Consider the following 50,051-nt stretch of genomic DNA (forward strand, 5'->3'; position numbering starts at 1 on the left):
GTGAAAGATATTTCGGCAAATATTTTGTTGCCGCTTCTGAAAGACAAAGTCCCGTTACAATACCTAAATGAGCAGCATTATGTTGAAGTAAAATAAGCATTATTGTCGAAAGTGTTACCATCCACAATAATAAATAGCCAAAATCTGCACCAGCTGCTAAATTTGAAGCCCAATTACCAGGATCAATAAAGCCTACTGTGATTAAGAGTCCTGGTCCAATATAACGAAGAATTTCTCTAGCTCTTTCACTTGCCGAATGTTTTTTACTATAATCTTTTAACATAAATTTATTCCTTTGCTATTTATTTGAAAACTTTTCTCAATTAATATTTAATTTAAATTATAGCAAATAAAAATGTACAATCCAATAAATATTTAATCTTGACTTCATGTTATAATAATTATATTAATATAATCAAAAGGGGATTATTTTATGAAACAATGTATGGAAACAGAAAAACTCCATCGCCGTATAAAAAAAATTATTGGGCAATTGAATGCCATAGATAGAATGATTGATGATGAAACTATTCCTTGTGAAAATGTTTTAATGCAAGTAAATGCTGCAAAATCCGCTCTACATAGTGTTGGCAAAGTAATTTTAGAAGGGCATTTAAAACACTGTGTAATCGATGGTATTCAACATGGTGATGCAGAAAAAACAGTTGAAGAATTTGCTAAAGCCATTGACCATTTTTCTAGACTATCATAAAAAAAGCGATTGATTTTCATCAATCGCCATTTTTATTATTAGAGCATTTGTTCTTTTTTCGCTAAAATATCTGCTACAGCTTTGCATGCTGGGCAATCGCAATATTTGGCACCTTTTGCCTTAATATCTTGAGCATGAACTAATACATTTTTTGCCATTTCTTCACCAAAAACTTTAACACCCATTTCAGAATTAGCAAAAGCAATCAATCCATCAATCGGCATAATATCAGCTTCAAGCTCTGCTATATATTTTTTAGTTTCTGCTAATTGATTATCTGTGCCAATAGCATCAAGCCAATTTTGTGCTGCTTGTTTTGCTTCTTTGCTACAAGAAGGAGCATTCATTAATTCATGTGTTTTTTCTACAACATAATCTAATACTTTTTGATCCATGATAAATCCATCGCCTTTCTAAGTATTATTTTCTCATTACTTTTATAATATAACTACTCAAAAAAACTGTAAAGTAACTAATTATCAAATAAAAATGCACCCTAAAACTCTATTAAGTCTTAAGGTGCATTTTTTTATGCGTCTTGTAAGATTTCTCTTAATTTTTCCATATTCATATTTTGACGAACAGTATCTGCTAAACGATTAAATGCTGCTTGTTTCGCTGCTGCATAATTTGTACTTACAGGTAATGCTTCTAATCCTTTGCGTTTACGCAATATATTGATCAGACTACGGCGATATTTATCATTATCAAAAATACCATGAATATATGCACCCATGACATTTTGTTCTTGATTTATCATACCTTCTGCCACCTGCACATCTTTATCAGCACGTTTTGTGATCATGAATGGATGATTTGCTTCTTTTGTAAATTTAGTAGTTCCCATATGAATTTCATAGCCAAATAAATCATCTATAGATAATTTTTCACCTAAAAATTCCCAAGAAAGACATTTTGCTTCAACTTGTGAAGTGAGTTTTTTCTCTACAAAAGTAGTTTCCATTGGCAAGAAGCCAAGTCCTTTTACGCTATCATTATCTGATTCAGTATGCAATGGGTCACTGATTTTTTCACCAAGCATTTGATAGCCACCACAGATGCCAATGATAGGAATGTTTTTTTCATGAGCTTCATTTAAAGCTTTTTCCATACCACTATCACGCAAATAAAGCATATCTTCTGTAGTATTTTTGCTACCTGGAAGTAAAATTAAATCTGCTTCACCGATATCTTGACCTTCTTTTACATAATAAAGATTTACATCATCTTCTTTACTCAAAGCATCAAAATCAGTGAAATTAGAAATTTTAGGAGTTTGAATTACTGCAATTTTTATTGGTGCATTTACTTTATCTTTCGCTTGAGTCTTTTTATCATCTAAAGATACAGAGTCTTCATCTTCAATACCTAAATCAGGTAAATAAGGAATTACACCTAAAACTGGTTTTCCTGTTTTTTCTTCGAGGAAATCAAGTGCAGGCTGTAAAATAGTTACATCGCCACGGAATTTATTGATGATGAGTCCTTTTACTAAAGCTCTTTCATCTGGCTCTAAAAGCTCTAAAGTTCCCACAAGGGAAGCCAATGCTCCGCCACGGTCAATATCAGCAATCAACAATACTGGTGCATTTAAATATTTAGCAATACGCATATTTACGATATCATTTGCTTTTAAATTCACTTCTGCTGGACTGCCTGCACCTTCAATTACCATCATATCAAAGCGTTCTTCTAAACGGCGAATAGCTTCTTTTACAGTATCAAAAGCTTTTAATGAATAGCCCTTATGATATTCACGTGCAGACATATTTCCTACAGCTTTTCCCATTAAAATAACTTGTGAACAAGCATTTCCTGTTGGCTTCAATAATACAGGGTTCATCTCTACAAATGGCTCAAGGCCTGCTGCTTCTGCTTGAGCTACTTGAGCTCTACCCATTTCATCGCCATCTTTAGTTACATAAGAATTTAGTGCCATATTCTGTGCTTTAAATGGCACTACAGACATACCTTCTTGATAAAAAATTCTGCATAAAGCTGTAGTTAAAATACTTTTTCCTACATGAGAAGAAGTACCTTGTAACATAATATGTTTAGTCATCAGTTTTCCTCCATCTCTAGTGATTTTTTATAAGCTCTTATTTGTTCCACAAAATATTTAGCATTTTGCTTTGAGCCTAAAAAATGTAAATGCAAATATGAACCTACAATATTATCTTTAGCATATCCTGCTTTGTATTTCATATTATTACGCATTTTCGTAAATTCAAATGCCCATGGAAAACTTTCATCTTGTGTATCAATCTGCGTTGAAAAATGAAATTCATGACCTTTTATCTCATCATTTTGTTTTCCTAAAATATTATTTTGCAGAATTTTTGCTTTCACATAACCCACAGTCTGCAATTTTTTATTCATTTGAGCTTTCGCAGGAATAATTCCCACCATTTCATAAAATCTTTGCTCAAAATCATAAATTCCCTGCATTAAATACATAAAGCCACCGCATTCAGCATATATCGGCATTTTGCGTTCATTAGCTTTACGTATGGATTTTATCATCGAAGTATTTTGCATAAGTTCTTGGGCAAAAACTTCTGGAAAACCTCCGCCAAAAATCAAAGCATCAACATCATCAGGAATAGTTTCATCTTCTAGTGGACTAAAAAATTTCAACTTTGCCCCTAAATTTTCTAATTGAGCTAAACTTGCTGGATAATAAAAAGAAAAAGCTTTATCTTGTGCAATACCTATGGTTATATCTTTTTTGATATTTTCGGCTTCAAATTCTTCAACTTCGATAGCTGGTGCTGTTTTAGCAAGTTCAATGATTTCATCTAAATACACTTCTTGAGCAATTTTTTCAGAAATCTTTTCAATGACTTCACGTGCATTATTTTCTCCAGCTGGTGTCAAACCTAAATGACGCTCTGGCATATGCACACTATCATCACGGAAAATTGCACCATAAACAGGCACATTTATTTTTTTCATAGCTTCTTCAATCAAAGCTTTATGTGTTGGTGAACCTAATTTATTTACGATTACACCAGCTAAATTCACATCACTATCATATAATTTAAAACCAAGTGCTATAGCTGCGGCTGAATCTCCCATTGATTGCACATTGATGACTAAAATCACAGGTGCATTTAATTTTTTCGCTAATTGTGCTGTAGAACTAACACCATTTTTTCCGCCATCATAAAGCCCCATAACACCTTCGATAATCGCTATATCGGCATCTTTTGATTCTTGCACAAATAAATCATTTATCATGCTTTCATCAACAAGCCATGTATCAAGATTATGACCTTTTCTTCCTGCCGCCATGCCATGATAACTAGGATCAATATAATCAGGGCCAACTTTATACGGTTGTACTTTTAAACCTTTATTTTTTAATGCACGAAGTATTCCTGTAACGACTGTAGTCTTACCTGAACTACTTTGAGTGGCTGCAATAACTACACGAGGAATATTTACTTTTTTCATCATTAAATCACCTTATTAAATGCGTGTATTATCAATGATATACATTACTGCATTAATGCAAGAAGCAGCAATTGGGCTACCGCCTTTTGTTCCTGTTACTGTAATATATGGAACTTTTGATTCAGCAATTAATAAATCTTTTGATTCAGCAGCTCCTACAAAACCAACTGGTGTACCGATAATAGCAGCTGGACGAATATTTTCTTCATTCATTAAACGGATAACTTCAAATAAAGCTGTTGGTGCATTACCAATAGCAACGATTGCTCCATCTAATTCTTTGCCAAAATGACGCATAGCAGCAATAGAACGAGTGATACCATGTTCTTTGGCATATTTGGCAATTTCAGGATCTGCAATCTTACATTCTACAGAGCCACCCCAAGAGGCTAATTTGCGTTTATTGATACCAGTGCGAACCATTTCTACATCAGTATAGATTTTGCAACCAGAAAGCAAAGCTTTTTTCATGGAAGCTACTACATCTTTATGAATGCGAATGATTGGTGCATAATCTACATCACCAGAAGCGTGAATAATACGAGAATAAATTTTTGTTTCTTCTTCGCTTAAATTTAATTTTTCAATATATGGTTTGATAATTTCAAAACTACGAACTTCTATCGCCATTGGGTCTTTGATAAAATCCATCAAAATCCCTCCTATTTTTCATATTTGGCAACAAATGTGCCTACACAATCATAATCATGAGTTAAATTTTTATAATCTATTCTAGGTCTATCAATAATGACAATTTCTAAACCTAATTTAATTGCAGCTGTCAATTTTGTTTCTGTGCCACCTAAAGTACCACTATTTTTCATCACAACAACATCTGCATTGTATTTTTCATATAAAGCTATATTCAAGCTTTCCGAAAAAGGCCCTTGCACAGCTACTATATCTTTGGGAGATATTCCACAGTTTTCACAGATTTGCAGAGAAGCAATAGCAGGAAGTACTCTCGCTATAATATGCTTATTGTATTTTTTACTATCATTAGCAAATAAATCTAAACGATTGCTACCTGTTGTCAAAAAGATATTTTCACCTAATTGCATAGCAAGGTCAGATGCTTCTTCATAAGTTTTCACTAAATGAAGTTTATTATAAGCAGGTATTGGCGTTACTTCTCTTTCATAGCGAATATAAGGTATATTTAATTCACCACAAACCTGCATAGCTGTTTTAGATACATTCACCGCATATGGGTGCGTAGCATCTACAAAGACTTTTATCTGATTTTCTTTTAAGCAAATCTTCATAGCGTCTTCATCTAATTTATGGTCATTGATGATTAAATTTTCATCTTTCGGTAATAATTCCTTACCATAATTAGTAACGACAGAAGCCATGACTTTATAATTTTGCTTTAATAAATATTCTACAAGACCTCTACCATCTTGCGTTCCTGAAGCTACAAAAATCATACTTCATAGCCTCTAGGTGTTATCATAAAGCCTTCTTTAGCAAAAGTTTTGCTATTGCCAATGATTACCATAGAAAACATATTGATATCTTCTTTGGTGAAGTTTTCTAAATCAGAAATAACCATTGTTTCATTTTCACGGCTTGCACTATTTACAATGCCAACTGGAGTTTTAGGGTCTTTATATTTTAACATGATTTCACGAATTTCTTCGATATGCTGTACGCGTTTATGGCTTTTTGGATTGTATAAACCAATTACAAAATCGCCTTGAGCTGCAAGGTCTGCACGTTTTTTAATCAATTCCCATGGAGTCAATAAATCACTTAGGCTGATGATTGCAAAATCATGCATAAGTGGAGCACCTAATACAGCAGCGGCTGCATTTACAGCAGAAAGTCCTGCTACAATCTGAACTTGTGGTCTTTCTTCTTTTGGCAATTTCAATAATAATTCTAAGACAAGACCTGCCATACCATATACACCAGAGTCACCACTTGAAACTACTGCAACATTATGACCTTTTACAGCTTCTTCAATAGCCATTTTGCAACGGTCAACTTCTTGCATCATTCCTGTGCCAATTACATTTTTTCCATCTAAAAGATGTTTAATCAATTTAATATATGTGTTATATCCTGCTACTGTATCAGCTTCTAAAATAGCATTTAAAGCACGAGGAGTCATATCCTCTTTACCACCTGGACCAATTCCAATTACTTTAATCATTCCCATGCTAAGGACACCGTCACTTTCTCAAATTTTGTTTTCGGCAAAATTATTTTTGCCCTCTCATTATATGCCAATATAGCAGCTTGACATACATTTCCTATACCAATTTGTTTTTTCACAAAATTAGATTCAGGTAATTTATATTTATCAATCACATTTTGCATGATTGTATTATCATAAAAATGGGTTTCTACTTTATATTTTTCTGCCCATTGATACAAAGCTTTTTCATTTTGCTTGACGATTGTAGAAACTAAAGCTTTGATTTTTAAATCTTCACAATCTGCCATTTTTTTTGCTTCATTTATTGCCTGTTCCACAAGATTTAATTCAACATCTTTACGACAACCAACGCCAATTATCAATTGTTTTTGCGTTAAAAATAATATATTTTCTCGCACTTGTCGTTTATCTGTGATAAATACGCAAAAATCATTTTGCCTATCAAGTTCTTCTACATCAATCAATTTAGCTTCAATCTTAAAATCTCTAGCCAAATCGATTATCATCTGTTCACTTTGCTCTAAATCTTTATCTACATAATAAATAACTTTTTGCTGTTGAATTAATGCTGAATTAATTATTTTTATATGTTCTAAAGGATAAGGCACTAAATTATATTTTCTTGCCACCACATCAGGAGCAATTATTTTATTCGTATCTGTCGCTGTAGTAATAACTGGCATAGCATTTAATATATCAGCAATCTTCAACGTAAGTTCATTTGCTCCACCCAAATGACCAGATAACAAACTTATCGCAAAATTAGCTTTTTCATCTAAAACTATTACAGCTGGATCTTTGACTTTATGCACGATAAATGGTGCTATCATTCGCACGGCAATACCTGTCGAAGTGAAAAATATAATTGCTTCATACTCAGCAAAAATATTTTTTATCACTTCACTCATTTTGTCATACTCATATATATGACCAGTTAAACTAATATCATATCTATCTTTTTTTACATAGATATCACAAGTTTTCAAGGTATTTTGCAATTTACAAGCTAAATCAGCACCATTTTTAGTTACAGTAATAATTGCATATTTCATTAAGCTTTATCTGTACCTTGACGATACATATGACTAAATTCTGGTGCATAAAGACGAGATTTTGCATATTCTGTATCTAAACATTTACTTACAACAATCATAGCTGTACGAGAAATATTATTTTCTTTAACAATATCGGCAATAGTTTCAAGTGTTCCACGTACAATTTTTTGTTCAGGCCAAGAAGCTTTCTGCACGATAGCAATAGGTGTAGATGGTTCATAGCCACCTTCAATCAACTGTTCTACTACTTCAGAAATCATATGCACACTCAAGAAAATACACATAGTAGCTTGATGAGCTGCTAAAGATTTTAATTTTTCTTTTTCAGGAACAGGTGTTCTACCTTCATTGCGTGTGATGATTACAGTCTGAGAAATTTCAGGAAGTGTATATTCCTGTTTTAAAGCTGCTGCTGTAGCTAAGAAAGAACTTACACCAGGAATTACTGTATATTCAATATTGCGACGAGATAATTCGTCCATCTGTTCTTGAATAGCACCATAAATTGCAGGGTCACCAGTATGGAGTCGAACTGTCATTTTGCCTTCTTGTTCTGCTGCTGTAATTGTTTCAATAACTTCGCCTAAAGTCATAGAAGCACTATTATAAATTTCACAATCTGCTTTTGCATAATCTAATAATGCAGGATTTACAAGAGAACCAGCATAAATAATTACATCTGCTTCTTTTAATAATCTTTGACCTTTAACTGTAATAAGTTCAGGATCCCCAGGGCCTGCACCAATAATATAAACCATAAAAAATATCCTCCCTAATTCATCTTATTTTACTTATTTTAGTTTTTTACAAGTAACAATATAAACTGGATTTTGTGCATTGAACATATCGTATGAACCGATTTGTCTTAAACGATTTACTTGTACTTGAATTGCTTCATAAGTGTAATTTTCTTTTTGCTTCATATATGTTGTGATTTCAGATATTGTCTGGATTGTCACCGCATTTACGATAATGCGTCCACCTTCATTTAATTTGCTATCAATTATATCTAAAATCTCAAACATATGTTTGCCACTGCCACCGATAAATACTACATCACAATTTGGCAATTCATCTAATCCTTTTGGTGCTTCTGTGGCAATGACTTTAACTTTATCTTCCAATTTAAATTTAGCAATATTTTGATGTAATAAATCAACAGCTAAATCTTTTTTCTCTATAGCATAAACTTCTCCTTGAGGAGCAAGTAAAGCCGCTTCAATAGATAAAGAGCCTGTACCAGCACCAATATCCCAAATGACATTGTCAGGACGAATTTTTGCCTTGCACATCGTCAAAATGCGAATTTCTTCTTTTGTCATTGGCACTTTATCGCGAATAAATTCTTCATCTGCTATTCCTGGTAAATTCAAATATGCACCAACTTTCTATTTATAATTTTATATTAACCTTCAACTATCATCACACAATGACTCGCACATGCTTTTGTCTGTGCTTCATCTAAAGATAAGCTGACTATCTTTTCATCAGGATAAGAAAGTCTAGAACAAATATATGCTCTCGCATTTTTATCCCAGCCTCTTGCTATCAAATATGTGGCTATAGCATTAGAATTAAATTTATTATCTGTAAGCATACCGATTATGCGACCTGGATAATATTTTAAGTCTTCATCACTCGGTACACGTCCATGAAAACTAAGTAGACTAGCTTCTTGCCATGGAAGTGCTATCTTGGCAAAAGCTGTTTGCATAGAACTTAGCCCTGGGATTACTTTTATATTTTCTAAAGGAAAATTCTTACGCAAAGCACTTAACAAAGAATAATATCCAGGATCGCCAGATACCATTACTACTACATCATTATCGTTTAATTCTACTTTTATAAAATCCATCACAGCAGTGATATCTGCTTTTATGGCAAAAGTTTTTTGACCTTGATGAGAAAATTCATTTAATGCTCTTGTTCCTCCAACTAAAACTTTTGCTTCATTTATAGCTTGCATAGCCATAGGAATGACATATTCTTTCGCCCCTGGACCAATTCCAGCCACAATTATTTTATGTTCCAACCTAATCTACCACCTATTTCTCTTGCATTATCGTCCATGCCCAAAATTTCACCTTTCAAAGTAACCATCACAGTTCCTACTTTGAAAGCATTAAATACATGTTGTTCACTGCGAAGACTAGCTCTTTTAGCTAATAAATCATAAAAACCTTTTTCTACCAATCCATATCTTTCAATGATTGGCATAGCTGCTTCTGTTGTCTTCACTTTAAAAATTTCTTCTACGCCTTTTTTATCCATACCTAAAAGAGCAGCATAAGAAGCTAATATTTCCAAGCGAGCATCAGCTATTTTACTATGTGTGTAGAAAATTCCTCCAGCTACTTTTACTAATTTACCTAAATGACCAAATAAAAGCACTGATTTTATTCCTTCATCAGCAGCAAATTCCAACATATGACCGATAAAATTACTTGTCTGCACCATAGCTTTTGCTGGAAGATTTAATTTACTAGCGATATTTTCACCAATTTTTCCAGGAACAAAAATAATATCATCAAATCCATTTGCTTTGGCTACAGAAATCTGCGGTGTAAGTGAATTTTTAAAGCCTTCTTCAGACATTGGACGCACTACGCCAGTAGTGCCAATTACAGAAATACCGCCTTCTATACCTAATATAGGATTAAGTGTTTTCTTCGCTAGTTCCACTCCTTTAGGAATAGAAATAGTAATATCACAACCATAACCTTCTGGCAACAATTCACGAACGACTTTCGTCATCATTTTTCGTGGCCCTGGATTTATTGCCGGCTCTCCTGGCGGAATAGACAAACCTGCCTCTGTAACTTTTCCAATACCTAAACCAGCATAAAAATTGATTTTATCATCATCTTTATTTATTTTTACTTCCGTAAATACAGAAGCTCCATGTGTGATATCTGGGTCATCACCAGCATCTTTTATGACTTCTGCCTTTGCTCCAGTTGATGTAAGCTCTACATTTTTAATGGGAATATGCAATAATTCTCCACTTAAAGCGTATAATTCAATTTCTTGAACCACATTTCCCTGTAAAGCAAGTATAGCAGCTTTTGTACCAGCAGCTGCACAAGAACCTGTTGTATAGCCACTTTTCATTTCTTTACGCATAAAAAAATCTCCCTTTGGGCAGGGAGATAGACTTATCCCGTATTTCTACGAAAAATTCTCCACCTGCCCATCTCTCGTGAGTCTGAAAAATATATCATCTATAAATTTCACGGTGTTTTTCCAATAGGCAAGTCTCCTGACTTAGGTTCCTCGCTAATTTTCGCCTTCCCAAAATAAATTATTTCAGTGACATAATTGAAAATAGCTCCCCTTACAGTGGCGGGACCGTACTGGCTCTTCCAGTTTCCTTATTAAGCTTACGCACCTATCTCTATTTAATTTAATATATTTATATTATAGGCATTATCTTTTAATACTGCAAATCAAATTATCATTTCTGCAATATCTTTTCTACTAAATTTTTATCTAAATCAGGTAAATAAATAATTTCTTTGGCTGGAACTAAATGCTCATTTATCATTTTTTCCATAAAAATCATATCGTACCAACAATTTTGCTTATAACCACATTTTGTGAAATGAGCTATCTTCTTATAATTAAATTTTTCATGAAAAGCTATACTTTGCGGATTGGGATATGTTATGCTTGCTACTAAATTCGTTATATTTTGCAATTTTAAAATTGCTTCTAATTTCGTATATAAAAACTCTCCTATTTTTTTGCCTTGATATTTTTCATTAATATAAATAGAAGTTTCTACACACCAATCATAAGCTCTACGACTTCTGAATGTTGAAGCATATGTATAACCCACTATTTCATCACCAATACAAGCTACAATATAAGGAAATTTTGACATTATTTTTGTTATACGCTGTTTAAATTCGTCAACTGTTGGCACTTCATATTCAAAAGTGATATTCGTGTTTTTTACATAGGGAGCATAAATTTCTACTAATTTTTCTGCATCATCTATTTGGGCTAAACGAAAATAAATATTTTCTTTATCATTCATAAAAAGCATCTCCTTATTTTTTATAAAATCTATTAAAATATTTATAACAATTCTAACGAAAATTTACATTTAGTCAAATAAAATTTATTATTATTGATATTCATTATTGACAAGATATACCCCATAGGGTATACTAAAGACGTAAAAAATAATACCCCATGGGGTATAAAATGATAATTCTAGAAAAGAGGCGTACATATGGCTACTACTTCTAATTTATTTATTGATAATAATAATCACAAGCAAAAAATTTACACAATAAATATCCATTGTGCTAATTGTGCTGCTAAAATTGAACGAAAAATCAACGAACTTTCCGATGTTGATAATGCTACTATTTCCGTTTTAACTAAGCGATTAACGCTAATAGCCAAAAATCCCGATGAATTATTACCTACTATTCAAAAAATAGCAGATAAAATTGAACCTGGCACCATAATCTCTCAACTTGAAGAAAATACTTCTAATTCTACTTCTAACTATGCAGAAAAAATCTATCTAATTGAAAACTTAGATTGTGCCAACTGTGGTGCTAAAATAGAAAAAAAATTAAATGAATTACCTGAAATCCAATCTGCTCAATTAACTTTTGCTACTAAAAAATTAAAAATAGTAGCTCAAAATCCTGACGCACTTCTACCTCAAATAAATAAAATAGCTAATTCCATTGAAAATGGTATAAAAATCATAAATGCTGATGATGTTTCTTCAAAATCTCATCAAAATACGAAAAAAATTCTTGATGAAAAAACCATTGATATTATTGAAATTGTATTCGGTGCCATTTTGTTTATCATTGGCGAATTTACCTCGCTTGTGCCTGATCAATATACACTTTATCTTTACATTGTAGCTTATTTAATTTTAGGCTTCCATGTACTAAAAACCGCCATCACCAATTTATTTCATGGCAATGTCTTTGACGAAAACTTCCTCATGAGTATCGCTACTTTAGGAGCATTTGCCATCAAAGAATATCCTGAAGCTGTCGGTGTTATGCTCTTTTATCGTATTGGCGAATATTTTGAAGAACGTGCTACAGAAAAAAGTCGCAGTCAAATCATGGACGCGGTTGACTTACGACCTGAAACAGTAAATCTACTCCAAGGTGATAAAATTTCTGTTATCTCTGCTCGTGAAGCCAAAGTCGGCGATATTTTATTAGTTCGTGCTGGCGATAGAATTCCTGTTGATGGCATTGTCATTGAAGGTGAAAGTCGTTTGGATACATCACCTGTTACTGGTGAACCTGTACCGATAAAAATTGCCCCTAATAGCTCCCTCACCTCTGGCTGTTTGAATATTTCTGGTGCTATCAAAATGAAAGTGGAAAAACCTCTATCTGAATCAATGGTTTCTCGCATTTTACAAGCTGTAGAAAATGCCGCTGCCAACAAACCTCAAATAGATAAATTCATCACTCGTTTTGCTAGAATTTATACTCCAATTGTTGTTGCTGTTGCCCTTGTCACAGCTGTCATTCCTTCATTAATTACAGGTGATTGGGAACATTGGATTTATACCGCTTTGACTTTTTTAGTAATTAGTTGCCCTTGTGCTTTAGTATTAAGTGTACCACTTGCCTTTTTCTCTGGTATCGGTAGCGGTTCCAAACAAGGAATTTTATTTAAAGGCGGTCTAGCTTTAGAAGCTTTAAAAAATATAAAAACTATCGTCATGGATAAAACAGGTACATTGACTCATGGTAATTTCACAGTTAAAACCATAAATCCTGCAAATAATTACACAAAAGAAGAACTGCTCGCTCTTTGTGCTAGTTGTGAAAAAATTTCTTCTCATCCTATTGCTATCAGCATTATCAATGAAGCAAGTAAACAACAACTCAATTTAAAAGCTACTACTGATAATCAAGAAATTGCTGGTGAAGGTATAATCTGCACTATCGACAAGCAAAAAATTTATTGCGGTAATAAACGCTTAATGCAACGATTTAATATTGCTTTACCTGATGATTTACCTATTAACGATGGCACAGAAATATTCATTGGCATAGATGATAAATACGCTGGCTCTATCGTCATCGGTGATACTATTAAAGATGATGCTAAAACCACTATTTCTAAATTGAAAAAATTAGGTTTAACTACAGCTATGCTTACAGGTGATAATGAACATAGTGCTTATGCCGTAGCTAAAGAAGTAGGCATTGATAAAGTTCATGCAAAACTCTTACCTGAAGACAAATTGAAAAAATTATCCTCACTCAGACAAGAACATGGTAATGTATTTTTTGTCGGCGATGGTATAAACGACGCTCCTATTCTCGCTGGTGCTGATGTTGGTGCTGCTATGGGCAGTGGTGCTGATGCTGCTATTGAAGCTGCTGATGTGGTATTTATGAATTCTAAAGTTCATTCTATTTTCCAAGCGATAAATATTTCTCGTGATACCATTCGCATAGCATGGCAAAATGTAGTCTTTGCCTTAGGTATAAAAATACTCATCATGGTTCTCGGTCTTATGGGCTTTGCTTCCATGTGGGCAGCCATTTTTGCCGATACTGGTGTAGCCATGATTTGTATTTTAAATTCCATTCGCATTCTCTATAAAAACTATTAATCATTAAATTCTTATAAAAAGAACCGCAATTTAGCGATCAAACTAAATTGCGGTTCTTTCATTTTCTAGCACATTCACTATCTAAATTAAGCATGATTTTAAGACCATGATCTAATGTCGGCAATAAATATTCCAAACATTCTCTTACAGCTTTAGGACTTCCCGGCAAATTAATAATCAAAGATTTTTTTCTAATGCCTGAAGTTGCTCGACTCAACATAGCTCTCGGTGTAATTTTTAAACTATACATACGCATAGCTTCAGAAATTCCTGGTGTTTCTTTTTCAATTACATCTTTTGTCGCTTCAGGTGTATTATCCCTTGGTGAAAAACCTGTGCCACCTGTCGTCAAAATCAAAGGAATTTCTTTATCCGCAAGCTCTATCATTTTATCTGCCAATAAAGCTCTATCATCTGGCAAAATTTCCATAGATACTACTTTATAATCAGACTCTTCTACAATCTGCTTTATACATGGACCACTTAAATCTTCACGAAGACCTTTTGCACCTTTATCACTTGCAGTGATTATCGCTACTTCAAACATTTCTTTCACCTTCTCAAGCTTCTACAAAAATCGTATCTTGTGCTTTAATTTCTCCACCATTTAATACAATCGCAAATACACCTTCATTAGGCATGATACATTCACCTGTTTGCTTTTGAATATTGCAACCTAAATGGCATTTTTTACCTATTTGAGTGATTTCCAATAAAATATCATTTACTTTCAATCTTGTACCAATCGGCAAATTTTTTAAATCAATACCTTCAACTAAAAGATTTTCGCCAAATGCACCAGCAGGAACTTTGAAATTATATTTTTCTTCAAAAGCTCTCACAGCTTCTACTGCTAATAAGCTTATCTGACGATGCCATTTTCCAGCATGAGCATCATGTTCTAAACCAAAATCCTTTATCATCAAGCCCTTATCTACAGCAGTTTTTAAAGTACCTTTTTGTTCACTGATACATACAGCTAAAATTTTTCCCATAAATTAAATTCTATACTCCTTATTATTTTTCATAATCATAAACACCAGATTTTCCGCCTTCTTTATGCAATAGACGTATATCTGCTATTTCCATACTTTTGTCTATAGCCTTGCACATATCATAAATCGTCAATAATGTAACTGATACAGCATGTAGTGCTTCCATCTCTACACCAGTCTTGCCATTAACTTTTGTCGTAACAATAGCTTTTATCATATAATTGTCTTCGTCTAATTCAAAATCAATCGTAACTTTTGTAATAAATAATGGATGACAAAGCGGTATCATATCACTTGTTTTTTTTGCTGCCATAATACCAGCTATTCTAGCAACGGCTAATACATCACCTTTTTTATTAGTCTGTTCTTTGATTGAACGAAAAACTTCTTGATTTACTTTTATACTACCTTCGGCAATAGCTATCCGCATAGTAATATCTTTTTGACTGACATCAACCATGATAGCTTCACCATCTTGATTAAAATGCGTAAAATTCGCCATATTTTCCTCATTTATAATTTATAACTTATTATTTTAATTTTTTAGCTACATCAGTTACATCTTTAACAGTATTCACTGTATCTGTAATATCCGATGTTGAATTTCTAAATTCCTTTATACTTTTACCTAAAGCCTTACTTATTTCTGGCAATTTCTTAGGGCCAAATACCACTAAAGCAATTACTAAAATTAAAATTAATTCTGGTATACCTAATCCAAACATCTATTTTACTCCTATCTAAAATTATTTTACTGTGCTCTTTTTTGAATTAACTGAGCCACAATACTAATTGCAATTTCGGAAGGTGTTTCCGCTTTAATATCTAACCCTATAGGCATGATAATTTGTTTTATTAAATCTTCGCTAAAGCCTTTTTCAGCTAAATAATTTTCTACATGAGCTTTTTTATGTCTACTGCCAATCACGCCAATATATGCTGGAGGATTTTTTAATAAACTTTCTAAAACCAAAGTATCTTTTGTATGACCATTTGTTACCACAATCGCATAATCGCTGTTTTTTATTTCCACCTGCTTACTAAAATCCGCATAATCTACAACTACAATGCGTTTAGCGTCTGGAAATAATTCTTTTTTAGCAAATTCACTGCGTTCTTCAAGCACTATATATTCAAATTCTAAATTTGATAATAATTTTGCGACCTCTTGAGCTACATATCCTCCACCGAATAGATAAACTCTAGGGCTTTGCTTCATGATTTCTAAATATTGCCCAGATTGATTTGTTGTATCCATCTGCAATAAAGATTTTTTAATCAACTTTTCTTTCAAAGCAAAACTTTCCGCTAAGTCATAAACTTTAAAATCAAAGTTTTCCTTTTGCCAACTTAAGCTTAAAACGATTTTATTTTTCGTATGGATTAAAGTCAATGCTTTTTCCACTTGAACTAAATCTTTTTGCTGTAAACAATATAGAGCAACCGTCAATTGACCGCCACAAACCATACCGTATTCACCAGCAGTAGCATTATTCAAAGAAAAAGTCTGTACTATGGATTTACCATTTTTTAAATTTTGCTTAGCTTCCTGTATAGCCAAATATTCTAAAGGGCCACCGCCAATTGTATCCACCGTTGAGCCATCAGCTAAAATAAGCATATGTGCACCTACTCCACGTGGAGCAGAGCCTTTTTTCTCCATGACCATTGCCAAAATCACAGGATTATTTGCTTTTAATTGCATTTGCACTTTTTGCCAAAAAGCTTTTATTGTAATCATTTTTTGCCCTGCTTTCTCAAATTTTTCAAACCATATAATACAGCTTCTAAAGCACCGCCACCTATGGCTCTAGATTTATCCGATATGCTGAAACAATGACTTTGCTCTGCTCGTGGATCAATATCTCCACATTTCATCTTATCTGTAACTACAATACCATCATGCAACATACCGCGGACGATACCATCTATTAAGGCTGTTACTTCTCTATCATCAACATAGGCTACAATATCGCCTTTTTTTACAAAATCACCAATTTTTGCCACGGATTTAAATACGCCCTCGCCATTAGCTCTGATAATTCTCTCTATAGTATAACCGCCAATATTTCCTGGAACACCTGTATTTTTTATGGCACTGCCCTCTTCGATTACCTTACCTAAGAAATGACCTCTTTTCGTTTCGATAACATAATCGCAATCTTTTTTAGCTGTAAATCCAGGCCCTACAGCAATGACAATCGGTGCATCATCAATTTTTGTATTTATATTTTTCTTAGCCATTATAGCATCAATGATAATATCTGGTTTATATTCTTTCGCAATATCAGCATTTTCATCAACAATTACAGCGATTTTATCTTGTGCGATAACTGCTTGTGCCTCTTGATAATTATTTACTAACTTTCCTTTTATGCCTTCTATATTCACTTCGTTTTCATAGACAGCATTAGAATATGACACTGTCAATCTCACAGTCAAAGGCTTTTCTATCTCCGTCATAATAATCGGAAATCCAGCTCTTTGTAATCGCCAAGCAATGCCTGAGGCTAAATCTCCAGCACCTTTTATCAATATTTTTTCCATAAAAATTTACCTTTACTTTCTCTATTTTTACTTTTTAAAATTCATCACGATAACTACTTATCGCCACTTTTATTCCATATTCTGCTAATTTTTCAGCTATAAATACAGCCTTTTGTAAAGCAAACAAATTATCAACTTGATTTAAGATGACGAAAAACTCTCGCCTACCTATATCTTTTCTTGCTCCTTGTTCACTTGATATCACTTTTATTATATCATTTTTTGTCAGATTTTCGTTTACTTGCTTTTGTAAAAACTTTGCTAAAAGTTCTGCCCGACATAAAGATTTTAATGGCTGATTTAATGCACTCATGCCTACAATATACACCACTTTATTTGATGAAGATATATATACCGGTTCATTTTGTTTGGGAAATTTAAATGGCAATCTTTTCGCTCCATCAGCTTCAATCAAAGTTATATCTGCCAAAGATATGATTTCTCGCAAAAATTCTTCGTCCCATGAACTTATCTTTTTGCCATAATCTTGACCAGTAAATATCCAATTTTGCTGTTCTAATTTTTGCTTTAATAAATTTTTATCTCTTATCGTTATGGCATCTGCTGTTTTAAACATCTTTGTCGTTGTTGTAATCAAAACTTTCTTATATTCACGTACTAAATTTTTAGCTAATAATTTTATTGTAGAAGTTTTACCACCTGCACCAGATATAGAAATTATATCTTGATTTTTCACTTGCAAATACTCTACTATACTTTTATTAATCAACTTTTTCTTTGTATATTCTAAAAACATAAATTTATTCTCCTATGAGGTGTTTTCTATGTATAAAAAATCTCTATGCGTTATTATTTTAGCTGCTGGCAATAGCTCTCGTTTCGGTGCGAATAAATTACTTTATCCTATAAATAATATTCCTATGTATCAATATACTTTAAATTTAATCAAAAAACTAAATCCTAAGCAGACAATTTTAGTTACTAAATATCCTGAAATCACCAAAAAAATTGACCCAAATATAATAGTCGTTCCTAACTATGATACTCATTTGGGTCAATCTCATTCTATGCAATTAGCCATAAAAGCCAGCCAACAATTATCTTCTGCTGATAATACAAATGATAATAATATTGACGGCTATTTATTCATCGTTTGCGACCAACCATTTTTGACATTTGCAAGCCTAAATAACCTCTGCCAAACATGGCAAAAAAAAGGCAATATTTGTGCCCTATCACATGCAGGAAAAAGAGGTAATCCTGTGATTTTCGCTCAAAAATATCTACCAGAATTACTTGCTATCCAAGGAGATAAAGGCGGTCGCATTGTCATTCAAAAACATCTTGATGAATTAACTTTAGTCGAAGTAAATTCTGCTAAAGAATTAATAGATATAGATACTTTATCTATATTAAATGAACTTCAAGACTAAAACTCTAGCTCTAAAATATGACTAACTGCTAAATTATTCTGTTTTATAAAATCTTCTACTATAGATTTATCTTCTATTTTACTAGTCCAACCAATACCACAGCCGCCTGTAAGCTTTACAGGTACAGGCAATAATCTGCCAGCGATATTTGCTTTTTTACAAGCAGACTCAAAAGCAAAAGCATGTGTTGGATTATCAAATGTTATCACTAATTTTAAAGATTTTCCTAATCTTGACATAAATCGTCCCTGATTTCTTTTATCGCTATTAATGCTTGTTTTACTTCTTCTTGTGTATTAAATCTTGAAAAACTAAAACGCACTGTACCTTGTTTATCAGTACCTAAAGCCTGATGAATAAGAGGAGCACAGTGTATACCACTGCGAACAGCAATATTATACTCCATCCATAATCTATCTGCTATAACAGAAGAATCTATATCTTTGATATTAAAACTGATCACAGGCACACGATTTTTTTTGAAACAACCATAGATTTTTATGTCTTCAATTTCTCTAAGCCCTTCATAGAAAGTTTTAGCTAATAAAATTGCATCTATATCCAAGCCATGCTTTAAAATCCAATCCACAGAAGCATTAAGACCTGCTATACCATGAACATTTGCTGTTCCTGCTTCAAATACATTCGGCATCATATCTGGGTGATTTTTCGCAAAACTATAAAAACCACTGCCACCAACTTTTACAGGTACAGGATGAAGACCTTCACGCAAAACAATGCCACCTGTACCTTGAGGAGCAAATAATTCTTTATGCCCTGTAAAACATAAAATATCTATATTGAAATTTTCCATGTCAAGCGGTATCAAACCAGCTACTTGAGCAGCATCTAAGATAAATAAAGCATTATGCTCATGAGCTATAGTCCCTATACGCTGTATATCCATGAGATTACCAGTAACATTTGAAGCACCTGTTGTAATCACAGCCAAAGTATCAGGACGAAAAGCTCTCTCCATCAATTCATATTCAAAATTTCCATCTTTATCTACAGGAATTATCGTTAAATCCAAATCATTTTCTCGTAAATACAATGGACGTAAAACAGAATTATGATCATTTGCTGTAGTTATGATATGCCCTTTATTGAAAAAAGAAGCTATGACTAAATTTAAACTTTCAGTTACACCAGAAGTAAATGCTACATTTTCTGTTTTTGCATTAAATAGTCTTGCGATTTTTTCACGTGCTTCATATACAATTCGCGAAGACCATATAGAAGGCCCTGCCGTACTTCTTGATGCATTACCTGCATGAAATATAGCTTCTACAACAGCAGTAGCTACACAATCTGGTCGATGATAACTAGTTGCGGCTTGATCAAAATAAATCATGGTTTTATCACTTTCGCAGCTTTTGCCTGACGTTCTACAATATCAAGCATATTTACGATTTTACCCACAGCTAATTTTTCTTTTAACTGGTAAAATTCCAAACAAGTACCACAAGCTACAATTTCTACACCAGCATCAGCTAAAGTCTTTAAGTCTTCTAAAACTTCAGAGCCTTCAACTGCCAATTTAACACCACTATTATAAAAAATAACAGATTTTGGCAATGTTTCCAAACAAGTCAAAGAATAAATAAAACCTTTAATTAAAATACCACCTAATTTATCATCACCATGACCCATTACATTACTGCTGACTACAACGACAAAAGAATTATCAGTTTTTGTTGGCACTTCACATTTTATTTCTTCTTGTTGAGGAATGAACATGGATTTTTTTACAAATAAAGATACTATATAATCTGAGCCCTGCTGTATTTTTTGTGATGGCAAATTCATTTGACTTGCCATTTTTTCCAAATTTTGTGCAGAAACTAAATTATCGACAACTACGTTTAATTTATCGTCTTGAGTCAAAGTTTTTAATGTATCTCTAGCCATTACTAATGGTTTTGGACAAGCCTGTCCTCTAGCATCTATAGTTTTTTCCATAAACAATCACCTCTAAAAAAATTACATAACATTTATTTTATATTCATTTAAATTTGTCACCTTGCCCACAATACGTGCATCTATATCTGCTTTTTGTAATTCATCTACTAAAGATTTACTATCTTTAGGATTTATGCTCATCAATAAACCACCAGATGTCTGTGGATCAAATAAAACTTCTTGCATAGCAAAGGATATTTTATCTGTAAAAGAAACTTTTTCTCCCGCAAAATTGCGATTTCTCTGACCTGCACTTGTGATTAAAAAATTATCTGCATAAGTCAAAGCTTCTTTGATAATCGGTAAATTTTCTGTGTAAACATCTACACTATAATCTTTAGCTACCATTTCCAAAAGATGACAAATAAAACCAAAGCCTGTTACATCAGTGCAAGCATGGACGTCATAATTCATCATGACTTCTGCTGTCTTTTTATTTAAAGTAGTCATGGATTTTATAGCTTTTTGCATAGCCTCATTACTTGCTTCACCAACAGAATTTGCTGCCATAATAATACCCACACCCAGTGGCTTTGTTAAAATTAAATCATCATTTAATTCTATAGTATTATTTTGATATATTTTTTGAGGATTGACAATACCCGTTACTGCTAAACCATATTTAATACTTTCATCATTTACAGAATGACCACCAGATAAAATTCCGCCAGCTTCCATGATTTTACTAGCTCCACCAGCCATTATTTGCCCTAAAATATTTAAATCTTCATTTTCAGGAAAACATACTATATTCTGTGCAGTTTTTACTGTGCCACCCATAGCATATACATCACTAACTGCATTTGTCGCAGCTATCTGTCCAAAAATATACGGATCATTTACCATTGGTGGGAAAAAATCCAATGTCTGTATCATCGCAATATCATCTGTCAATTTATATACAGAAGCATCATCACTTGAGTCAAAACCCACTAACAAATTTTCATCTTCAAATTTAGGTAATTTAGATAATACCTTGCTTAAAACCTTTGGTCCTAATTTGGCACTACAACCACCACTTTTACAAAAAATCATAAATATCCTCCTTCCAATATCTATAATAAAATTTATAAATAATTCTATTTTTATTGTATTATATAATTTAATAAAAGTTTATCACATATTTCCTAACAATAAAAAACTCCTTTAGCTTAATTAATATGTCCAATATTTTGGGTGCATATCAAAAACTAAAGGAGTTTTTTTATTATCTTCTCAATTTATTATTTCTATTTAAAAGAGCATTTAAAATTATCGCTGTTAAACTTCCAATTGTAATACCACTATGGAAAATAATGCTCCAAATGCCAGTTAAATGTTTGAAGATTTCAGGAACAGCCATGGATAATAGACCCATTGCAAGGCTGATGCCTACGATTAGAACATTATAATTTCCTTCACCTTCATATTCAACTTTCGCCAATACGCGAATACCATTTGCTGCTACCATACCAAACATAGCAATACCAGCACCACCAAGTACAGGTGCAGGAATACAAGCAACTAATGCTGCCATTTTAGGGAATAAACCTAATAAAATTAAAATAACACCAGAGCCTGCTACAACAAAACGGCTTTTTACATTTGTAAGTGTGATAAGACCGATATTTTGAGCAAATGCTGTATAAGGGAAAGTATTTAAAATACCGCCAAGTAAAGTGGAGAAACCATCAGCACGAAGACCTCTTGTAATAGTCTTTTGATCTGCTGGCTTACCTACGATAGCACCTACAGCAATAATATCACCAGTTGTTTCTGTCATAACAACCAAAATAACTAAAATCATTACAATAATTGCTGGAATATCAAAAGTTGGTACACCAAAATGAAGAGGAGTAACAAGACCTAGCCAATCAGCTTTACCTATATGGCTAAAATCTGTATAACCACAGAAAGAAGCTACTACTGTACCTATTATTAAAGCTAATAATACAGAAATATTTCTCCATACGCCTGATAACCAACGATAAAATATAATTACTAACAATAAAACAAAAGTGGATAACAACAAAGTTGGAATACTTCCAAAATCTTCGGCAGCAGGATTACCGCCACCAGCCCATCTTACTGCTACTGGCAATAAAGATAAACCGATAATTGTAATAACACTACCTGTTACCACTGGAGGGAAAAACCCAACCAATCTGCTAAAAAATGGAGACATTAAAAACATGAACAACCCACTGGCTATAACAGCACCATAAATCGCCGTTAATCCATCAGCTTGACCAATCATTATCATCGGTGAAACAGCCGCAAATGTTACACCTTGCACAATTGGTAACCTACTTCCCATTTTTAATGGACCTAAAGTCTGAATTAAAGTTGCAATACCAGCAGTAAATAAGTCTGCATTAATCAAATAAATTAAATCCTCTGTACTAAGACCGATAGCATTTGCCACAATAAGTGGTACAGCTACTGCACCAGCATACATTGCTAATACATGCTGAAGACCATAGAGAAACGTTTGACCTAATGGCAATCTTTCATCAACTGGATGTACAGATTTGTTCATCAAAAATACCTCCTGTATTCAATTAAAATATTATTTAGTGACATTTATTTATTATATCACTTATCCACCAATTAAAGACATAGATTTATCCTCTTTTTGACAAAAAGTTTTATCTTCTAAATGATGATTTTTAGGTTTATGATAAATAGTATCTTTTATTATCATTAAAATTTCTTCATCTGATATATTATCGTTTAACAATTTTTTCAAATTAACACCACTATTATAATGCAAACAAGGCTTTAAAATACCTGTTGATGTCAATCGTAAACGATTGCAATTAGCACAAAACTTATGTGATAATGCTGAAATAAATCCTATATTTATAACTAAATTTTCCACTTGATAATAATGTGCAGGACCTTCAAAAATATCTATTGGTTTTAAAGCTCCATATTTTTTGCTAATTATAGCTTTTAAATCATCTTCTTTTACCGCTTTAAAATCTTTTGCTACATTCATCGGCATTAATTCAATAAGTCGTAAATCAATTTTATTATCATTGGCAAATTCAATCAAGGGAATTATCTCTTGTGTATTTACTCCCTGCATAATTACACTGTTAATTTTCAAAGGAATATCTTTTTCTTTTGCCGCTTTTATACCAGACAAAACCTTATCTATATTTCCACCTCGTGTAATTTTTCTAAATAAATTTTTATCAAGACAATCCAAGCTTAAATTTATACCACTTATACCAGCTTTTTTCAAAACATCTACTTTATTAGATAATAATATGCCATTTGTAGTCAATACTATTTTTTCTATACCTTGTATTGCTTTAAATCTTATTATTAAATCTTCAATATTCGGATATAATAATGGCTCTCCGCCAGTGAGCCTTATTTTTTTTATACCCGTTGAACTGATTAATTCCACTAAATGTATTAAATCTTTTTGTGAAAGTATTTTTTCATTTTGTTTTATTCCTTGCTCGGGCATACAATACTGACAACGCAAATTACAATTACTTGTAAGTGATACTCGCAAATAATCTATATCACGCTTAAAACAATCTTGCATCGAAAATCCTCATCATTTCTATCTTACATAAATTCAATTTTCTGTTTTAATTTCTTTTCGTTCAACAATTAATTCTGCTGTCACTTCATCGCCTGTTTTTAAACTAGTACCCTTTAGTCTGTAAATAAAACCATTATATTTTTGTAATAAAGTGGCTCTTGTTACACCTTTAGGATTAATCATTTGTGCATGATATTCATCATTTTGTTTAAAAATATGAACTTGCAGACAAAAATCTGCATTTTTAGGTGCTGTAAAATCAAAATCTACGATTACATCTATTGTTTCCAAAGAACTTAATTTTTGATGATAATAAGCTTGCATAATAGCTTTTAGATAAAAACGCATAGCCAATTCAGCACCATTTGGAGGACCTGCAATGCCCAATACTGGTTTTTGTCTAAATTTAGAGAAACTAGAATGTTTACCTGGTCTACAACCCAATTCGTAAACTAAAACTTCACCTTCTGTTTCTAATAAATCAAGCGTAAAATCCTTTGTTCCTTTAGAAGAACCTGCATTGATTAATACAATATCTGCCATATCACTTGCTTTTGTAAGTGCTTCTTTTAATTTTACTTTATCATCTGGAATTATCGGAAAAATTGTTAAATCCGCTTGATATTGCTGACAAAAAGCATATAACATCATGCTATTTGACTCTATATTTTTATCTATAGGATAATCATCATTTTGCCACGATACTAATTCATCACCAGTAGGAATAAATACTATCTTTGGTCTTGCTATGACTTTTACTTCTTTAATACCACCTGAAGCTAATAAGCCAACTTGAGGTGCTGTGATTTTTGCATATTTATTTACTAAAATTTCATTTTCACCAATAAGACTTCCTGGTGGATCAATTAATTGCCCCTTTTTTTCAGGTTTAGCCAAGATTTTTAATTTACCTTCTATAAAACGAACATCTTCAATTAGAATAACTGTATCATATGGTTCTGGCACTACACAGCCAGTATTGGCAAAAATATATTCTTTGCCTTCTTGCCAATTTTCAGTATTTGGTATGCCACTTTCAAAATCTGAAAAACAAACACCTATACCATCCATTTTGCTCACTGGCAATTTAGGTAAAACGACTTTTGCTTTCACATCTTCAGCACTGACTCTATCTACAGCATTGTATAAATCTACAGTTTCTGTTTTTCGTTTAAACTCTATTTGCTCGATGAGAAATTTTTTCATCATTTCTCGAGAAGGCATATAACCTTTTTCTATATATTCACGATAAGCCATAATATCACCTCATAAATATATTACTTATATTATTTTTTATTTTATTTTTCCTGAAAAGAAATATATAAGCACTGTCAATACAATTCCTAATGCTCCATACAATGGCCCTTTCTCAATAAAAGCATAAATAGTCATCGCCAAACAAATAACTACTGCAATAGAAATCTGTTTTGCATTCTCTTTACGGTAAGCAAAAGTTTTATAATCTACACCAGCTTCCTGTTTAAAACAATCCTGACAAATAATGCGTTTATTGCCATCTTTATCTGTATTGACCAAAGCTACTTTTTCATCAATATGTTTATGACAAATTGAACATTCTACCATCTATTTACCCACCTTTAATCTATATTTTCCACACAAAATAAAAAAGACCTGCTCGTATGAGCAGGTCTATTATGCACATATGGCAGAGAGGGTGGGATTCGAACCCACGGTACCTCTCGGTACAATTGATTTCGAGTCAATCACCTTCGACCACTCGGACACCTCTCCAGATATTCATAATATGATTAGAACCACCAAAATTATATCATTGTCAAAATCAAAATACAATACCTAGTTGCATTATTCTTCGTTTACTATAGCTTTAGCCATCTTTTCGAATTTTACACGTGGCATCATCACAAAATGACCACATCCATTACATTTTAAGCCAAAGTCCATACCAACTCTAAGTATTGTCCATGTATCGCTACCGCATGGATGCTTTTTTTTCATGCGTACTACATCATTTACTTTATACTGAATTTTTTCCATCTATTTAAACCTCATGCCTTAACGTAGTTTTTTTTTATAACTGAACCATTTTCATCTACAGGTTCTGGATGAATAGTTATATCAAATCCACCAAATTTACTTTTTATTTTACGTTCAATATCATCACAAATATTATGAACATCTTCTAAATGCATATCTCTATCAAAAGTAACATGCACATCTAAAAGTCTATCAGAACCAGATTTTCTTGTACGTAAATGGTGATAACCTCTTAATCCTTTATGTGATAAAATAATTTCACCGATAATAGCTTCTTCTTCCTGAGATAAACTACTGTCTGTTAATTCTCTTGCACTATCTACAACCATTTTATATCCTGCATGGAAAATAATTAAAGCTACAACAATAGCAATGACAGGGTCCAACCATAAAAAGCCAAATACTTTCATCCCTACAAGACCTAATAAAACACCGACAGAAGTCCATACATCTGCTTGAAGATGTAATCCATCTGCTTCTAATGCCTGTGAATCAGTCTTTTTCGCTACAGATATTAAACGACGAGAAACAATAATATTTACAACAATAGAAATAAACATTATATATATACCATATTGTAAAAATTCTGGGTCTAATGGTGTATTAAATTTGTGTATTGCTTCATAAATAATAAAAATAGCTGTAGCTACAATCAATAAAGCTTCTACCGCTGAAGATAAATTTTCAAATTTACCATGACCATAATCATGTTCTTTATCTGGTGGAGCTACGGCTTTTCGTACAGCCCAAAATGCAATAAAAGCAGCTATTAAATCAACACCTGAATGTAGAGCTTCTGATACCAGACTAACTGCTCCTACATATAAACCAACTGCTAATTTTAAAACAACCAATAGCGTATTTGACATAATTGACAGCCATGCTGTATTACGCTTTAAAGTGTTTGCGTCTGTCATAAAAACCACCCATTTCTAAAAATATAAATGCTATTAATTATCATTCAAAAAAGTTTTTCATAGCAAAAAATCTGCAACATCTTTTTGATGTGCAGATTTAACTAAAAATATTATTTATATCCTAACACACTAAAAAATATATGTAAAGCAAAAGATATTATACAGAATTTCTAGACAATACAAAAATCAACATAAATTCTTATAGACAAATATAAAATTAATGTTAAGATAAAATTAGTATTTTTCTTATTAAAATCTTAAAACAAAAATCAAAATTGAATTGAAAGGATTTGATATAATGCTTTATCCATTAAAATTAAATGCAGCTTTTAAAGACTACTTATGGGGCGGAACTAGATTACGTGATGAATTCAATAAACAAACAGATATTGATCCTGTAGCTGAAAGTTGGGAATTATCTTGCCATCACGATGGAGAAAGCATTATCAGTAATGGCGAATTTTCTGGTAAGACTTTAGCCCAATATATAAAAACTGTTGGCAAAGATGTAATAGGTACAAAAGCTCCTAAAGATAAAGACTTTCCTATTCTAATCAAATTCATCGATGCTAAACAAAGTTTATCTGTACAAGTTCATCCAGATGATAAATATGCTCTTTTACATGAAGGCGAATCCGGTAAAACTGAAATGTGGTATGTAATGGATGCAACTCCAGATGCTACTTTAATCTATGGATTTACTCATGAAATATCCCACCAAGAATTTGAACGTCGCATCAAAGATAATACACTTCTTGAAGTTTGCAACCAAGTGCCCATAAAAAAAGGTGATGTATTTTTCATCGAAGCAGGTACACTTCATGCTATTGGTGCTGGAGCATTAATCGCTGAAATCCAACAAAGTTCCAACTCTACTTATCGTGTTTATGATTATGGTCGTATTGGTAAAGATGGTAAACCTCGTGAACTTCACATTGAAAAAGCACTTGCTGTTACTAAACTTGAACCACCAACTAGAAAACCTGAACCTATTGCCAAACTTACAACTTTTGCAGACTATGATTTAACAATACTTGCACAATGTGATTTATTCAATGTCAGTCATTTTAAATTACATGGCAATTGTTCATTGAATGCTAAATCAGATAGTTTCCATTCTATCTTAGTTCTAGATGGACAAATCGCATTGACTTACGGCAAAGATAGTTTTACTATCGCTAAAGGTGAAAGCGTATTTATCCCTGCTAATATGGGCGAATATATTTTAAATGGTACAGGTGAATTTATTTTAACCACATTATAATAGAAAAAATAATAAAGGCAAGTAACTATTTTATAGATTACTTGCCTTTTTATTATATATTTTTATAAAGATATTAACTTATAACTTTTCTTTTTTCTGGAGTTAAATACACTAATACAATACTTATAATTAATAGTATTGCAGTTAATGCTAAAGCCATGGTAAGTCCCAAGCTTTCAGCGAGTGAACCAGTAAGCATTGTACCAAAACCACCAAGACCAAAAGATAGACCAAGCATCATACCAGAAGCCATACCTGGATTATCTGGTAATAAATCCTGTCCCCAAACTATAGCTCCAGGATTTGCTGCCATAACTAAGCCACCACCAATAAATAAAGCAATATATACCAATATATTTATTTGCTGTACAAACAAAAAATACATTGTAGGTATTAATGTAAATATCAACGCCCACAAAATTACTCTTTTATAACCGATTTTATCATTTAAAGCTCCACCTATTAAACCACCTAAGACAGAACCACATAAATATATTGTTAAAATCCAACCACTTGAAGTATTATCACAACCCTTTTCTATCGCCCATAGTGGTAAAAATGTAGTTAATGCGGTAAATAACCAAGCCCTAAGGCCCATGGATACATTTAATAACATCAATGGTTTATTCTTCAAAATTTGAATTAAATTAAAATGCATATTTTTAGCCACTTGTTCATTAACAAAACGAGCCTTTGATAATCCCGAACTATACATTAATACACCTAAGATAATTGCAGGTATGATCAATATAGGTAAATAAGCTAAACTGTACATCTGCATAAAATAAACTAATAAAATAGGTGCTAATGCAAAACCAAAACTGCCACCTGCTACAAATAAAGAAATACATGTCGATATTTTTCCTTCAGGTGCGACTTTACTCACTAGACCTGCTCCCATTGGATGAAAAGTAGAAACAGCCAATCCACTAAGACCAATTAATATAGCCAATACAATAAAGTTATTCGCCCAATTAGTAAGGCAGATAAATACTGCACCAAAAGGAATAATCAACGGCATAATTTTATTAAAATTATATTTATCCATAAAATAACCAAAAACAGGTTGTAAAACATTAGCTGATAAAGACATGACCATAACTAATGCCCCACTCAAAGTAAGTGATAAACCTAATTTAGGTATTAAAATTGGCAATAATATAGGTAAAAAATTACAATAAAAATCATTGAAAAAATGACCCATGGCTAATAAAATTACTTGTAGATAAGATTTTTTTACTACTACTTCATTTGACATTATGTATACCTCAATATTAAATTTATTTATAAAAAAAGCGAAAGCTCCTGCCTTCGCTAATAAACAAAAAAAGGAAGCTTTCGCTTCCTATCATTTCTAATGGTCGGAGCAGCAGGATTCGAACCTGCGACCCCCTGGTCCCAAGCCAGGTGCTCTACCAAACTGAGCCATGCCCCGTTCCTCACTTGTTCCTCGTGAGAACATGTATTATTATATGACCTTTAGAAAGAAATGTCAACACCTTTTTTTAAATTTTTTATAAAAAATTTAAAAAAAGTTTTCACTGCCTAAAAAAGCCTATAAATCAAGCCTTTTTTATCTTTTTTTATCATTTTCCCTTCTTAGTATTATTGATATGGATAAAAATTTTTCTATATTTTTATCCATCTTTTAAATAAATTAATCATTATTTAAAAGGAAAAATATTTCATGCCATAGAATATATATTTATATAATATAGTTTGAAAATCTTTTATACATAATAAATACATATTAGCACGTAAATTTATTAAATATTAATATATTTATAATATTTCTTTATTTTTATTAAAGAAATCGTATTCTATTTTATTTTTATGAAATTATTTTTTTAGGAGATGATTTGTATGCATTTTTATTGTGAAAAATGTAAAAAAGAATATCCATTAAATTCAACTTCTTACCATTGTTCTTGTGGAGGTTTATTTAGATTATATAAAAACGCTTCTGATCCTGTAATCCCAGAAGTATCTATCGGTGAAATCGAAACTCCTTTGATACCTATAAAATTTGGCAAACAAGAATTTTTCTTTAAAATGGAAAATCTAAATCCAACTGGTTCATTTAAAGCCCGTGGTGCCAAAACAATGATTAGTATACTTAAGGATCTAGGCATTAAACACATAATCGAAGACTCTTCAGGAAATGCTGCTTCTGCTATCGCTGCTTATGCTGCTGCTGCTAATATAAAATGTACTGCTTATGTACCTGAAAATATTGCTGCAGGTAAATTAAATCAAATTGAAACATATGGTGCTCAAATTCGCCTTGTTATCGGTAATCGTGATACTGCGGCAAAGACAGCCCAAAAGGAAGCTATAAAAACAAAAACATATTATGCATCTCATGTTTATAATCCATTATTCTTTGAAGGCATAAAATCCTTAGCTTATGAAATTTATCATGAATTAAATAACCATGTACCTGAATATATTTTCCTTCCTGTCGGTAATGGTACAATGCTACTCGGTCTTTATTATGGATTTGAAGAAATTGGTCGTCTACCAAAATTCATTGCCATTCAAAGTGAAAATTGCAGTCCTTTATATGATGCCTTTAAGAAAAAACGCAAACCATCTAAAGTAAGTTATACCATCGCTGATTCCATTCGTGTTGAAAAACCAATGCGTCTAAAAGAAATGCTCATGGCTATTACTCGCAGTAATGGTGAAGTTCTCACTGTTGATGATGAAGAAATCATCGAAGCTCAACATCAAGTAGGTAGAAAAGGTATCTATATTGAACCAACTGCTGCCGCTTCCGTTGCTGGTGCTTTAAAATATTTCAAAAAAGGAAAACCAGACAATTACCGTGTTATCATTCCAATAACTGGTGCTGGTATTAACACTTCTAGTAACAAAGATTAAGATAAAAGTCAGTTTTAGTAAAAACTAAAACTGACTTTTTTATTTAATCATTAAAATTAATTATAAAGATATATTTTATCAAATAAAATATATGATACAATATATTATTAATTAACTTAATTTATATAAATATAAATTTAAAATCAGAAAGGATGTTTTGATGGAAGATATTAATATCTATATGTGTTTATTTCTAATTGTTACTGGATTTATCGCAGCTTTTATCGATACTGTAGTTGGCGGTGGTGGTCTTATTTCTTTACCTGCACTTTTATTTACTGGCATGCCTCCCGTTACAGCTATAGCTACGAATAAAGTGTCTGCTTCTATGGGTGCTACAATCGGTTTTGCCTCTTTTGTTCGCTCTGGTAGAGTAGATTTTTCTACTATAAAATATTTACTACCACTTTCTTTTATTGGCTCAATCTGTGGTGCTAGTATTTTAAAATTAATTCCTTCTGACTTTCTTCGTCCCTTAATTATCATTTTACTTGTAGCGGTAACTATCTATACTTTGACAAAAAAAGAATTTGGTCAAGTCGCTACTTTTAATGGTATGAGTCAAAAAATGTGGATACTAAGCGCTATTGCTGCATTTATTTTTGGCTTTTATGATGGGTTTTTCGGCCCTGGCACTGGTACATTTTTATTATTTGCATTTCTTTGGATTGGTTTTGACTTTATCGGTGCTGCTGCTAATGCCCGTGGTTTAAACTTCGCTAGTAATATCGCTGGTGCATTATTTTTCATCAGCTCTGGCATTGTTGATTTCGCTTATGCCATTCCCATGGGACTTGCCATGATGGTTGGGGCCTTCTGCGGAGCTCGCATGGCCATTGCCAAAGGTGCTACATATGTAAAAACATTATTCATCATCATGTCCATCGTATTAATCGGAAAACAAGTAATTGATTTACTCAAATAAATTGTTCATTTCTTTGGTGACAAAGAAACGAACCAAAGAAATCACCGCAGATAAATTTTTAGTTTTGAAAATAATTATCGCTTCATACAACGCTTAGAAACTCGCTTCGCTCAGACATTCAGACTAAAACCGTATTCAGCGATAATTATTTTCAATAACCTAAAGGTTACCACTAAAAATTTATAATGCGGAAAATAAATATTACGTATTATTAATATAATACCAAACTTTCCCTCATTAACAGACTTTTACGGTAGCTGAAAGCTATTGACAAAGATAAAACTATGGATACGGTTTTAGTCCTACTGTTTGAGCGAAGCGAGTTTAGAGCGTTGTAGACATAGTTTTATCTTTGTCAAAGTAAAATCAATATTGCGGGTAAATTTTCTTTTTGATTCGTTTTTCTTTTATTTAAAAGAAAAATGAATACTAACTTTTGGGAGGGTATATTTTTATGTTATATGCAGTTATTGACATTGGTTCTACTACTATTCGTATGGCTATTTATGAAATCTTGGATAATAAGTTAAATCTTATTCATAAACGCAAATATACTGTAGGTTTAGCAAGTTATGTCAAGGATAATATCATGGAACAAGCTGGTATTGATAAAGCTTGCGAGATTTTAAATAGTTTTAAATCCTTCTTGACTTCTTTTAATATTGAAAATGTAAGTGCTTTTACTACAGCTGCACTTCGCAATGCTAAAAATAGTAAAGAAGCTGTTGCTGAAATCATTGCTCGCACTGGTATTGATTTGCATATCATCTCTGGTGATAAGGAAGCAACTTATGATTTTATCGCTGCTACACATGAACTTGATTATCATGATGGTTTTATCATTGATATCGGTGGTGCTAGTACAGAACTCATTCGTTTTGCTGACAATAAAATTATCCAAAAAACTAGCTTACCTATCGGCTCTTTAGCTCTCCATACAAAATATGCGACTGACTTTTTACCTAGCGAAGAAGAAATCGCACAAATGATAAAAGAAGTTCATGCTATTATTGATACAGCACCAGAATTTAAAGATATTTCCCATGCTGAAATCTGTGGTATTGGCGGTACTTGTAAAGGAGCTAGAGCTTTATATAATGAAATGTACGCTCAAGATGATATAAATGAAACTATACCTGCTGACAAAATTCCTGAAATGATTACTCATTTCACTCGTGGTCATAAATTAACAGATAAAGATATAACTACTCTATTAAAAACAGTGCCTGACCGTCTGCATACTATTATTCCTGGTATGGTCATAGCTAATGAAATTGCAAATTTAATCAATGCTACAGCCATAACTTATAAAGATGCTGGTATGCGTGAAGGATTTTTATATACTCATGTAATTGAAGCTTAGTTTTTTATGCAGAAAAATAACGATATTTTACAAATATTATTCTCTTATCAAGATAAAAAATATGCTCAATTTGTACAAAAATTATTGCCTAAAAATATTGATAGAGAAAATATAAAAATCATCGGTATACGCTTGCCACAATTGCGTAAAATTGCTAAAAAGCTAGTAAAAAATAATTGGCAAAAGTTTTTAACTCAAAATACAGATGAATATTTTGAGCAAATCATGCTTGAAGGCTTTGTCATTGCTTATGCTCCTATTAATGTAAATGCAAAACAAAAATTAATTCAAAAATTCTTGCCTAAAATAAATAATTGGTCTATTTGCGATAGTTTTTGTGCCAGTTTCCAATTGAAAACTAAAGATAAAAATTTATATCTATCTTTTATAAAAAATTATTTAAATAGCCCTAATGAATATGAACTGCGTTTTGCCATCGTAATGTTGTTAGACTACTACTTAACAGAAGATTTTGCTGATGATGCACTTCAATTAGTCTATAATACAAAAGATATTTCTTATAGTGTAAATATGGCTAAAGCTTGGGCATTTAGTAAATATTTTTCGTATTACCCAGACAAAGGCTTAAAATTTTTGCAAATACAGTCATTATCTAAAGATGTTTTTAAAATGACTTGTCAAAAAATAAGAGATTCTCATAGAGTTTCTTCTCGTTATAAAGAAGCATTAAAAAATTTATAAAAATTTTTATCAGTTGTTATCTAAATTCATTATTTAACAACTGATTTTTTTAACCCATATAGCGTCAAAGCCTTATATCATGGACTTTTTTCGCTAAAAATGATAAAATATATTAGTTAAGATGATTGTCGTAATATGTTATTTCGGTCATATTTTGACCGTAGATTAAAATTGAGGTGAGAATGTGACAGAAGCTACAAATACAGGAAAAATTCTCCCTGTAAATCTTGAAGATGAAATGAAAAATTCGTATATTGATTATGCTATGAGTGTAATCGTTATGCGTGCCTTACCCGATGTTCGTGATGGTTTAAAACCTGTTCATCGTCGTATTTTATATGCTATGCAAGAAGCTGGTATGGGCTCTAATAAACCATACAAAAAATCCGCACGTATCGTCGGGGAAGTATTAGGTAAATATCATCCACATGGTGATACTTCCGTTTATGATGCCATTGTTCGTATGGCTCAAGACTTTTCTTGTCGTTATGTATTAGCAGATGGTCATGGGAACTTTGGTTCCATTGATGGTGACTCTGCTGCTGCTATGCGTTATACAGAAGTTCGTATGTCAAAAATTGCAGAATTAATGCTCCAAGACATCGATAAAAAAACTGTAGATTTCACACCAAACTATGATGAATCCCTACAAGAACCAGCTGTATTACCTTCCAAAATCCCAAATCTCTTAGTCAATGGTTCTTCAGGTATTGCCGTTGGTATGGCAACTAATATACCGCCACATAATTTGACTGAAGTAATTGATGGCGTTTTACAGATGATTGATAACCCAGAAATTACTATTGATAAATTAATGCAAACTATCAAAGGTCCAGATTTCCCAACTGGAGCAATGATCATGGGTCGTGATGGCATTATTTCAGCTTATAAAACTGGTCGTGGTGCTGTAAAAATGCGTGCTTGCACAGAAATCACAACTTTACCAAATGGCAAACCACGTATCACTGTAACTGAATTACCATATCAAGTAAATAAAGCTCGTCTTGTAGAACGCATTGCTGAACTTGTTCGTGATAAAACAATTGATGGTATTACAGATCTAAATGATGAATCAGACCGCAACGGTATGAGCATTGTAATTGATTTACGCCGTGATGCAAATCCAGAAGTTATTTTAAATCAATTATATCAACATACTCAATTGCAAGAAACTTTCGGTGTAATCATGCTTGCTCTAGTTGAAGGCAGACCTCGCATTCTCAATTTAAAACAAGTTTTACACTACTATATCAAACATCAAGAAGATGTTATTCGCCGTCGTACACAGTATGAACTCACAAAAGCTCAAGCTCGTGCTCATATCTTAGAAGGCTTAACTATTGCACTTGACCATTTAGATCCAATTATTAAAACAATTCGCGATTCTAAAAATGGCGATAGTGCTAAAGAAGTCTTAATGAGCGATTATACACTCACTGAAAAACAAGCTCAAGCAATCTTAGATTTAAGATTACAACGTTTAACAGGTCTTGAACGCGAAAAAATTGAAAATGAATATCTTGAAATCTTAGATTATATCTCTGATTTACAAAATATCTTAGCTGATGAACAGAAAATCTTAGATATTATCAAAGACGAACTTTCTGCCGTTAAAGCTAAATTTGGTGATGCTCGTCGCACTCAAATCACAGATGATAGCTCTGATATGGATATTGCAGACCTCATCGCTAAAGAAGATGTAGTTATTACTTTAACTCATAATAATTACATCAAACGCATTCCTGTAACTACGTACCGCAATCAAAAACGTGGAGGTCGTGGTGTCACTGGTATGGGTACAAAAGAAGAAGATTATGTAGAAAATATGATCATCTCTTGCACTCATGATACTATCTTATTCTTTACTAATAAGGGACTTGTATACCAGTTAAAAGGATATGAAATTCCTGAATCTGGTAGAACAGCAAAAGGAACTGCTATTGTCAATCTCTTGCCATTGGCTAAAGAAGAAACAATCACTGCCATTATACCTATTAAAGAATTCTCTAAAGATAGATATTTATTCATGGCTACTCGTCAAGGTATTGTTAAAAAGACAGGTCTTAGTGAATTTGATACTAATCGCAAAAAGACAGGTCTTATCGCACTTTCTTTAAAAGAAAATGATGAATTAATCGGCGTAAAATTAACTGACGGTAATCGCCAAATCATCATCGGTACTCGTGATGGTATGTCTATTTGCTTTAATGAACAAGATGTTCGCCCTATGGGCAGAACTGCTCGTGGTGTTATCGGCATAAAATTAAAAGGTGAAGATACAGTAATCGGCATGGATAATATCCGTGAAGATTGTGAAGTATTGACCGTTACTGAACACGGCTTTGGTAAACGCACTGCTACATCTGAATACCGTACACAAACTCGCGGTGGCATTGGTATCATCAACATTAAAGTCACTGAAAAAACAGGTTTTGTAATTGGCATAAAAGTTGTTGATGGACAACAAGAATTTATGTTAATCTCCACCGAAGGTATTGTTATCCGCTCAAATATTGAAGAAGTTTCTGTAATTGGTAGAAATACTCAGGGCGTAAAAATGATGAATATGGATAATAATGATAAAGTGGCTGCTCTTGCTGCTTTTGAAATTAAAGAAGACGATAATTAATTCTTAAAATAAAAGGAAATTCTACTATGTATGATATGGGAAAAATATTCATCTATATAGGAATTGCCCTCGTTATTATTGGCTTATTAATCCATTTTGGTGGAAAAATTTTACCACTAGGAAAACTTCCTTTTGATTTTAAATGGGAAGGAAATAATTGGGGCGTTTATTTCCCTTTAGGTAGTTCTATTTTAATTAGTATTATCTTAACAATAATTTTAAATTTATTATTTCGTTAAAATAAAAATACCGCAAATAGAGTAAAAATCTATTTGCGGTATTTTTTATTTACGATTTACCTGTAGTATTCATATCCGAAGTAGGCACTTCTCTTGTTGGTGATTGAGGAGTTATTTCCTTTGGTTTACTTTCTACAGGAGCTTTTGTTCTAGGCTGTTCTACCTCTTCTTGTCTATCATTTTCTATACGAGGACTATCATTTTCTACTGGAGTATCTGTTCTTGATCTTCGTGTACTTCTTTCTTCTTGCATTTCATGATTTCTATGCAATCTTTCTTCACGTTCTTGAGCAATTTCTCGTTTTATACGTTCTTCTTGTGTTACTTCTACAGCATTTTTAGGAATAGATTCTTGATATTCCATATTATCTTCATGTATAGATGTAGTAATTGTATTATCTATTTTTATACCTAATGTATTAGCCAAAATCTGTCGTGTTTTACTAATATCTGGTATCCAATAACTTACACCTTCAATATATACAGGTTTTCCTGGAACCATGTCAGATTTTAGACCATTGTCTTTTGCTTCTTGAAGTGTTCCTAAAAAAGACAATAATTCACTAACAGACATATCTGTTTCAACTGAATCAGAAACTGCTGATACAATTGATGGCAATTTAGGAATAATTGTTGGAGATACTAATTTATCCATTACAGCTTTCATAAAATTCTGCTGACGTTTAATACGACCTATATCGCCCTCTTCATCGCGATAACGTACATATGTTATAGCAGTTTTTCCATCCATGTGTTGCATACCTGGCTGAAGATCAATATATAAACCACCATCATCATCCCATGGATCTTCATAATACATACGTTTTTCTACATCAATATCTATACCACCTAAAGCATCAATAATTTTGGTAAAACCATGTACATTGATTTTTATATAATGATCGATATGTGTATTTAATAAATTTTCAATAGTTTCTTGCGTTAATTTCCTACCGCCATAAGCATATGCCGCATTAATTTTATCAAAACCATATCCTCGAATTTTTACACGCGTATCACGTGGCACAGATAATATTGCAGCTTGATTTTTTTCTGGATCTAATGTAGCAATCATCAAGGTATCGCTTCTACCTACATCATCTTCACGCTCATCTACACCCATAATCATTACCGTTGCTTTATCTTTTGCTACCAACATTCCCTTTTTGTCATTATCATAGTCTGGTTTATTATCAACTAAAGCATTAGCAAAAAAAGCTCCCACCATACCGGATAAAACAAAAACTACTATTAATACCAAAATATATTTAATATAGCGGTTTTTATTCTTTTTATCTCCATTTCCCAATTATTATCCCTCACATCATTCAAATTCATTTAAATATTAACTATTCTATTATAAGATTTTCTTAATTATTCCGCAATTACTATTTCTTTATTTTAGTAAACGTATACTAAAAAAACTTTATTTTCATAAAAATGAAAATATTATATAATACTATTATCACATTCTATATAAAGGAGTATTACTGTGGACAAAAATAAACAAAAATATAAATATTTATATCTATTATCAGAAAAATATCCCAATCGTCAATCTGTTGTAACAGAATTAATTCGATTAAAGGCTATTTTAAATTTAGCACGTCCTACAGAACATTTTATGAGTGATTTGCATGGAGAATACGAATCTTTTTTTCATATCCTCAATAATTGCTCTGGCGTCATCAAAGAAAAAGTAGACTATTTATTTTCTGAAGAAATGTCCACCTCGCAAAAAGCTGAATTTTGCACTTTAATTTACTATCCTAAAGAAAAAATACTCAATTTAAAAAAGCAAAAATTAATCACTACTCAATGGTATGCTCAAAATCTTAAATATCTATTACGATTATCTCGATTGATGTCTTATAAATATCCTCAATCAGAATTGAAAAATCTAATGCCTAAAGGATACGAAACCATCATTCTTGAACTGCTCACAGCAAGACCAAATGATGATACCTTCCAAGAAGTATATTTTAATACTATCTTAAATACCTTAATCAATATTAACAGTGGCACAGATTTTATCATCGCCTTCACCAAATTCATCAAAAAACTAGCTGTTGCTCATTTGCATATCGTCGGTGATATTTATGACCGAGGACAACGACCTGACTCTATCATAGATATGCTGCGTCAACATCATTCTGTTGATATTCAATGGGGCAATCATGATATTTTATGGATGGGAGCAATGTGCGGCAATGAAGCTTGTATAGCGACCGTAGTGCGAAACTGTCTATCTTATAATAATACTGCTGTCTTAGAAAAAGGATATGCCATCAGTCTTCGTTCTTTATCTTCACTTGCAAACAAACTCTATCCTAATAAAACTCTATTAATAGCTATGCAACGAACTATCTCTATAATTCTCTTTAAATTAGAAGGACAACTAATCAAACGCAACCCAGATTTTAAAATGGATAATCGCCTTTTATTAGATAAAATAGATTATACTTCTAAACATATAAAAATAAATGATATATCTTATCCTATAAAAAGCCCTTCTTTCCCTACGATAAATCCTCAAAATCCTTATGAACTCTCCTCAGAAGAAATTGAAGTTTTATCTGATATAAAATCTGCTTTTTTAGATAGCGTTCGTTTACGTAAACATATAGATTTTCTCTATCAAAAAGGTAGTGTCTACAAAGCTTACAATAATAATTTACTTTATCACGGATGTATACCTCTAAATAATGACGGCAGTTTTATGCGTATCTGTATAAATAATAATTACTACTTCGGCAAAAATTATTTAGATTTCGTCGATAAAACCATTCGCCAAGCTTATCTTGGTCTATATGAACAAAAAAATATTGATTTAATGTATTATTTCTGGTGTGGCAGATATTCTCCATTTTCCGGTAGAGAATTTAAGACCTTTGAACGTATGTTCATCGAAGATAGTGATACTTGGATTGAACCTTCTGATGCCTATTATAAATATTGTAATGATGAAAAAATCTGCGATATGATACTCGAAGAATTTTCCTTAAAAACAAAACGTGGACATATAATCAATGGTCATGTTCCTGTCAAAGTAAAAGAAGGAGAAAGTCCTGTAAAAGCTAATGGGAAACTAATCATCATTGATGGCGGTTTTTGTAAAGCTTATCATAAAAAAACTGGCATTGCTGGTTATACGCTAATTTCTAATTCACGCGGTTTACGTCTTTTAGAACATCAATCTTGTGCTAATATCAAAGAATCCTTAAAAGCCAATCAAGATATCGAATCTGTTTCTTGCACGCTAGAATTGCAAAATTATCATTCATCAACGACTGATACTGATTTAGGTGAAGAAATTCAATGTCAAATAAATGATATCTATCATTTAATGCTAGCTTATCAAAATGGTTTAATTCCTGAACAATCTTAATCTCATATTGATTTAAGGCAATTTATTTTTTATCTAAATGAAAAAATAAATTGCCTTTTTTTGACATCTTCATGATTATTTGAGATAATTTTTATATATAAATAAAATGAAAAGGATAGATTATACTTATGACATTATTTCTTTTAATCTGTGCAATTATTTTAATTGCTTGTGTAATTGGAAGTAAATTATCTACTCGCTTTGGAGTACCTACTTTATTATTCTTTATTGGTCTAGGTATGCTATTTGGCTCTGATGGTTTATTTCAAATTCATTTTGAAGATTATTCCCTTGCTGAAAAAATCTGTTCAGCAGCCCTTATTTTCATCATGTTTTATGGTGGCTTTGGCACAAAATGGAAAACCGCCCGTCCTATAGCCCCTCAAGCTATTTTACTGAGTACTATCGGTGTCTTCATTACAGCTGGTCTTACTGGTGTATTTTGTCATTTAGTATTAGGTTTGCCACCACTTGAAGGATTGCTTATCGGAGCTGTACTAAGTTCTACTGATGCCGCCTCTGTCTTTTCTATCTTACGTTCACAAAAATTAAATTTAAAATATAATACTGCACCTATGTTAGAAATCGAAAGCGGTAGTAATGATCCTTGTGCTTATATGTTGACTATACTTTTATTAACTAGTATAGGTAGCAGTCTAAACATTTTTGATATTTCTTATTTGATTTTTTCCCAATTTGCTTATGGAATTATCATTGGTGTCGCTTTAGCTTTTATCGCTTCTTGGATATTAAAAAATGTTCAATTCGGCGAAAATGGTTTTGACTCTATATTCTTAGTTGCTATTGCCTTAGCGGCTTATGCCCTTCCTTCGTTAGTTGACGGCAATGGCTATTTAAGCACTTATATTGCAGGTATCATCTTAGGTAATCAAAATATCCCTAAAAAGAAAAATCTCGTAAACTTTTTTGATGCCTTTAATGGTATGATGCAAATGCTTATCTTTTTCTTATTAGGTTTATTAGTATTCCCTTCAAAATTGCCATATTACTTTATTCCAGCTTTATTTATAGCTATTTTCCTTACATTTATAGCTAGACCAATAACCATGGCAATCTTATTGACTCCTTTTAAAGCTCCTCTAAATCAACAATTAATCATGTCATGGGCTGGTCTTCGTGGTGCTGCTTCCATCGTTTTTGCTATCGTTGCTGTTGTATCTCCAAATTATGCTGATGACTCGATTTTCTCCATAGTATTTTGCGTTGTTCTTTTATCTTTACTATTTCAAGGAGCCTTTCTTCCTTCAGCATCTAAACATTTAAATATGCTTGATGAACATGAAAATGTACTAAAAACATTCAATGATTATACTGATGAAAATAATATACATTTCACTTGTTTAGAATTAACTAATTCTCATCCATGGATTAATAAACAAATTCGCGATATCGGCTCTATTCCTGGCACATTAATCGCTGCTATTTTAAGAAAAGGTGCTACTATAACGCCAAAAGGAGATACATTTTTACGTGATGGAGACACTCTCATTATCTGTGCTAAAACATATCAAGGTAATGATAATATCACTCTAAATGAAATAACCATTGACTCTAATAATGAATTCATCGGGCAAAAACTTCGTGATATTGATATACAAAAAGATTCTCTTGTAGTCTTAATTCAAAGAGAAGGTGTTGATATCATTCCTGATGGAGATACTATACTCAAAGAAAATGATACTCTCGTTATCTTTTCACAAAAAAATCTATTTCACCTAGCTTAAATTAAATATAAAAATAAAAAGATAGTTATACGACAAAATTTAGTCCTATAACTATCTTTTTTAATTTAAATTTTATTACATGATAGATTTATAAATTTCTTTAATTTCTTCTACACTTACATCTCTTGGATTTCCCGGCGTACAAGCATCGACAAAAGCGGATTCTGACAAAAATTGAAGATCTTCTTCTTTTACACCTAATTGAGTCAATTTCTGTGGAATTCCCACATCTACGCTCAATTTTTCTACAGCTTCAATACAAGCTTGACGAGCTTGTTCTATACTCATATCTGCTGTATTTTTTACACCCATAGCTACAGCGATATCACGATATTTATCTGCTGTTGATGATGCATTAAACTTCAATACTGGTGTCAATAAAATAGCACATGCTACACCATGTGGAATATCATATACTGCACTCAATGGATGAGCCATAGAATGTACTATACCTAAGCCAACATTAGAAAAGCCCATTCCTGCAATATATTGACCTAAAGCCATTTGTGCTCTACCTTCTGGATCACCTTTAACAGAATCTCTTAAAGAACGAGCTATGATTTCAATAGCTTTTATATGCATCATATCTGTTAATTCCCATGCACCTTTAGTGATATAACCTTCGATAGCATGAACAAGTGCGTCCATTCCTGTTGCTGCACAGAGTTTCGGTGGCATAGATGCAGTCATATCTGGATCGATAATTGCTACTACTGGAATATCATGAGGATCTGCACAAACAAATTTACGATTTTTTTCTTCATCTGTAATTACATAATTGATAGTTACTTCTGCTGCTGTACCAGATGTTGTGGATACAGCAATGATTGGCATTGCTTTATGTTTAGTTGGTGAAGCACCTTCTAGACTTCTAACATCAGCAAATTCTGGATTTTTCATTATGATTGCAATTGCCTTACTTGTATCAATAGCACTACCACCGCCAACAGCAACAATTACATCAGCACCACATTGTTTACAAAAATCAACGCCTTCAGTCACATTTGTAATTGTAGGATTTGGTTTTATTTTATCATAAATTTCATAAGCTATTTGAGCTTCATCTAAAATATCGCAAACTTTTGTTGCTACTTTAAATTTAAGCAAATCTTTATCTGTAACTAACATAACTTTTTTCAAGCCACGATTGATTACTTCATTTGCAATTTCTTTTATTGCCCCTTTACCAAAGTAAGATGTCTCATTTAATATTGTTCTACAAACCATTAAAATTCCTCCATTTATAATATCTAGATTAATTGTTATTTTTTTCACAAAATTTACTCTAAATAAACAATAAATAAAAATCAAATTTCTTTACTTATTATAATTCATAAAATAACATAAATCAACATAAAAACAACATAAATTCAAATAAAAAAGATATTCCAACTTAAATAGAATATCTTTTTTTATATTTATTTTAATTTACTAAATACATATTTAGATACAACTACCTGCATAATAAATAAAATCATTAATAAATAAAATACAGATACAATACCTATTCCTTGAGCAATAAATCCCAATATAGCAGGCCCTAATATAACGCCCGTATAACCCATACAAGTAACAGCCGTAACAGCAGCATTTATCGGCATATCTTTTTGATACTGCAATAAGCTATATAATACAGGTACAATATTTGCAGCACCTAAACCAAGCAAAACAAAACCAAATAACATTAAATAAAAATTATCTATAATGATTATCCACAAAAATCCTATTCCAGCTAAACTACTTCCTAATACTACAGCTTTTTCTTCGCCTAAAAATTGTACTATCTTATCCCCGATTAAACGCATAATGAGCATAGCTACTGAAAATACAGCATATCCAATACCTGCCAAAGATAATTCCACATCTTTCGCCTCTGTTAAAAATACACCGCCCCAGTCCATGACTGCACCTTCACCTAAAAAACTAACTCCCGCTAAAATACCAAACAAAATTACAATTCCCTTAGGAATAGCAATCGCACTTTCACTACTAGCACTTTTATAATCTAAAAAATATCTACCAAAAATAAATACAATAGTTAAAATTATTAAACAATGAATAATTGCTATAAAAAATACATCCAGTCCTATCTTAGCTAAAATACTGAATAAGCCTGCACTACAAAAACACCCCACACTCCAAAAACCATGCATACTAGACATCATGCGTTTTTGCGATAATTTTTCTACAACAACAGCGTTTATATTCATGCAGACTTCCGTACAACCCATAATAGCTCCTACCAAAACTAAACAAATAGCATATGACCAAATATTAGGTAAACAAGATAAAGCTACTAAAGCAACAGCAAAAATACAACCTGTAGTCATCATAACTTTTTTACAACCAAATTTTTTACCCAAAATTCCGCCAATAGGTATAACAATAAAAGCACTTATACCTATACATAATAATAATAATCCCCAAATATCAGCTTCAATATGTAAACGTTCTTTAATCATCGGTATCATAGGTGCCCATGTCGAGATGGCAAATCCTGGTATAAAAAAAGCCATTCTAGCCGCATATTGTTCTTTTTTACCAACCTGAAGCTGTATTAAATTTTTATCTTCTAAACTCATAAAATCAAAAATAAACCTCTTTTCTTTCCTATTTTTTTTAAACAATATACATACCATATTATATGAAATTAATAAAAAAAGCTATAATAATAAAACCTTGTATAACTTAGAAAAATCCTAGCTATACAAGGTTTTTTATATTATTTAACGCAATACTTTAAATACATAAGAAGATACTATTGCTTGAATGATGAATAATCCCGCTAAAATACAAAATACCGCTATAATGCCAATCCCATGAGCAATAAATCCTAATAAAGCTGGACCAAACATTACACCCATATAGCCCATACTTGTCACTGCTGTTACAGCTGCATTAATCGGCATTACTTTTTGTCTACCTAATAATGTAAATACTACTGGAACAATATTTGCAGCTCCTAAACCAAGTAAAACAAAACCAAATTGCATAATAAAGAAATTATCAAAAACAATAGATATTATATAACCTATACTTGCTACAATACCTCCAAAAACAACAACATGTTGCTCACCTAATTTTTGTACCACTTTATCACCAGTCAAACGACCAATGAGCATAGCTGCTGAAAATACTGCATACCCAACACCAGCTAAAGATAAATCCACCCCTTTAGCCTCAGTTAAAAATACTCCACTCCAATCCATCATACCGCCTTCACCTAAAAACGAAATGACAGCTAAAACACCAAATAAAGTTACAATTCCTTTAGGAATAGCAATAGCTTTTCCATTGCTAGCACCTTTATATGGTAAAAAATATCTACTAAATAAAAAGATAATCATAAAAATAATCATACAATGTATAATTGCTATTTGACTAATATTTAATCCTAATTTAGCTAAAATACTAAATAATCCTGCTCCGGCAAAACAACCAACACTCCATAATGCATGCATACCTGACATCATGCGTTTTTTAGAAAGTTTTTCTACGACTACAGCATGAATATTCATATTTACATTCAAAATACCACCAATAGCACCTAAACAAAATAAAAAGATAGCATACATATAAATATTTGGTAACATAGATAAAATTATAATTTCTACACCCATGCACATACCCATGATGCGTAAAACTTTTTTACAACCAAATTTCTGTGCAAATAATCCAGCTATAGGCATCATTAAAAAAGAACTTACACCAATACATAATAACAATAATCCTAGTATATCTGCTCCAATATTTAAACGTTCTTTAATAATTGGTATCATTGGAGCCCAAGTAGACATACCAAAACCAGCTACAAAAAATATTATCCTAGCTGCATATTGCTCTTTTTTCCCCACTTGAAAAGCATTCAAATCTTGTTCTTTTTCATTCAAAATATATCACCTCTTATTAAAAATACTGATATATTATATCCATACTTTGTATTTATGTCTACTAAAATACTTTTAAATTCATTGACATTTATTTTTATAACTCCTATAATTTAGTTTGAATTCAAACTAAATTATAAATTGGAGGTGATATAATGTTATCCGACGAACTTCATTTTCTTCTATTAAAAAGCTTCCATCATAGCAATAAAAATATTATTCAAAAAGTTTCTGTCCTCAATCTTTTACCAGGTCAGCCTAAAATTCTTGAATACTTATTAGAAAATAACGGTTCTATAGCTAAAGATATAAGTAATGGCTGTGTTTTAGATAAATCAACTATTACTAGTTTATTATTGCGTATGGAAAAACAAGATTTAATCACACGCAAAACTCATTCTACAGATAAACGTTCATCATATATTTATCTAACAGAAAAAGGAATAGATATGGCCCAAAAAGTAAAAAAAATTTGTTTTACTGTTGATGATAAAGCTTTAAAAAACATCCCACCCCAAAACAAAAAAATTCTCTTAGAAACCTTAAATACCGTTATTGATAATTTAAAGGAGGACTAATCTTGAAAATTATACTTTTACGTTATTTTTATTTTATTCTAGGCATTATCATAAATTCTTTTGGCATAGCCTTTATCACCAAAAGTGATTTAGGCACTTCACAAATTTCTTCTGTTCCTTATGTTTTAAGTTTGGAATTTAGCGATTATACATTTGGAATGACTACATTTATTTTTAATATACTTTTCATCATCATTCAGGTAATCATATTACGCCGAGATTTTCACCCTATTCAATTTTTACAAGTTTTTGCCAATATTCTATTTAGCTTTTTTATCGACGTAAGTATGAATTGGCTAAGTTTTTTTCAACCAGAATCATTTATCATTAAATTGATTTCTTTAATCATCGGTTGCATGATTTTAGCGTTAGGTATTTGTATAGAAGTAGCCCCTAATGTAATTGTTGTTCCTGGTGAAGGTGTCGTTCGTGCTCTTGCTTTGGCTATCGCCATAAAAAAACCAAAAGTAAAATTTGGGACAATAAAAATTTATTTTGATATAACACTTATAATTCTAGCTTGTATTTTATCATTTATATTCTTTGGTGAATTAAATGGTGTAGGTATTGGCACAATTATTTCCGCATTGGTCGTAGGCAAATTCATCAATTTCATAAATCAACACTTCAAATTTCTTAGACATATTCGTGCATTAACTCGTTTAAAATAATCACTATGATACTAATTTTAAACCTACTACAGAAGATAGAATCATAGCTATACAAATTAATCGTTTCCAATTTGCACTTTCCCCATAGCGGATAATACCCACCAAAACTCCACCTACTGAACCAAATCCTGACCAAACTGCATATGTAACGCTCATAGGCAAAGTTTTCAAAGCTAAATTTAATAATAATAAACTTATGCCAAATGCCAAAATCATTTTTATAATCAAAGTACTAGATTTTTTCAAGCCTAAATTTTTGATTATTTGCCATTTATTCATATAATTAACACTTAAAACTTCTAAAAAACCTGCAATAATAACAAAGATCCATTCCATATTTTTTTACCTCTCTACTTTCTCATTTATTAACTTCAAACCAATAATACCTAAAATTAACGTAAACATAAAAAATAATTGCCAAAAAGTCGGTGATAAATTAAAAAATAAAAATTCAATTAATATTGTACCTATTGCACTCAATCCCACAAATACAGAATAAGCAGTTCCTACAGGAAGTGTATTTCCCGCTGTAATTAAACAATAGCTAGAACCTAGAATAGCTAAAATTGTCACTAACCACTCTATAGGTAATACAGCATATTTTAAACCAGTTACCCACATCAATTCAAAAAAAGTTGCCCCTATGATTTTTAACCAACCAATATTCATAAAAAAACCTCCTAAAACTAAAAATAAAAAGGGCTATAGACCATGCTGTTTTTCTCAGAAACCACAAAATCTATAGCCCTTTTTCATGGCAAATTTACTTATAATAGATTATCAAAAAAATTTTTTTCTGTCAATTTGCTAATTATTATTTTTACGCATTATAACTAATTCATCTAAAATATTTTGATAAAAACTTCCATTTAATTTATAAAATTTAAGATAGATAAATAAAATAATAATAAATAATGAAGCAGATGCTACAAACATCATTAATCTAAGACCGAATATCGTATCTGCAGTTTGCATTACATTTGGTACATAACCAACTAAAGATAAAACCATTGCTCCTATAAATCCAGCTATAGCTGAACCAAATTTTGCTGTAAAAGTTTGCACTGAAAAAACTATTGCTTCACTTCTAACACCACATTTATATTCACCATAATCAACTGTATCTGCTAACATCACTGTAGTTGATACACCAGCCAAAGCATTTCCTAAACAAAATAAACTAGCTACACTAAAAAATAAAACAACACTTGCTTTGTGGCCATCACCAACAAAAAACATACCCAATAAACCTAAAACTAATAAAATAGCAGATAAAATATAAACTACTTTTCGTGAAAATTTATTTGCTAAAGATGGAAAAGCTATCAAACCTATAGAGCCAACGACAAAATTAACTATGCCAAAAATAGAAAACCATTCTTCATGACAAACTACATATTTGAAAAAATAAATATTCATTCCAGTACATAAAAATACTGCAATTTGCTGTAATATCGTCATAAAAATAATAATTAATAATTGATCATTTTCCTTCAAGAAATTCAATACTTCGCTAAGTTTAATATCTCTTTTATTTTTTATAACTACATGTTCACTGACATTTCTAACACATATTATTTCACAAATATTGAATACAACAGCTACAATCACAGCAAATCTCAAATAACCATCACTTTCACTAGCTCCCATATTCACGCCTAAATAAGCGATTACTAATAAACCAATTGTAGACATCATTTGACCACCAAAAGTCGCAAATAATCTAGATAACATAGAAATTTTATTTCTAATCTTAGCATCATTTGAAAATGCCGGTATCATTGCCCAAAAAGGTACGTCCATCAATGTATATGTAAGACTCCATAACAGATATGTAACAATACACCAGACATTTATCAAAATTCCTTGTAAAAAAGTTACTGGATTTAAATATAATAGAATTAAAACAAAAGAATTTATTATTGTTCCTATTAAAATCCAAGGACGAAATTTTCCCCATTTAGTTTTTGTATTATCAACAAGCCAGCCCATAAAAGGATTAGTTATAGCATCTACAATACGAATCACTAAAAATAAAGTACTCACAAAAATTAATGATACACCAACTACATCAGTATAAAAAATCATCAGAAAAGCAGCTATCATATTATAAATAAAATCTTTTCCATAAGCTCCTATTCCATAAGATAATTTCTCTTTCCATAAAAGTTTTTCCATAAATAAATTTGCTCCTCCATTTTTTTAATTTTTATAAAATAAAAAGACTATAACTCCTCTGTTTTGTTCAGAAACAGAAAAAGTTATAGTCTAAAATGACGAATTCAATATTTTTCTATGGAAATATTATGCAAAAATTTTAATGAGTTGTCAATAATTATTCATAAAATATAAAGAAAAAAGCACTGAAATACTTCAGTGCTTTTTCTTAACTGGCAACT

The 50,051-nt window shown here is 31.9% G+C and carries 52 protein-coding genes, 2 tRNA genes and 1 riboswitch (1 of these 55 only partly in view); of the genes, 14 read left to right on the forward strand and 40 right to left on the reverse strand.

From position 1 onward, the window contains the following. Positions 1–283: the 5' end (the start) of an Nramp family divalent metal transporter gene (locus tag Q5I67_RS06395; protein WP_302486762.1), read on the reverse strand. The gene continues 971 nt to the left of window position 1, outside the view; 283 of the gene's 1,254 nt are visible here — the first part of the coding sequence; the start codon lies at positions 281–283; the stop codon falls past the left edge of the window. A 150-nt stretch (positions 284–433) separates the two neighbouring features. On the opposite strand from Q5I67_RS06395, the gene Q5I67_RS06400 reads away from it, so the two are divergent. Beyond that, positions 434–712 carry a metal-sensing transcriptional repressor gene (locus tag Q5I67_RS06400; RefSeq protein ID WP_008539007.1) on the forward strand — a complete coding sequence of 93 codons (279 nt, stop codon included), beginning with the start codon at positions 434–436 and terminating at the stop codon, positions 710–712. A 38-nt stretch (positions 713–750) separates the two neighbouring features. Here Q5I67_RS06400 and Q5I67_RS06405 read toward each other — a convergent pair whose 3' ends face one another. From Q5I67_RS06405 to Q5I67_RS06460, 12 genes are all read right to left on the reverse strand, one after another. Next, positions 751–1,107: a molecular chaperone Hsp90 gene (locus tag Q5I67_RS06405; protein WP_117585064.1), complete on the reverse strand. Its 357-nt coding sequence runs from the start codon at positions 1,105–1,107 to the stop codon at positions 751–753. A gap of 134 nt (positions 1,108–1,241) precedes the next feature. After that, a complete protein-coding gene (locus Q5I67_RS06410) occupies positions 1,242–2,774 on the reverse strand; it encodes a cobyric acid synthase (RefSeq protein ID WP_302486763.1) in 1,533 nt (510 codons plus the stop codon). Next, complete coding sequence (locus Q5I67_RS06415) at positions 2,774–4,168, reverse strand: cobyrinate a,c-diamide synthase (RefSeq protein ID WP_302486764.1); 1,395 nt, start codon at positions 4,166–4,168, stop codon at positions 2,774–2,776. The genes Q5I67_RS06410 and Q5I67_RS06415 overlap by 1 nt, the downstream gene beginning before the upstream one ends. Before the next feature lie 15 nt (positions 4,169–4,183). Further along, complete coding sequence (locus tag Q5I67_RS06420; protein WP_270386412.1) at positions 4,184–4,819, reverse strand: precorrin-8X methylmutase; 636 nt, start codon at positions 4,817–4,819, stop codon at positions 4,184–4,186. Between the two features lie 11 nt (positions 4,820–4,830). After that, a complete protein-coding gene (gene cobK / locus Q5I67_RS06425) occupies positions 4,831–5,598 on the reverse strand; it encodes a precorrin-6A reductase (RefSeq protein WP_302486765.1) in 768 nt (255 codons plus the stop codon). Next, positions 5,595–6,332 carry a precorrin-3B C(17)-methyltransferase gene (cobJ, locus tag Q5I67_RS06430; protein ID WP_117585319.1) on the reverse strand — a complete coding sequence of 246 codons (738 nt, stop codon included), beginning with the start codon at positions 6,330–6,332 and terminating at the stop codon, positions 5,595–5,597. Before cobJ ends, cobK begins: the two co-directional genes overlap by 4 nt. Then, positions 6,323–7,384 (reverse strand): cobalt-precorrin 5A hydrolase, encoded by a 1,062-nt coding sequence (locus Q5I67_RS06435; protein ID WP_302486766.1) that lies wholly within the window; start codon positions 7,382–7,384, stop codon positions 6,323–6,325. Before Q5I67_RS06435 ends, cobJ begins: the two co-directional genes overlap by 10 nt. Continuing rightward, entirely contained in the window at positions 7,384–8,145 is a 762-nt protein-coding gene (gene cobM, locus Q5I67_RS06440; protein ID WP_008539017.1) for a precorrin-4 C(11)-methyltransferase, read from the reverse strand. Before cobM ends, Q5I67_RS06435 begins: the two co-directional genes overlap by 1 nt. 33 nt (positions 8,146–8,178) lie before the next feature. Beyond that, complete coding sequence (gene cbiT, locus Q5I67_RS06445; RefSeq protein WP_302486767.1) at positions 8,179–8,760, reverse strand: precorrin-6Y C5,15-methyltransferase (decarboxylating) subunit CbiT; 582 nt, start codon at positions 8,758–8,760, stop codon at positions 8,179–8,181. 32 nt (positions 8,761–8,792) lie between these two features. Continuing rightward, positions 8,793–9,419: a precorrin-6y C5,15-methyltransferase (decarboxylating) subunit CbiE gene (cbiE, locus tag Q5I67_RS06450; protein WP_118204828.1), complete on the reverse strand. Its 627-nt coding sequence runs from the start codon at positions 9,417–9,419 to the stop codon at positions 8,793–8,795. Beyond that, positions 9,404–10,510 (reverse strand): cobalt-precorrin-5B (C(1))-methyltransferase CbiD, encoded by a 1,107-nt coding sequence (gene cbiD / locus Q5I67_RS06455; protein ID WP_118204827.1) that lies wholly within the window; start codon positions 10,508–10,510, stop codon positions 9,404–9,406. The genes cbiE and cbiD overlap by 16 nt, the downstream gene beginning before the upstream one ends. Positions 10,511–10,618: 108 nt before the next feature. Continuing rightward, positions 10,619–10,794, reverse strand: a riboswitch (cobalamin riboswitch). Positions 10,795–10,841: 47 nt separating this feature from the next. Next, positions 10,842–11,426 (reverse strand): GNAT family N-acetyltransferase, encoded by a 585-nt coding sequence (locus Q5I67_RS06460; protein ID WP_302486768.1) that lies wholly within the window; start codon positions 11,424–11,426, stop codon positions 10,842–10,844. Between the two features lie 198 nt (positions 11,427–11,624). Between Q5I67_RS06460 and Q5I67_RS06465 the strand changes: the two genes are divergently transcribed. Further along, positions 11,625–14,006, forward strand: a complete 2,382-nt coding sequence (locus Q5I67_RS06465; RefSeq protein ID WP_302486769.1) for a heavy metal translocating P-type ATPase — start codon at positions 11,625–11,627, stop codon at positions 14,004–14,006. A 58-nt stretch (positions 14,007–14,064) separates the two neighbouring features. Here Q5I67_RS06465 and Q5I67_RS06470 read toward each other — a convergent pair whose 3' ends face one another. The 7 genes from Q5I67_RS06470 to yqeC are packed head-to-tail and all read right to left on the reverse strand — an operon-like array spanning position 14,065 to position 18,305. Next, complete coding sequence (locus Q5I67_RS06470; protein ID WP_118035655.1) at positions 14,065–14,553, reverse strand: molybdenum cofactor biosynthesis protein B; 489 nt, start codon at positions 14,551–14,553, stop codon at positions 14,065–14,067. Between the two features lie 13 nt (positions 14,554–14,566). Then, positions 14,567–15,001 (reverse strand): MOSC domain-containing protein, encoded by a 435-nt coding sequence (locus tag Q5I67_RS06475; RefSeq protein ID WP_018998611.1) that lies wholly within the window; start codon positions 14,999–15,001, stop codon positions 14,567–14,569. Between the two features lie 22 nt (positions 15,002–15,023). Beyond that, positions 15,024–15,503, reverse strand: a complete 480-nt coding sequence (moaC, locus tag Q5I67_RS06480; protein ID WP_302486770.1) for a cyclic pyranopterin monophosphate synthase MoaC — start codon at positions 15,501–15,503, stop codon at positions 15,024–15,026. 28 nt (positions 15,504–15,531) lie between these two features. Beyond that, positions 15,532–15,726 carry a twin-arginine translocase TatA/TatE family subunit gene (tatA, locus tag Q5I67_RS06485; protein ID WP_008539032.1) on the reverse strand — a complete coding sequence of 65 codons (195 nt, stop codon included), beginning with the start codon at positions 15,724–15,726 and terminating at the stop codon, positions 15,532–15,534. 26 nt (positions 15,727–15,752) lie between these two features. After that, a complete protein-coding gene (locus tag Q5I67_RS06490) occupies positions 15,753–16,742 on the reverse strand; it encodes an XdhC family protein (protein WP_302486771.1) in 990 nt (329 codons plus the stop codon). Beyond that, positions 16,739–17,548, reverse strand: coding sequence for a selenium-dependent molybdenum cofactor biosynthesis protein YqeB (gene yqeB / locus Q5I67_RS06495; RefSeq protein ID WP_302486772.1), 810 nt, complete (start codon positions 17,546–17,548; stop codon positions 16,739–16,741). The genes Q5I67_RS06490 and yqeB overlap by 4 nt, the downstream gene beginning before the upstream one ends. A gap of 34 nt (positions 17,549–17,582) precedes the next feature. Then, the gene (gene yqeC, locus Q5I67_RS06500) at positions 17,583–18,305 is read right to left on the reverse strand and encodes a selenium cofactor biosynthesis protein YqeC (protein WP_302486773.1); all 723 of its coding nucleotides are present in this window, start codon (positions 18,303–18,305) and stop codon (positions 17,583–17,585) included. A gap of 28 nt (positions 18,306–18,333) precedes the next feature. Between yqeC and Q5I67_RS06505 the strand changes: the two genes are divergently transcribed. After that, complete coding sequence (locus tag Q5I67_RS06505) at positions 18,334–18,942, forward strand: nucleotidyltransferase family protein (RefSeq protein ID WP_302486774.1); 609 nt, start codon at positions 18,334–18,336, stop codon at positions 18,940–18,942. On the opposite strand, the gene Q5I67_RS06510 is transcribed toward Q5I67_RS06505, so the two are convergent. From Q5I67_RS06510 to Q5I67_RS06560, 11 genes are all read right to left on the reverse strand, one after another. Then, positions 18,939–19,181, reverse strand: coding sequence for a DUF3343 domain-containing protein (locus Q5I67_RS06510; RefSeq protein ID WP_296896397.1), 243 nt, complete (start codon positions 19,179–19,181; stop codon positions 18,939–18,941). The two genes, Q5I67_RS06505 and Q5I67_RS06510, sit on opposite strands and share 4 nt — an antisense overlap. Next, entirely contained in the window at positions 19,169–20,296 is a 1,128-nt protein-coding gene (locus Q5I67_RS06515; RefSeq protein ID WP_296896398.1) for an aminotransferase class V-fold PLP-dependent enzyme, read from the reverse strand. Before Q5I67_RS06515 ends, Q5I67_RS06510 begins: the two co-directional genes overlap by 13 nt. Then, positions 20,293–20,904 carry a sulfurtransferase-like selenium metabolism protein YedF gene (yedF, locus tag Q5I67_RS06520; protein WP_296896400.1) on the reverse strand — a complete coding sequence of 204 codons (612 nt, stop codon included), beginning with the start codon at positions 20,902–20,904 and terminating at the stop codon, positions 20,293–20,295. The genes Q5I67_RS06515 and yedF overlap by 4 nt, the downstream gene beginning before the upstream one ends. Positions 20,905–20,925: 21 nt before the next feature. Beyond that, entirely contained in the window at positions 20,926–21,939 is a 1,014-nt protein-coding gene (selD, locus tag Q5I67_RS06525) for a selenide, water dikinase SelD (RefSeq protein WP_302486775.1), read from the reverse strand. Between the two features lie 172 nt (positions 21,940–22,111). Next, complete coding sequence (locus Q5I67_RS06530) at positions 22,112–23,422, reverse strand: nucleobase:cation symporter-2 family protein (RefSeq protein WP_302486776.1); 1,311 nt, start codon at positions 23,420–23,422, stop codon at positions 22,112–22,114. A gap of 60 nt (positions 23,423–23,482) precedes the next feature. Then, a complete protein-coding gene (gene moaA / locus Q5I67_RS06535) occupies positions 23,483–24,445 on the reverse strand; it encodes a GTP 3',8-cyclase MoaA (protein ID WP_302486777.1) in 963 nt (320 codons plus the stop codon). Between the two features lie 33 nt (positions 24,446–24,478). Further along, complete coding sequence (locus Q5I67_RS06540; protein WP_302486778.1) at positions 24,479–25,702, reverse strand: molybdopterin molybdotransferase MoeA; 1,224 nt, start codon at positions 25,700–25,702, stop codon at positions 24,479–24,481. A 36-nt stretch (positions 25,703–25,738) separates the two neighbouring features. Continuing rightward, entirely contained in the window at positions 25,739–26,029 is a 291-nt protein-coding gene (locus Q5I67_RS06545) for a hypothetical protein (RefSeq protein ID WP_296896408.1), read from the reverse strand. 80 nt (positions 26,030–26,109) lie between these two features. Beyond that, a tRNA-Ser gene (locus Q5I67_RS06550) sits at positions 26,110–26,197 on the reverse strand. A 72-nt stretch (positions 26,198–26,269) separates the two neighbouring features. Beyond that, the gene (locus tag Q5I67_RS06555; RefSeq protein ID WP_296895756.1) at positions 26,270–26,461 is read right to left on the reverse strand and encodes a DUF951 domain-containing protein; all 192 of its coding nucleotides are present in this window, start codon (positions 26,459–26,461) and stop codon (positions 26,270–26,272) included. 11 nt (positions 26,462–26,472) lie between these two features. After that, positions 26,473–27,378: a cation diffusion facilitator family transporter gene (locus Q5I67_RS06560; RefSeq protein WP_296895757.1), complete on the reverse strand. Its 906-nt coding sequence runs from the start codon at positions 27,376–27,378 to the stop codon at positions 26,473–26,475. A 298-nt stretch (positions 27,379–27,676) separates the two neighbouring features. Here Q5I67_RS06560 and Q5I67_RS06565 point away from each other — a divergent pair, with 298 nt between their 5' ends. Next, entirely contained in the window at positions 27,677–28,642 is a 966-nt protein-coding gene (locus Q5I67_RS06565) for a type I phosphomannose isomerase catalytic subunit (protein WP_296895758.1), read from the forward strand. Between the two features lie 73 nt (positions 28,643–28,715). On the opposite strand, the gene Q5I67_RS06570 is transcribed toward Q5I67_RS06565, so the two are convergent. After that, positions 28,716–29,900 carry an MFS transporter gene (locus tag Q5I67_RS06570; protein ID WP_302486779.1) on the reverse strand — a complete coding sequence of 395 codons (1,185 nt, stop codon included), beginning with the start codon at positions 29,898–29,900 and terminating at the stop codon, positions 28,716–28,718. 100 nt (positions 29,901–30,000) lie between these two features. Then, positions 30,001–30,077: transfer RNA gene (locus tag Q5I67_RS06575), tRNA-Pro, on the reverse strand. A 428-nt stretch (positions 30,078–30,505) separates the two neighbouring features. On the opposite strand from Q5I67_RS06575, the gene Q5I67_RS06580 reads away from it, so the two are divergent. The 6 genes from Q5I67_RS06580 to Q5I67_RS06605 all read left to right on the forward strand — a co-directional run bounded on the left by Q5I67_RS06580 (position 30,506) and on the right by Q5I67_RS06605 (position 37,383). Then, positions 30,506–31,525, forward strand: coding sequence for a pyridoxal-phosphate dependent enzyme (locus Q5I67_RS06580; RefSeq protein WP_302486780.1), 1,020 nt, complete (start codon positions 30,506–30,508; stop codon positions 31,523–31,525). 160 nt (positions 31,526–31,685) lie between these two features. After that, on the forward strand, positions 31,686–32,450 hold the full coding sequence (locus Q5I67_RS06585) for a TSUP family transporter (protein ID WP_302486781.1): 765 nt from the start codon (positions 31,686–31,688) through the stop codon (positions 32,448–32,450). Between the two features lie 454 nt (positions 32,451–32,904). Next, on the forward strand, positions 32,905–33,813 hold the full coding sequence (locus Q5I67_RS06590) for an exopolyphosphatase (RefSeq protein WP_302486782.1): 909 nt from the start codon (positions 32,905–32,907) through the stop codon (positions 33,811–33,813). A gap of 6 nt (positions 33,814–33,819) precedes the next feature. Beyond that, the gene (locus Q5I67_RS06595) at positions 33,820–34,515 is read left to right on the forward strand and encodes a DNA alkylation repair protein (protein WP_302486783.1); all 696 of its coding nucleotides are present in this window, start codon (positions 33,820–33,822) and stop codon (positions 34,513–34,515) included. A 184-nt stretch (positions 34,516–34,699) separates the two neighbouring features. After that, positions 34,700–37,144: a DNA gyrase subunit A gene (gene gyrA, locus Q5I67_RS06600; RefSeq protein WP_302486784.1), complete on the forward strand. Its 2,445-nt coding sequence runs from the start codon at positions 34,700–34,702 to the stop codon at positions 37,142–37,144. A 26-nt stretch (positions 37,145–37,170) separates the two neighbouring features. Continuing rightward, positions 37,171–37,383: a DUF2905 domain-containing protein gene (locus Q5I67_RS06605; RefSeq protein WP_302486785.1), complete on the forward strand. Its 213-nt coding sequence runs from the start codon at positions 37,171–37,173 to the stop codon at positions 37,381–37,383. Between the two features lie 49 nt (positions 37,384–37,432). Here Q5I67_RS06605 and Q5I67_RS06610 read toward each other — a convergent pair whose 3' ends face one another. Next, entirely contained in the window at positions 37,433–38,692 is a 1,260-nt protein-coding gene (locus Q5I67_RS06610; protein ID WP_302486786.1) for an LCP family protein, read from the reverse strand. Positions 38,693–38,875: 183 nt separating this feature from the next. Between Q5I67_RS06610 and Q5I67_RS06615 the strand changes: the two genes are divergently transcribed. Both Q5I67_RS06615 and Q5I67_RS06620 read left to right on the forward strand, forming a co-directional pair. Continuing rightward, positions 38,876–40,771 carry a fructose-1,6-bisphosphatase gene (locus Q5I67_RS06615; RefSeq protein ID WP_302486787.1) on the forward strand — a complete coding sequence of 632 codons (1,896 nt, stop codon included), beginning with the start codon at positions 38,876–38,878 and terminating at the stop codon, positions 40,769–40,771. A gap of 128 nt (positions 40,772–40,899) precedes the next feature. After that, positions 40,900–42,516, forward strand: a complete 1,617-nt coding sequence (locus Q5I67_RS06620) for a potassium/proton antiporter (RefSeq protein WP_296895967.1) — start codon at positions 40,900–40,902, stop codon at positions 42,514–42,516. A gap of 75 nt (positions 42,517–42,591) precedes the next feature. Here Q5I67_RS06620 and fucO read toward each other — a convergent pair whose 3' ends face one another. From fucO to Q5I67_RS06635, 3 genes are all read right to left on the reverse strand, one after another. Further along, complete coding sequence (gene fucO, locus Q5I67_RS06625; protein ID WP_302486788.1) at positions 42,592–43,743, reverse strand: lactaldehyde reductase; 1,152 nt, start codon at positions 43,741–43,743, stop codon at positions 42,592–42,594. Positions 43,744–43,934: 191 nt separating this feature from the next. After that, entirely contained in the window at positions 43,935–45,098 is a 1,164-nt protein-coding gene (locus Q5I67_RS06630) for an MFS transporter (RefSeq protein ID WP_302486789.1), read from the reverse strand. 144 nt (positions 45,099–45,242) lie between these two features. Then, a complete protein-coding gene (locus tag Q5I67_RS06635; protein ID WP_302486790.1) occupies positions 45,243–46,406 on the reverse strand; it encodes an MFS transporter in 1,164 nt (387 codons plus the stop codon). A gap of 152 nt (positions 46,407–46,558) precedes the next feature. Between Q5I67_RS06635 and Q5I67_RS06640 the strand changes: the two genes are divergently transcribed. Next, complete coding sequence (locus Q5I67_RS06640; RefSeq protein ID WP_302486791.1) at positions 46,559–46,981, forward strand: MarR family winged helix-turn-helix transcriptional regulator; 423 nt, start codon at positions 46,559–46,561, stop codon at positions 46,979–46,981. A gap of 2 nt (positions 46,982–46,983) precedes the next feature. Continuing rightward, the gene (locus tag Q5I67_RS06645; protein WP_296895977.1) at positions 46,984–47,652 is read left to right on the forward strand and encodes a YitT family protein; all 669 of its coding nucleotides are present in this window, start codon (positions 46,984–46,986) and stop codon (positions 47,650–47,652) included. 3 nt (positions 47,653–47,655) lie between these two features. Here Q5I67_RS06645 and Q5I67_RS06650 read toward each other — a convergent pair whose 3' ends face one another. The 3 genes from Q5I67_RS06650 to Q5I67_RS06660 form a co-directional block, all read right to left on the reverse strand. Further along, positions 47,656–47,988: a multidrug efflux SMR transporter gene (locus tag Q5I67_RS06650; protein ID WP_302486792.1), complete on the reverse strand. Its 333-nt coding sequence runs from the start codon at positions 47,986–47,988 to the stop codon at positions 47,656–47,658. A gap of 6 nt (positions 47,989–47,994) precedes the next feature. Beyond that, complete coding sequence (locus tag Q5I67_RS06655; RefSeq protein ID WP_302486793.1) at positions 47,995–48,321, reverse strand: multidrug efflux SMR transporter; 327 nt, start codon at positions 48,319–48,321, stop codon at positions 47,995–47,997. Positions 48,322–48,459: 138 nt separating this feature from the next. Beyond that, a complete protein-coding gene (locus Q5I67_RS06660; RefSeq protein ID WP_302486794.1) occupies positions 48,460–49,830 on the reverse strand; it encodes a glycoside-pentoside-hexuronide (GPH):cation symporter in 1,371 nt (456 codons plus the stop codon). Positions 49,831–50,051: the final 221 nt, after the last annotated feature.

This window comes from uncultured Megamonas sp. (assembly GCF_958438645.1).
Taxonomy (GTDB): domain Bacteria; phylum Bacillota; class Negativicutes; order Selenomonadales; family Selenomonadaceae; genus Megamonas.

What these genes read in the sequence shown, in the direction of transcription:
- Q5I67_RS06400 (WP_008539007.1), top strand. Translation starts at nt 434, where the DNA reads ATGAAACAATGTATGGAAACAGAAAAACTCCATCGCCGTATAAAAAAA.
- Q5I67_RS06405 (WP_117585064.1), bottom strand. Translation starts at nt 1,107, where the DNA reads ATGGATCAAAAAGTATTAGATTATGTTGTAGAAAAAACACATGAATTA.
- Q5I67_RS06410 (WP_302486763.1), bottom strand. Translation starts at nt 2,774, where the DNA reads ATGACTAAACATATTATGTTACAAGGTACTTCTTCTCATGTAGGAAAA.
- Q5I67_RS06415 (WP_302486764.1), bottom strand. Translation starts at nt 4,168, where the DNA reads ATGAAAAAAGTAAATATTCCTCGTGTAGTTATTGCAGCCACTCAAAGT.
- Q5I67_RS06420 (WP_270386412.1), bottom strand. Translation starts at nt 4,819, where the DNA reads ATGGATTTTATCAAAGACCCAATGGCGATAGAAGTTCGTAGTTTTGAA.
- cobK (WP_302486765.1), bottom strand. Translation starts at nt 5,598, where the DNA reads ATGATTTTTGTAGCTTCAGGAACGCAAGATGGTAGAGGTCTTGTAGAA.
- cobJ (WP_117585319.1), bottom strand. Translation starts at nt 6,332, where the DNA reads ATGGGAATGATTAAAGTAATTGGAATTGGTCCAGGTGGTAAAGAGGAT.
- Q5I67_RS06435 (WP_302486766.1), bottom strand. Translation starts at nt 7,384, where the DNA reads ATGAAATATGCAATTATTACTGTAACTAAAAATGGTGCTGATTTAGCT.
- cobM (WP_008539017.1), bottom strand. Translation starts at nt 8,145, where the DNA reads ATGGTTTATATTATTGGTGCAGGCCCTGGGGATCCTGAACTTATTACA.
- cbiD (WP_118204827.1), bottom strand. Translation starts at nt 10,510, where the DNA reads ATGCGTAAAGAAATGAAAAGTGGCTATACAACAGGTTCTTGTGCAGCT.
- Q5I67_RS06460 (WP_302486768.1), bottom strand. Translation starts at nt 11,426, where the DNA reads ATGAATGATAAAGAAAATATTTATTTTCGTTTAGCCCAAATAGATGAT.
- Q5I67_RS06465 (WP_302486769.1), top strand. Translation starts at nt 11,625, where the DNA reads ATGGCTACTACTTCTAATTTATTTATTGATAATAATAATCACAAGCAA.
- Q5I67_RS06470 (WP_118035655.1), bottom strand. Translation starts at nt 14,553, where the DNA reads ATGTTTGAAGTAGCGATAATCACTGCAAGTGATAAAGGTGCAAAAGGT.
- Q5I67_RS06475 (WP_018998611.1), bottom strand. Translation starts at nt 15,001, where the DNA reads ATGGGAAAAATTTTAGCTGTATGTATCAGTGAACAAAAAGGTACTTTA.
- moaC (WP_302486770.1), bottom strand. Translation starts at nt 15,503, where the DNA reads ATGGCGAATTTTACGCATTTTAATCAAGATGGTGAAGCTATCATGGTT.
- tatA (WP_008539032.1), bottom strand. Translation starts at nt 15,726, where the DNA reads ATGTTTGGATTAGGTATACCAGAATTAATTTTAATTTTAGTAATTGCT.
- Q5I67_RS06490 (WP_302486771.1), bottom strand. Translation starts at nt 16,742, where the DNA reads ATGATTACAATAAAAGCTTTTTGGCAAAAAGTGCAAATGCAATTAAAA.
- yqeB (WP_302486772.1), bottom strand. Translation starts at nt 17,548, where the DNA reads ATGGAAAAAATATTGATAAAAGGTGCTGGAGATTTAGCCTCAGGCATT.
- yqeC (WP_302486773.1), bottom strand. Translation starts at nt 18,305, where the DNA reads ATGTTTTTAGAATATACAAAGAAAAAGTTGATTAATAAAAGTATAGTA.
- Q5I67_RS06505 (WP_302486774.1), top strand. Translation starts at nt 18,334, where the DNA reads ATGTATAAAAAATCTCTATGCGTTATTATTTTAGCTGCTGGCAATAGC.
- Q5I67_RS06510 (WP_296896397.1), bottom strand. Translation starts at nt 19,181, where the DNA reads ATGTCAAGATTAGGAAAATCTTTAAAATTAGTGATAACATTTGATAAT.
- Q5I67_RS06515 (WP_296896398.1), bottom strand. Translation starts at nt 20,296, where the DNA reads ATGATTTATTTTGATCAAGCCGCAACTAGTTATCATCGACCAGATTGT.
- yedF (WP_296896400.1), bottom strand. Translation starts at nt 20,904, where the DNA reads ATGGAAAAAACTATAGATGCTAGAGGACAGGCTTGTCCAAAACCATTA.
- selD (WP_302486775.1), bottom strand. Translation starts at nt 21,939, where the DNA reads ATGATTTTTTGTAAAAGTGGTGGTTGTAGTGCCAAATTAGGACCAAAG.
- Q5I67_RS06530 (WP_302486776.1), bottom strand. Translation starts at nt 23,422, where the DNA reads ATGAACAAATCTGTACATCCAGTTGATGAAAGATTGCCATTAGGTCAA.
- moaA (WP_302486777.1), bottom strand. Translation starts at nt 24,445, where the DNA reads ATGCAAGATTGTTTTAAGCGTGATATAGATTATTTGCGAGTATCACTT.
- Q5I67_RS06540 (WP_302486778.1), bottom strand. Translation starts at nt 25,702, where the DNA reads ATGGCTTATCGTGAATATATAGAAAAAGGTTATATGCCTTCTCGAGAA.
- Q5I67_RS06545 (WP_296896408.1), bottom strand. Translation starts at nt 26,029, where the DNA reads ATGGTAGAATGTTCAATTTGTCATAAACATATTGATGAAAAAGTAGCT.
- Q5I67_RS06555 (WP_296895756.1), bottom strand. Translation starts at nt 26,461, where the DNA reads ATGGAAAAAATTCAGTATAAAGTAAATGATGTAGTACGCATGAAAAAA.
- Q5I67_RS06560 (WP_296895757.1), bottom strand. Translation starts at nt 27,378, where the DNA reads ATGACAGACGCAAACACTTTAAAGCGTAATACAGCATGGCTGTCAATT.
- Q5I67_RS06565 (WP_296895758.1), top strand. Translation starts at nt 27,677, where the DNA reads ATGCTTTATCCATTAAAATTAAATGCAGCTTTTAAAGACTACTTATGG.
- Q5I67_RS06570 (WP_302486779.1), bottom strand. Translation starts at nt 29,900, where the DNA reads ATGTCAAATGAAGTAGTAGTAAAAAAATCTTATCTACAAGTAATTTTA.
- Q5I67_RS06580 (WP_302486780.1), top strand. Translation starts at nt 30,506, where the DNA reads ATGCATTTTTATTGTGAAAAATGTAAAAAAGAATATCCATTAAATTCA.
- Q5I67_RS06585 (WP_302486781.1), top strand. Translation starts at nt 31,686, where the DNA reads ATGGAAGATATTAATATCTATATGTGTTTATTTCTAATTGTTACTGGA.
- Q5I67_RS06590 (WP_302486782.1), top strand. Translation starts at nt 32,905, where the DNA reads ATGTTATATGCAGTTATTGACATTGGTTCTACTACTATTCGTATGGCT.
- Q5I67_RS06595 (WP_302486783.1), top strand. Translation starts at nt 33,820, where the DNA reads ATGCAGAAAAATAACGATATTTTACAAATATTATTCTCTTATCAAGAT.
- Q5I67_RS06605 (WP_302486785.1), top strand. Translation starts at nt 37,171, where the DNA reads ATGTATGATATGGGAAAAATATTCATCTATATAGGAATTGCCCTCGTT.
- Q5I67_RS06620 (WP_296895967.1), top strand. Translation starts at nt 40,900, where the DNA reads ATGACATTATTTCTTTTAATCTGTGCAATTATTTTAATTGCTTGTGTA.
- fucO (WP_302486788.1), bottom strand. Translation starts at nt 43,743, where the DNA reads ATGGTTTGTAGAACAATATTAAATGAGACATCTTACTTTGGTAAAGGG.
- Q5I67_RS06630 (WP_302486789.1), bottom strand. Translation starts at nt 45,098, where the DNA reads ATGAGTTTAGAAGATAAAAATTTAATACAGCTTCAGGTTGGTAAAAAA.
- Q5I67_RS06640 (WP_302486791.1), top strand. Translation starts at nt 46,559, where the DNA reads ATGTTATCCGACGAACTTCATTTTCTTCTATTAAAAAGCTTCCATCAT.
- Q5I67_RS06650 (WP_302486792.1), bottom strand. Translation starts at nt 47,988, where the DNA reads ATGGAATGGATCTTTGTTATTATTGCAGGTTTTTTAGAAGTTTTAAGT.
- Q5I67_RS06655 (WP_302486793.1), bottom strand. Translation starts at nt 48,321, where the DNA reads ATGAATATTGGTTGGTTAAAAATCATAGGGGCAACTTTTTTTGAATTG.
- Q5I67_RS06660 (WP_302486794.1), bottom strand. Translation starts at nt 49,830, where the DNA reads ATGGAAAAACTTTTATGGAAAGAGAAATTATCTTATGGAATAGGAGCT.